Origin of the sequence: Halalkalibacter sp. AB-rgal2, from assembly GCF_041821005.1 — a bacterium.
Classification (GTDB): Bacteria; Bacillota; Bacilli; order Bacillales; family Bacillaceae_D; genus Halalkalibacter.
In genome coordinates this window covers 1-57,671 of record NZ_JBGUAV010000006.1, presented here as the reverse complement: position 1 = coordinate 57,671, position 57,671 = coordinate 1, and the positions used below count along the sequence as shown (strand labels likewise).

General features: G+C 39.4%; 50 protein-coding genes and 2 pseudogenes (1 of these 52 running past the window's edge). 13 read left to right on the top strand and 39 right to left on the bottom strand.

Annotated features, from left to right (window positions below; translation table 11 throughout):
- The 10 genes from ACERJO_RS06910 to ACERJO_RS06865 form a co-directional block, all read right to left on the bottom strand.
- On the bottom strand, positions 1 to 1,015 hold the 5' portion of the coding sequence (locus tag ACERJO_RS06910; protein ID WP_373647028.1) for a PASTA domain-containing protein. The gene continues 431 nt to the left of window position 1, outside the view; 1,015 of the gene's 1,446 nt are visible here — the first part of the coding sequence; it begins with the start codon at positions 1,013 to 1,015; its stop codon lies off the left edge, out of view.
- On the bottom strand, positions 1,008 to 1,679 hold the full coding sequence (locus ACERJO_RS06905; RefSeq protein WP_247101644.1) for an ABC transporter ATP-binding protein: 672 nt from the start codon (positions 1,677 to 1,679) through the stop codon (positions 1,008 to 1,010). The genes ACERJO_RS06910 and ACERJO_RS06905 overlap by 8 nt, the downstream gene beginning before the upstream one ends.
- Before the next feature lie 17 nt (positions 1,680 to 1,696).
- Positions 1,697 to 3,154, bottom strand: coding sequence for an ABC transporter permease (locus tag ACERJO_RS06900; protein ID WP_373647027.1), 1,458 nt, complete (start codon positions 3,152 to 3,154; stop codon positions 1,697 to 1,699).
- Positions 3,155 to 3,558: 404 nt separating this feature from the next.
- On the bottom strand, positions 3,559 to 4,245 hold the full coding sequence (locus ACERJO_RS06895; protein WP_373647026.1) for a TetR/AcrR family transcriptional regulator: 687 nt from the start codon (positions 4,243 to 4,245) through the stop codon (positions 3,559 to 3,561).
- Positions 4,246 to 4,300: 55 nt separating this feature from the next.
- Positions 4,301 to 6,355 carry a CocE/NonD family hydrolase gene (locus ACERJO_RS06890; protein WP_373647025.1) on the bottom strand — a complete coding sequence of 685 codons (2,055 nt, stop codon included), beginning with the start codon at positions 6,353 to 6,355 and terminating at the stop codon, positions 4,301 to 4,303.
- Between the two features lie 256 nt (positions 6,356 to 6,611).
- A complete protein-coding gene (locus ACERJO_RS06885; RefSeq protein ID WP_373647024.1) occupies positions 6,612 to 8,135 on the bottom strand; it encodes a BCCT family transporter in 1,524 nt (507 codons plus the stop codon).
- Between the two features lie 274 nt (positions 8,136 to 8,409).
- On the bottom strand, positions 8,410 to 9,861 hold the full coding sequence (locus ACERJO_RS06880; RefSeq protein WP_373647023.1) for a glycoside hydrolase family 32 protein: 1,452 nt from the start codon (positions 9,859 to 9,861) through the stop codon (positions 8,410 to 8,412).
- A 4-nt stretch (positions 9,862 to 9,865) separates the two neighbouring features.
- Positions 9,866 to 10,813, bottom strand: coding sequence for an aminoimidazole riboside kinase (locus ACERJO_RS06875; RefSeq protein WP_373647022.1), 948 nt, complete (start codon positions 10,811 to 10,813; stop codon positions 9,866 to 9,868).
- Positions 10,814 to 10,847: 34 nt separating this feature from the next.
- Positions 10,848 to 12,221: a sucrose-specific PTS transporter subunit IIBC gene (locus tag ACERJO_RS06870; RefSeq protein WP_373647021.1), complete on the bottom strand. Its 1,374-nt coding sequence runs from the start codon at positions 12,219 to 12,221 to the stop codon at positions 10,848 to 10,850.
- Between the two features lie 230 nt (positions 12,222 to 12,451).
- A complete protein-coding gene (locus tag ACERJO_RS06865; RefSeq protein WP_373647020.1) occupies positions 12,452 to 13,285 on the bottom strand; it encodes a PRD domain-containing protein in 834 nt (277 codons plus the stop codon).
- Positions 13,286 to 13,573: 288 nt separating this feature from the next.
- On the opposite strand from ACERJO_RS06865, the gene ACERJO_RS06860 reads away from it, so the two are divergent.
- Positions 13,574 to 15,148: a M48 family metallopeptidase gene (locus tag ACERJO_RS06860; RefSeq protein WP_373647019.1), complete on the top strand. Its 1,575-nt coding sequence runs from the start codon at positions 13,574 to 13,576 to the stop codon at positions 15,146 to 15,148.
- A gap of 113 nt (positions 15,149 to 15,261) precedes the next feature.
- Here the strand turns inward: ACERJO_RS06860 and ACERJO_RS06855 are convergent, their stop codons facing one another.
- On the bottom strand, positions 15,262 to 15,768 hold the full coding sequence (locus ACERJO_RS06855) for a DUF3298 and DUF4163 domain-containing protein (RefSeq protein ID WP_373647097.1): 507 nt from the start codon (positions 15,766 to 15,768) through the stop codon (positions 15,262 to 15,264).
- Between the two features lie 330 nt (positions 15,769 to 16,098).
- Here ACERJO_RS06855 and ACERJO_RS06850 point away from each other — a divergent pair, with 330 nt between their 5' ends.
- The 4 genes from ACERJO_RS06850 to ACERJO_RS06835 all read left to right on the top strand — a co-directional run bounded on the left by ACERJO_RS06850 (position 16,099) and on the right by ACERJO_RS06835 (position 20,463).
- The gene (locus ACERJO_RS06850; RefSeq protein ID WP_373647018.1) at positions 16,099 to 16,632 is read left to right on the top strand and encodes a hypothetical protein; all 534 of its coding nucleotides are present in this window, start codon (positions 16,099 to 16,101) and stop codon (positions 16,630 to 16,632) included.
- A 706-nt stretch (positions 16,633 to 17,338) separates the two neighbouring features.
- Entirely contained in the window at positions 17,339 to 17,902 is a 564-nt protein-coding gene (gene ahpC, locus ACERJO_RS06845) for an alkyl hydroperoxide reductase subunit C (protein ID WP_373647017.1), read from the top strand.
- Between the two features lie 13 nt (positions 17,903 to 17,915).
- Complete coding sequence (gene ahpF, locus ACERJO_RS06840; RefSeq protein WP_247101592.1) at positions 17,916 to 19,445, top strand: alkyl hydroperoxide reductase subunit F; 1,530 nt, start codon at positions 17,916 to 17,918, stop codon at positions 19,443 to 19,445.
- 469 nt (positions 19,446 to 19,914) lie between these two features.
- Complete coding sequence (locus ACERJO_RS06835; protein WP_247101583.1) at positions 19,915 to 20,463, top strand: nitroreductase family protein; 549 nt, start codon at positions 19,915 to 19,917, stop codon at positions 20,461 to 20,463.
- A 31-nt stretch (positions 20,464 to 20,494) separates the two neighbouring features.
- Here ACERJO_RS06835 and ACERJO_RS06830 read toward each other — a convergent pair.
- A pseudogene (locus ACERJO_RS06830) lies at positions 20,495 to 20,689 on the bottom strand (IS5/IS1182 family transposase); the annotation flags it as partial.
- Between the two features lie 451 nt (positions 20,690 to 21,140).
- Here ACERJO_RS06830 and ACERJO_RS06825 point away from each other — a divergent pair.
- Complete coding sequence (locus ACERJO_RS06825) at positions 21,141 to 21,656, top strand: HEAT repeat domain-containing protein (RefSeq protein WP_373647016.1); 516 nt, start codon at positions 21,141 to 21,143, stop codon at positions 21,654 to 21,656.
- A 93-nt stretch (positions 21,657 to 21,749) separates the two neighbouring features.
- Here ACERJO_RS06825 and ACERJO_RS06820 read toward each other — a convergent pair whose 3' ends face one another.
- The 4 genes from ACERJO_RS06820 to ACERJO_RS06805 all read right to left on the bottom strand — a co-directional run bounded on the left by ACERJO_RS06820 (position 21,750) and on the right by ACERJO_RS06805 (position 27,818).
- Complete coding sequence (locus ACERJO_RS06820) at positions 21,750 to 23,276, bottom strand: malate:quinone oxidoreductase (protein ID WP_373647015.1); 1,527 nt, start codon at positions 23,274 to 23,276, stop codon at positions 21,750 to 21,752.
- A 197-nt stretch (positions 23,277 to 23,473) separates the two neighbouring features.
- On the bottom strand, positions 23,474 to 24,139 hold the full coding sequence (locus ACERJO_RS06815) for a response regulator (protein ID WP_373647014.1): 666 nt from the start codon (positions 24,137 to 24,139) through the stop codon (positions 23,474 to 23,476).
- A gap of 377 nt (positions 24,140 to 24,516) precedes the next feature.
- Positions 24,517 to 24,696, bottom strand: a complete 180-nt coding sequence (locus ACERJO_RS06810) for a hypothetical protein (protein ID WP_247101568.1) — start codon at positions 24,694 to 24,696, stop codon at positions 24,517 to 24,519.
- A gap of 68 nt (positions 24,697 to 24,764) precedes the next feature.
- Entirely contained in the window at positions 24,765 to 27,818 is a 3,054-nt protein-coding gene (locus ACERJO_RS06805; protein WP_373647013.1) for an LPXTG cell wall anchor domain-containing protein, read from the bottom strand.
- A 545-nt stretch (positions 27,819 to 28,363) separates the two neighbouring features.
- Here ACERJO_RS06805 and ACERJO_RS06800 point away from each other — a divergent pair.
- Positions 28,364 to 29,131 (top strand): class I SAM-dependent methyltransferase, encoded by a 768-nt coding sequence (locus tag ACERJO_RS06800; RefSeq protein WP_373647012.1) that lies wholly within the window; start codon positions 28,364 to 28,366, stop codon positions 29,129 to 29,131.
- Between the two features lie 118 nt (positions 29,132 to 29,249).
- On the opposite strand, the gene ACERJO_RS06795 is transcribed toward ACERJO_RS06800, so the two are convergent.
- From ACERJO_RS06795 to ACERJO_RS06715, 17 genes and pseudogenes are all read right to left on the bottom strand, one after another.
- The gene (locus ACERJO_RS06795) at positions 29,250 to 30,035 is read right to left on the bottom strand and encodes an ABC transporter ATP-binding protein (protein ID WP_373647011.1); all 786 of its coding nucleotides are present in this window, start codon (positions 30,033 to 30,035) and stop codon (positions 29,250 to 29,252) included.
- Between the two features lies 1 nt (position 30,036).
- Positions 30,037 to 31,077 carry a FecCD family ABC transporter permease gene (locus ACERJO_RS06790; RefSeq protein ID WP_373647010.1) on the bottom strand — a complete coding sequence of 347 codons (1,041 nt, stop codon included), beginning with the start codon at positions 31,075 to 31,077 and terminating at the stop codon, positions 30,037 to 30,039.
- Positions 31,074 to 32,078: a FecCD family ABC transporter permease gene (locus tag ACERJO_RS06785; protein ID WP_260505813.1), complete on the bottom strand. Its 1,005-nt coding sequence runs from the start codon at positions 32,076 to 32,078 to the stop codon at positions 31,074 to 31,076. The genes ACERJO_RS06790 and ACERJO_RS06785 overlap by 4 nt, the downstream gene beginning before the upstream one ends.
- Before the next feature lie 3 nt (positions 32,079 to 32,081).
- Positions 32,082 to 33,026, bottom strand: coding sequence for an ABC transporter substrate-binding protein (locus ACERJO_RS06780; protein ID WP_247101549.1), 945 nt, complete (start codon positions 33,024 to 33,026; stop codon positions 32,082 to 32,084).
- A 211-nt stretch (positions 33,027 to 33,237) separates the two neighbouring features.
- Complete coding sequence (locus ACERJO_RS06775; protein ID WP_373647009.1) at positions 33,238 to 33,681, bottom strand: methyltransferase family protein; 444 nt, start codon at positions 33,679 to 33,681, stop codon at positions 33,238 to 33,240.
- A 149-nt stretch (positions 33,682 to 33,830) separates the two neighbouring features.
- Positions 33,831 to 35,027 carry an oligogalacturonate lyase family protein gene (locus ACERJO_RS06770; RefSeq protein ID WP_373647008.1) on the bottom strand — a complete coding sequence of 399 codons (1,197 nt, stop codon included), beginning with the start codon at positions 35,025 to 35,027 and terminating at the stop codon, positions 33,831 to 33,833.
- 103 nt (positions 35,028 to 35,130) lie between these two features.
- Entirely contained in the window at positions 35,131 to 35,772 is a 642-nt protein-coding gene (locus ACERJO_RS06765; protein ID WP_373647007.1) for a phosphatase PAP2 family protein, read from the bottom strand.
- 206 nt (positions 35,773 to 35,978) lie between these two features.
- Complete coding sequence (locus ACERJO_RS06760; RefSeq protein ID WP_373647006.1) at positions 35,979 to 36,218, bottom strand: YjcZ family sporulation protein; 240 nt, start codon at positions 36,216 to 36,218, stop codon at positions 35,979 to 35,981.
- Between the two features lie 112 nt (positions 36,219 to 36,330).
- Positions 36,331 to 37,176, bottom strand: a complete 846-nt coding sequence (locus ACERJO_RS06755) for a protein-glutamine gamma-glutamyltransferase (RefSeq protein WP_373647005.1) — start codon at positions 37,174 to 37,176, stop codon at positions 36,331 to 36,333.
- Positions 37,177 to 37,406: 230 nt separating this feature from the next.
- Positions 37,407 to 37,744, bottom strand: a pseudogene (locus tag ACERJO_RS06750) (VOC family protein).
- Between the two features lie 162 nt (positions 37,745 to 37,906).
- Positions 37,907 to 38,641, bottom strand: coding sequence for an NAD(P)H-binding protein (locus ACERJO_RS06745; RefSeq protein WP_373647004.1), 735 nt, complete (start codon positions 38,639 to 38,641; stop codon positions 37,907 to 37,909).
- The gene (locus ACERJO_RS06740; protein WP_373647003.1) at positions 38,619 to 39,317 is read right to left on the bottom strand and encodes a DUF4386 domain-containing protein; all 699 of its coding nucleotides are present in this window, start codon (positions 39,315 to 39,317) and stop codon (positions 38,619 to 38,621) included. The genes ACERJO_RS06745 and ACERJO_RS06740 overlap by 23 nt, the downstream gene beginning before the upstream one ends.
- Positions 39,318 to 39,346: 29 nt before the next feature.
- On the bottom strand, positions 39,347 to 40,042 hold the full coding sequence (locus ACERJO_RS06735; RefSeq protein ID WP_373647002.1) for a DUF4386 domain-containing protein: 696 nt from the start codon (positions 40,040 to 40,042) through the stop codon (positions 39,347 to 39,349).
- A 320-nt stretch (positions 40,043 to 40,362) separates the two neighbouring features.
- On the bottom strand, positions 40,363 to 43,005 hold the full coding sequence (locus ACERJO_RS06730) for a winged helix-turn-helix domain-containing protein (RefSeq protein ID WP_373647001.1): 2,643 nt from the start codon (positions 43,003 to 43,005) through the stop codon (positions 40,363 to 40,365).
- Positions 43,006 to 43,165: 160 nt separating this feature from the next.
- Positions 43,166 to 43,876, bottom strand: a complete 711-nt coding sequence (locus ACERJO_RS06725; protein ID WP_373647000.1) for an ABC transporter permease — start codon at positions 43,874 to 43,876, stop codon at positions 43,166 to 43,168.
- Positions 43,869 to 44,579 (bottom strand): ABC transporter ATP-binding protein, encoded by a 711-nt coding sequence (locus ACERJO_RS06720; RefSeq protein ID WP_373646999.1) that lies wholly within the window; start codon positions 44,577 to 44,579, stop codon positions 43,869 to 43,871. Before ACERJO_RS06720 ends, ACERJO_RS06725 begins: the two co-directional genes overlap by 8 nt.
- 81 nt (positions 44,580 to 44,660) lie before the next feature.
- Positions 44,661 to 45,194, bottom strand: coding sequence for a PadR family transcriptional regulator (locus tag ACERJO_RS06715; protein WP_247101510.1), 534 nt, complete (start codon positions 45,192 to 45,194; stop codon positions 44,661 to 44,663).
- Positions 45,195 to 45,587: 393 nt separating this feature from the next.
- Here ACERJO_RS06715 and ACERJO_RS06710 point away from each other — a divergent pair, with 393 nt between their 5' ends.
- On the top strand, positions 45,588 to 45,863 hold the full coding sequence (locus ACERJO_RS06710; RefSeq protein WP_373646998.1) for a hypothetical protein: 276 nt from the start codon (positions 45,588 to 45,590) through the stop codon (positions 45,861 to 45,863).
- A gap of 197 nt (positions 45,864 to 46,060) precedes the next feature.
- Here the strand turns inward: ACERJO_RS06710 and ACERJO_RS06705 are convergent, their stop codons facing one another.
- Positions 46,061 to 49,381, bottom strand: a complete 3,321-nt coding sequence (locus ACERJO_RS06705) for a DUF2252 family protein (RefSeq protein ID WP_373646997.1) — start codon at positions 49,379 to 49,381, stop codon at positions 46,061 to 46,063.
- Between the two features lie 272 nt (positions 49,382 to 49,653).
- On the opposite strand from ACERJO_RS06705, the gene ACERJO_RS06700 reads away from it, so the two are divergent.
- Positions 49,654 to 50,328 (top strand): NAD(P)H-dependent oxidoreductase, encoded by a 675-nt coding sequence (locus ACERJO_RS06700; RefSeq protein WP_373646996.1) that lies wholly within the window; start codon positions 49,654 to 49,656, stop codon positions 50,326 to 50,328.
- A 235-nt stretch (positions 50,329 to 50,563) separates the two neighbouring features.
- The gene (locus ACERJO_RS06695; RefSeq protein WP_247101497.1) at positions 50,564 to 51,133 is read left to right on the top strand and encodes a lysophospholipid acyltransferase family protein; all 570 of its coding nucleotides are present in this window, start codon (positions 50,564 to 50,566) and stop codon (positions 51,131 to 51,133) included.
- Positions 51,134 to 51,142: 9 nt separating this feature from the next.
- Here ACERJO_RS06695 and ACERJO_RS06690 read toward each other — a convergent pair whose 3' ends face one another.
- A complete protein-coding gene (locus ACERJO_RS06690) occupies positions 51,143 to 51,505 on the bottom strand; it encodes a winged helix-turn-helix transcriptional regulator (RefSeq protein WP_247101494.1) in 363 nt (120 codons plus the stop codon).
- A 139-nt stretch (positions 51,506 to 51,644) separates the two neighbouring features.
- Here ACERJO_RS06690 and ACERJO_RS06685 point away from each other — a divergent pair, with 139 nt between their 5' ends.
- The gene (locus tag ACERJO_RS06685) at positions 51,645 to 51,998 is read left to right on the top strand and encodes a DoxX family protein (RefSeq protein WP_373646995.1); all 354 of its coding nucleotides are present in this window, start codon (positions 51,645 to 51,647) and stop codon (positions 51,996 to 51,998) included.
- A 143-nt stretch (positions 51,999 to 52,141) separates the two neighbouring features.
- Here the strand turns inward: ACERJO_RS06685 and ACERJO_RS06680 are convergent, their stop codons facing one another.
- The 4 genes from ACERJO_RS06680 to ACERJO_RS06665 form a co-directional block, all read right to left on the bottom strand.
- Positions 52,142 to 52,846, bottom strand: a complete 705-nt coding sequence (locus ACERJO_RS06680; protein ID WP_373646994.1) for an SDR family oxidoreductase — start codon at positions 52,844 to 52,846, stop codon at positions 52,142 to 52,144.
- 13 nt (positions 52,847 to 52,859) lie between these two features.
- The gene (locus ACERJO_RS06675) at positions 52,860 to 53,315 is read right to left on the bottom strand and encodes a VOC family protein (RefSeq protein ID WP_373646993.1); all 456 of its coding nucleotides are present in this window, start codon (positions 53,313 to 53,315) and stop codon (positions 52,860 to 52,862) included.
- Positions 53,316 to 54,358: 1,043 nt separating this feature from the next.
- Positions 54,359 to 55,090, bottom strand: a complete 732-nt coding sequence (locus ACERJO_RS06670) for a YqcI/YcgG family protein (RefSeq protein ID WP_373646992.1) — start codon at positions 55,088 to 55,090, stop codon at positions 54,359 to 54,361.
- Between the two features lie 57 nt (positions 55,091 to 55,147).
- Positions 55,148 to 56,110, bottom strand: coding sequence for a helix-turn-helix transcriptional regulator (locus ACERJO_RS06665; protein ID WP_373646991.1), 963 nt, complete (start codon positions 56,108 to 56,110; stop codon positions 55,148 to 55,150).
- A 109-nt stretch (positions 56,111 to 56,219) separates the two neighbouring features.
- Here ACERJO_RS06665 and ACERJO_RS06660 point away from each other — a divergent pair, with 109 nt between their 5' ends.
- Together ACERJO_RS06660 and ACERJO_RS06655 are read left to right on the top strand one after the other, a co-directional pair.
- On the top strand, positions 56,220 to 56,699 hold the full coding sequence (locus ACERJO_RS06660) for a GyrI-like domain-containing protein (protein ID WP_373646990.1): 480 nt from the start codon (positions 56,220 to 56,222) through the stop codon (positions 56,697 to 56,699).
- Between the two features lie 23 nt (positions 56,700 to 56,722).
- Positions 56,723 to 57,187 carry a phage tail protein gene (locus ACERJO_RS06655; RefSeq protein WP_373646989.1) on the top strand — a complete coding sequence of 155 codons (465 nt, stop codon included), beginning with the start codon at positions 56,723 to 56,725 and terminating at the stop codon, positions 57,185 to 57,187.
- Positions 57,188 to 57,671: the final 484 nt, after the last annotated feature.

Genomic DNA, 57,671 nt, shown 5'->3' with positions numbered 1-57,671 from the left:
TTACGACTAAATCACCGTAACTCGTCGCTTCTTCCATTGTAAGTTCACCAAAATGAGGAACCGTTGTTGCTTGTCCTAGCGAAATGACAACTTCCATTTCATCTCTTTTAGCAACCTTATCTTCTGGAGAAACACTTTGACTTACGACTAGCTCCGCTTCAACACTATTTGAGGCTTCTTCTTTATATGTGATTTCAATTTCATTTGTTTCTGCCCATTGCTCTACTTCGACTCGTGTTTGACCCGTAAAGTCTGGTACGTCGATATCCTTTTCAAACACTTCCTCGCCCCTAGAATAATAAACGATGGCGCTATCGCGTCGGCGGTATTCCTCCTCCGCAACGTTTGAATCACGGATTACAAGACGAATGAATTCGCCCTCCTCAACATCATCATTGTACTCAGATAATAGTTGAAGGTTTTCAACTTTATAATCTGCTATCCATGTCTCAGCCTCATGTTGACTCATTTCAGTGAAATCAGGTAACTCTATGTGCTCATCTGGATCTGGGCCCGTACTACTAACAAGCGAGATTGTCTCGCCCTTTCTGACCCTATCTCCTGCAGGAATCGCCTGTGACATCACTTGATTTGTGTCGTATTCCATACTACTTTCATGGGTTAGGTCAATTTCGATATTATACTCAGCCGCCCAAGCTCGCGCTTCAGAAACGGGCTGTCCAACAAAGTCCTCCATTGCGACATGGACGGAACGATCATAAATGAAGAAGATGAGGAGAAGAGCTAAGACTCCTCCTACAATCGATATAATGATTGTTCGTCGCTTCTTCCTTTTATAGGTCGGATCAATTTCCGTTTCCTCTAACTCTTCATACCTTCGCCCCTCATTACTTGAAGAAGGAATCGGTTGAGTAGAAGGCTCAGAAGCAGATGACTTCGTTTCGGTCTGCTCCACTTTTTCTGTTGAAGGCTTCTCCGTCTCAGTATCCTTTTCCTTCTCATTCACCAGCTCATCATACTGATCTTTATTAAATTTTGATAGAAAATCACTCATGTGGCGTTAAGACACCTTTCCTTAACGAGAATATTTGATCCGACTGCTGTGCAATTTCTTGCGAGTGAGTGACCATAATGACACATTTTTGATGCTCATGAGCTAGCTTTTTAAAAATATCAATAATCTCCTGTTCCTTTTCTTCATCAAGGTTTCCGGTAGGCTCATCTGCTAAAATCAGCTCAACATTCGTTGCTAGCGCTCGTGCAATAGCTACACGCTGCTGTTCTCCCCCAGATAACTTATTGACATACCGATCTGCCTTACTTTTTACAATACCAATATAATCTAAGAGATTGTAAGCAACAGTTTTCATATCATCTGGAATGTCATTTTCCGTAATCGTCATCGGTACTAGTACATTTTCTACAGCTGTAAATGTCGGAATCAAATTGTAGCTTTGAAAAATAATGCCGATGCTATTACGACGATATTTCTCATAGCCAATTTTTTTAATATCTTCGCCGTTAAACAACACACTTCCACCATGAGGTGTATCAAGTGCACTAAGCAGGGCCAATAACGACGTTTTACCAGATCCTGATTGACCGAGAATCGTATAAAATTTCCCTTTTTCAAATGAAGCACTCGTATCACGTAAAATATAACGCCTGCTTTCACCATCTTGATAATAGTAGTCTACATTTTTCGCCTCTAAAATCATTCATATCACCTCTTTTTCTACATTAATATCTTCTTCGGATTTAAACGGACAATGTATAATAACGGGATGACCGTTGAAAGTAAGACTGTTAATAAGCCAACGACTAAGAACCAAACGATATACGTTGTACTCAATTGAACCTCATACGAGTCTAGTACATCATTAGAAGAAACATTTGTTTCAAATTCATCGTAATAGTAAAATCCATCATCAAATCCTTGATTTTGTTCATCATTAGCTATTAATGTATCAGACACACTACTAGCTAATAGATTTCCACTAAATAGAGAAAGAGCAATACCAATAAGCGCAATGAGCATAACTTCAATTAAGATTTGACTAACGACTCGCCCACGACTCTCGCCTAAAGATAAATAAATACCGAGCTCACGCTTTCGATCACGTAGGAAAAGAAGAACAACTAATCCAATAATTAATACAGAGGCAATAATCGAAGCAATGAGAACATAGTTTGATTGCTTTGACATCGACTGAATCGGCCCTGCGATATTATCATATTGGTCGACTGCACTCCGAACGAGATACATGTCAGGTAATAGCGGCTGAACTTCTTCTGAAAAGGCTTCTACATCATCTACTGAGTGCAATACATATTGTGGTGTATAATAGCCATCAATACCATCTTCATAATACATCGCATCTTCTGGATACAGTTCAATCATTTTTTCAATTTGAAACTCAAATTCTTCTGCTACAACGCCATTTGGTACGTATACCGTGTTTTGCGCTTCCATATCCATGAAATCCCACATACCACGATCCTGATTCGATTCCTCCCCTTCCTCAACACTCGAAATTGGGTCGAATAGGCCAATCACTTCCAATGCCGTATCACGTGAATCATATACTTCTTCATCACCAGATTCATAATCAAGTATGATATTAGTTAAGGCAATCGTATCACCTATTGCAACCTGATTATGTTCGGCGAGGTTCTTTGAAATAATGGCTACCGGAGTACCGTTCGTGATCTCTTCATCATTGAAGACACGCCCTTCAAGAAGCTGTGCATTTCCCTCTTCAAAATCCATTACAGGCGCATAATTAGTTCCTTTCAAACGGAAATCCATGCTATGACTTTCGTACATATCCATATCCATATCACCTTGATAGCTATCAAGATTATCTGAACCTAAATAGGTGGAAATGCTATAATCATAATATTTCACATAATTTAACTGCCCGACCTGCTGAATTAAATCAAGGCTTACAGTCGGATATTCAAAATCCATCCACTCTTCTTCACTCATTTGATTCATTGCTTCATGATCCGGTTGCAGCGTTGCTGATGTCCCAAGTCTTTCTTTGATCGTTTGTTCCACATTACTTGTCGCTTGCTGAATCGAGATCCCACCAGCTATTAAGTTACCTAATATGAAAATAATCGCTAATAAAATAAGAGACTTCCCTTTTTTTCTCGTAATACTTAACAATCCTCGTTTAAAAAAATTCATCCTTTTCCTCCTTAGCAGTGAAAAATATGCTTATTAAAACAGGTTGCCAATGCCTGCTCTCATCACCATCCAGTTAAAAATATGTAAAAATGACAGGTTTTTCTACAGTTCTATTATAATCTTCTTAAATATTTGCAACAACTAAAGATTAAAACTATATTTCGACATCTTTTTACTTCATTTTTACTAATTCCTACTACCTCCATTAAATAAGACGAAAGACATAAACCATTCGTTTCAAAAATAGTAAAAAAAAAATTAAAACTTTATCGCACTCCCTGTATTATTTTTATTAATACAGTTAATACTGTAATGAGTTTTCTTTTTTTTGTCAACCACTTTTTATTTGGCGAAAAAAAGAGCTTCAAAAGGACTCATCCCCTTTGAAACCCCTATAATTGAAGTTAAAACTGCACCTCTTGGCGCTTTTCAGGCTTGACCGCCTTTAACACTGTGTCCGTGATCAACTTCATCGTTTGTTCGATTACTTCCTCTTTCGTTGCCTTCATCCGATTGTTTAAATAGCTAGTCATCATCCCTGCCCAGATAAGATAGGTTATATCAGAAATCCGTTCAACCTCAGCTTCTTCCATAAAACCTTCGTTAACAGCCTGCTTAATATATAGCGCACTTCTTTTCGAAAAGCTATGCTGAACGATAATTTCTTGAATGGGCTTTGGCAACCCAACTAGGTCGTTGCGGTATAGTTTATAGTACGATTCTAGTAACTCTTCTGGTACAACACCTAAATCGTCAATAAAAATGATGGAATAGATCGATGGATTTTCAAACGAATGCTTACAAAAGCATTTCCAACTATACAGCCACTTTTCCACCGTATGATTTCCTTCCTTCATATAAGACGGTAGTTCTTCAATGTACTCCTTCGTAAAGCGCATTGAAGCAAAGAAGATTAAATGAGATAACTCTTTAAAATAGTTATACACCGTTGAACTCGTATAGCCTGCCTTATCAGCAATTTTACGAATGGTCACCTTTTCAATGCCTTCTTGTTCAATCAATTCTACCGTCGCATCAACAAAATAACGCCACATTCGTTCCTTCTGTATGTCCTTTCTACTCGTAGCCATTTACGACACGTCCTTACATCACTTCCAATGTTATGACACTATTCTATCATTCTCCTTAAACATGGTCACGTTCAATCGATTTTTCCCACGTGCGAGTGAAAACTTGCTTGCCATTTTCAAAGGCTGTTAAACGATTAATAAGGAAGAAATGTGTCTCATCACTCCACATTTCACTATACGTTTCAAGCCTTGTCTGCCAATTTTCACCCCGACCTAAAGTAAGCTCCCACTCACATATATTTCGTGCCGAGAGGGGATCTCCTTCTTTAATGCTCCATTTATTACGATTGATACTACCATATTGGATACCATTACTCGGCAACCGGCGCTCCCCTTCATCTGAAGAGTCGGCAACTGTCCACACACCTTCAATAGGGTCATGAATGACTTCTCGTGTTCTCTCTTCCTTACGAATCACCTCTCGTTCCATCACTTCAGCCGTTTCAGGTCGATCAAATGAAATCATTTCCCCATCTCCAGTCTGAGCCGTTCGAACAGGTAGTTCCATTCGTGTATCACCTTCAAATAATCTGAGTGTTACTGGCTTTGGTGACGGCCACGCTGACGGCCAATAGGTTGGCGCTACAGCCACTTCAAGTCGATGCCCCTTTGGAATTTGTTGCCCGAGCGAATCAAGCTGAACCTGAACGTGATATCGTTGATTCGGCTTGAGCTTTTCTGGAAACTCGTGGGAATGACGGTGATTTAAATTCAGCATACCCCAGCTAATTAACGTTGATTCGCCTGTAGGTGCTTTATCCATAAGTCGAACAGCAATCAGTGCGTTCTCTTGGTCACTAGACAGCTCTGCATGAAAGACTGGATGACCTAATAGCTCAATCGTTTCTTCTAATGGCGCTGATGTAAACACAACCGCCTTCCCATTTTCATTACGTTGATCAGCAGGTAAATCTCCTGGCTGGCCAAAAGGACAGAATACACCTGAATAGAACCCATGCTCTTGGACACTCGGAACCACCTCTTCAGACTGTCTCACATCTCGCTTGTTATTGAGTAATCTTCCACTCGAAATCCACCACGATTGCCCATTTACATTTGGTGACGGCCACGATGGATCACCAACCCATTTCCCAGGGCGCTCCTCATACGTCACAGCCGGACGCTCGCTATTTTGTATCCAGGTCATGAGCTTTGGCTCTTCCATAATACCCGTATCTTCATCCTTCAACCATTGATCCCACCAACGCAAACACTCTTGCAAGAAACCAATCGCAGGTTCCGGTGTCGCGACTTCAGGATATTCATGAGCCCATGGTCCAATTAACCCTTTGCTTTCTTTAGGCAAATGCTCCAACAGTCTAAATACAGAATCGGTATACCCATCCTGCCAGCCACTTACTGCAAAAACAGGGATATTTATCTTTGAAAAATCCTCACAAATAGAGCCATGCTTCCAATAATCATCACGACGTTGGTGCTTCAGCCATCCCTCAACGAATGGTGGTGTATTTAAACGCTCATACCAATTTTCCCTCCAGCTATTGCCAACGACTGCTGGGTCCTGGGGGCGTGCATTATAGGCAAACATCGTTGACGCCCACCAAAGCATATCTGAAGCTAGCACATTTCCGCCACGATAATGAACATCGTCAGCATAACGGTCATCAGTTGAACAAAGCGTAATAATCGTCTTTAATGCAGGATGAGCTCTTGCTGCCACTTGCAAGCTATTAAAGCCTCCCCATGATTTACCGATCATTCCAACCGCTCCTGTTGACCATTGCTGTTCAGCAATCCAGCTTAATACGTCCAACGCATCATCCTGCTCCTGCTTTAAATATTCATCAGGTAAGTACTCATCAGAATCACCCGTACCACGTATATCAACACGAATACTCGCATAACCATGTCCAGCAAAGTAAGGGTGGCGAACCGAATCACGAATCGCTGTAAAATCATTTTTACGATACGGAATGTATTCTAAAATGGCCGGTACCGGATACTCATCTGCATCAACCGGTAACCATATCGTCGCAGCTAGCTTTTTTCCATCAGACATCGGAATAAAGATGGAATCAATTTTCTTTATTTCACGTGGAAAATCCGTTTTCACCACTCGTTCATTTGAATCTTTAATATTAAATACCATAACAACCATCCTTTTTATGAAAAACGCGACAGCGTTTTCTATTAAATGCGTCGTGCGCAGTCGTTACAATGGATTGAAGTTATTCTGAAGTGGGGTTCTTTCAGAATAACGTGTCCCGAACGGAGCCGACGCACATCACTGAGTCTGCTTCCGTCTTCTTGATTTCCCCACAGTACTTCTAATCATTTTATACTTTCTTATCTTTTAAAAAGGGTGTCCTTCAAGTTTTCATAAACCTTTAGAGACACCCTTATCTTTATTTTTTCACATACACGTGCTTGTCTTCGTTCTGCTTCAACCATTTCACTAGTGAGACAGAAATAAGAATATACATGATTAATACAGGAACAGCAACGAGTACAGATGTCGTTTGAACGACATTCAATCCTCCTGTCATCGTTAAGCTTATCGCCAATGCTGAAAGGAGAATTCCCCACATTAATCGATGCCAACGAGCAGGCTGTGTTTCTGGTCCTAGCTCTTTGGTTGCCACACTTGCGATAACATAACTAGCTGAATCAAGGGATGTCGCTAAGAAAATAAAGCCAAGAATAACGAACAGAATCGAAACCAATACTGGTAACGGCAATGAATTTAGCACAGCTACAATGACAGCTGGATCACCGGATTCTGCTTGAATACCAACAAGATTCACTTTATCTGATAATTGAAGATCCATCGCATAGCCACCAAAGACTCCGAAATAGACCCAGCTACCAACTGAACCCCAAAGTAACACGTTAAATACGAGTTCACGAATCGAACGTCCTTTTGAAATACGAGCAACAAAGATTCCGATAAACGGTGCTGTCGCAGCAAACCAAGCCCAATAGAAAACCGTCCATGCTTGTGGGAACCCACTTTGATTAATCGGATCTGTGTACAGACTCATCATCCAGAAATGATCAAGCATAATACCTAAGCTATTCGTAAAATACGATAAAATAAATAATGTTGGTCCTACAATAATGACAAAAATCGCTAGTCCAAGTGCCATATAAATGTTCCAATCACTTAATCGACGAATGCCTTTATAGAGACCAAAATACGCACTTGAACTGAAGATAATTGTCCAAACAACAATAATAATAATATTTAAGCCTACTGACGGCTCTAAACCGAATAAATTAGCTAAAACGGCAGAAATCATCGGCACACCTAACCCTAATGACGTACCAAGACCTCCAATCATACTCCAAATAACGAGTACATCAATGGATTTCCCAAGAAAACCATCTGCGTGTTTTCCAAGCACACCTCGGCAGGCAGCACTAATTTTCAATGATGGATTTTTAATGACATAGAAGCTATACGCCATAACGACCGCTGGTAACGCATAGAGCGCCCATGCAGAAATCCCCCAATGAAACAGCCCATAACTAACAGCATATTCCGCTGCTGCATTCGACTCTGCTTCGATTCCAAATGGTGGCCACGTATAATAATAAAGCGGCTCAACAATCGACCAAAACATAATACTTGTTCCCATACTAGCCGAAAACAACATGCCTCCCCAACTGAACCTAGAAAACTCTGGCTTGTCGTCAACGCCTCCGAGCTTCACTCGACTATAACGTCCGACCATTAACCATATTAAAATAAGAAATAACCCAATTGTTAAAAATTCAAATGCCCAATCTAAACGAAATGTAATAGCTGTGAGCATCCCCTCAAGCATTGGCCCAGCTGATTCACGAAAAACAACTAGTAGTACTGTAGCAATGACAATTAATAATAAAGACGGGATAAATATTGACTTTTCTACCTTTGAATAACTCATGCAGTTCACATACCTCCAGTATTTTTATCATTTATTTGAACGCATTCATTTTATGAACATGTTCATTGTGTGACTGTGTTCATAGTAACATAGATAGATATGTTGTCAAATGGAGCATTAAGGAAGACTTACTTAGTCATTTTTAAACTTAGCAGCTTTCTTCAGCATGCAGTAATTCGGTATTTGCTAATTCAGCAATAGCCAAACCATTCTTCTAGTCAAAAACAAGAAAAGGTTGCTTAATAAGGCTTCTCCTTACTAAACAACCACACCATTAAGTCACTTTTGCTAATGTCCAGTTCTTCACCTTAAATCGGCATTCCTCAGATGTAGCAAAAGTTACCTGTTCACTTTCTTTTGTCGGGTAGAAACGAGTTGTAAAGACTTCCGCACCATCATTCATAAATAATTCAATGGACGAGGTATCTACAAATAGGCGCAAATTACGTACATGCTCTAGCTGACATTGACGCTTCTCTATTACCCCATCAACATAGCTTTTACGTTCAAGCGTCAATACTCGTTGCTCGCTCGAATAAATGATCCGCGCAGCATGACGAATCGTCAGCTCAAACCAACCCTCATCGAGCTCCACCTTCTCTACTAACAGCTCAAACGCTTGTCCATACGCTCTCTCAACTTGCTTGACATGATTGTCGAGTACCACTTCCTCCACAACAGCATCACCCTTTCGAAGATTCTCAAGCTCTTTAACTGGAACTTGATAGAGCTTATCTCCCTTGAGCTGTAGCTCGCGCGGAAGCGTCATCGTATGGAGCCATTTATGCTTAATCGTTGGATGCATCTGCTCATCTTGATCAGGGACACTCATCCAAGCAAACAATAGCCGCCTTCCTTGATCATCGGTAGTTGTTTGTGGAGCATAGAAATCGAAGCCACGATCAAGCTCAATAAACTTATTATGCTCATACTTTCCTGCTTTTGGATCAAACGCTCCAACTGTATAACCTGCTTGATAGACATTTTGATACTTCATACCATCCGGCTTTAAGCCTTGGGGGGAAAAGACGAGAACGTCCTTCCCATCAAGGTGGAACAAATCGGGACATTCAAACATATAGCCGAAATCCGTTAATTTCCCTGAGTCCCCTCCTGTAAGCGTTCGAACCCATTTCCAATCTGTTAAATCATCTGATTGAAAAAGGACAATCGCCCCTTTTAGTGCCTCTGTTTGAGCTCCAATAACCATAAAATAACGATCGTCCTGTTGCCAAACCTTCGGATCACGAAAATGCGCTGTAAAGCCGTCAGGAAGTGTAATGACAGGGCCATTCTTTTCAAAATGGATGCCATCACGCGAAGTCGCTAAGCATTGATACGATTCTCGTTCATCATTCTCATTCTTTACATTCCCTGTATAAAATAAGTACAGCTCCCCTTCATGCTCAATCGCACTTCCTGAGTAACAGCCATTTTTTTCAAACCATTCTGCTGGTGTAAGAGCCACCTCTTCATGCTGCCAATTTACTAAATCCTTTGATGTAAAATGACCCCAAAATTTAGCTCCATGACCCGTTTTAAAAGGCATCCACTGATAAAATAAATGATAGGTACCTTTCCATTGAATAAACCCATTAGGATCATTCAACAAACCGACCGGTGGCATAAGGTGATAGTGAAGACGATACGAATCTTGCTCCACCATACTCTTATGCTTAGCCAATTCCTCCGTCACTTTTGCACGTAGCTGTTGATCGCTCGTCATCTCCTCACCTACTTAACCGTTTTTCTACTTCTCTTAATGTTGGTAATGCAGTCATCGCCCCTTTCGTCGATGCAGCTAAACCTCCAGATACCGTAGCGAAATTTGCCATTTCAACCACCTGATCGACAGATAGCGATTTCAAGCTTCCTTCATATTCATGAAGCTGATACAAAATTCCTGATACAAATGCATCCCCTGCACCAGTCGTATCCATTGCTTTCACACTCATAGCTGGTACATGCTTAATTCCATCACTCGTACAAACATAGCTCCCGTCTGCCCCTAACGTAATGAATATAAGCGGAATATCATATTCTTTTAAGCCGTTAAGCCCTTGTTCGATATCCGTTTCACCGGTTATAAATGCTAACTCCTCCTCAGATAGTTTGAGCACATCTGCTTGCGAGAGCATAGATTGAATCGCCGTCCGAGCATGCTCCTCAGATTCCCATAACGCTAAGCGCAGATTTGGGTCATAGGAAACGATCATTCCTTTTTCTCGCGCAAGCTCAACTGCCCGTTTCGTCGCTTCCTTCGCCGGACTCCCAATCAGCGAAATGGAACCAAAGTGAAGTAGCTTATGCGTAGCAAAATCCCCCTCTATCAAATCTGCAACAGAAAGGAATCGATCAGCGCTCGGATTAATATAAAAATCAAAATGACGCTCACCATCCTCAGCATTTGTTACAAAAACGGCTCCTGTACGCACTTCCTTTGAGAATGTTAACTGATGTGTATGTACACCAAACTGCTCTAGCGTTTCTTGTAAAAAGCGCCCTAACACATCATCACCAACCTTCCCAACAAAAGACGAGCGAACCCCTAGACGAGCTACGCCAACAGCCACATTTGCCGGTGCACCCCCAGGACTCTTTTGATACGTCATATTTGTCTGATCCAGCGGAATAAAATCAATTAATGCTTCTCCAAGTGATATAATTCCTTTTCTCATCTATGCATCCTCCTATCATTTGATGAAAATAATCTTACTTTTTCTCTTCATCCCATCCTAACAATAGTGTAGCAATAAACGCTGCCGATAGGGCGATTAAAAAGGCAATCGCATAGTTTAATGGATCTTGAACGATCGCAAACAACGGAACTCCTGTAATCCCGATCCCATTTGCCATCACTTGTGTAAAGACGACATACGCTCCACCAAGAGCTCCACCGATTGCTGCTCCAATAAATGGTCGACGGTATTTTAAATTAACTCCAAAAATGGCCGGCTCCGTAATACCGAGAAAGGCTGACACCGACGCTGGCAAAGCAATCTCCTTCGTTTTCTTCACCTTTGTTTTGAAGAAGACGGCTAATGTCGCTCCCCCTTGAGCAATATTAGCCATTGCCCAGATCGGTAATAAATAGTTTCCACCAATATTAACGAGTAATTCGGCTTCAATCGCATGAAAGCTATGGTGAACCCCCGTTAAGACAATAGTTGAATACAAACCACCGAAAATGAACCCGGCAATCGGCCCCGCTGTTCCATATACAAAATCAAGAAAAGCAGTGATTCCATTACCAAGCGCTCTTCCTAACGGACCAATGACGAGCATCGCTACAAACCCAGTAAAGATAACCGTTAAAAAAGGCGTTAACAGCAAATCCACAACATTGGGAATCACCTTACGAAGACCTTTTTCAATCTTTGCCATCACATAAACGGTTAATAGTACTGGAATAACTGTCCCTTGATAACCAAGCATCTCCACACCAAAACCAAAAAAGTCTAAAGTAGCAGGCTGTGCATCTGAAAGCCCCCACGGATTTAGTAATTCAGGATGTATCATAATTCCACCAATGACCGCACCTAAATACGTATTCCCTCCAAACTCCTTCGCTGCACTATATCCAATTAATATCGGTAAAATAATAAACGATGCCGATGAAAACATATCAAGCAACACAAACAGACCACTCTCAGTGTCTACCCAATTATAGGTCTCCATTAAACCGAGCAAACCCATTAGCATCCCAGCTGCGACAATCGCAGGGATGATTGGCACGAAAATATTAGAAAGCGTTCTAGCAAATCTAGCGAGTGGATTCATTTTCTTTTTCGCTGCATCACCGTGTGAGATAGGCTTCTCTTCATCTTCGCCTATATTGACATCAACAAGAGGAGCAAAGTGTGTAAATACTTTGTTAACCGTCCCAGTTCCAAAAATAATTTGAAATTGGCCAGAGCTTGAAAAAGCCCCTTTCACTCCTTCTAACTCTTCAATCGCCTCCGTATCAATTTGACTCTCATCCTCAATTACTAAACGAAGACGTGTTGCACAGTGTGTCGCACTTACGACATTTTCCTTCCCTCCTAAAAGCGAAACAAGCTGCTTAGCAACTTCATTATAATTCATACGATCACTCCCCCTATTATTCTCTTTTTACACTAGATTTTTAATCCAAACAAAAAAAGACAAGACCTAAAATACATAAAAAGGACAGACGAGTAGCGTAAATTCTGTAAGCCACTCTGTCACTTACGTATTCTAGGTCTTGCCTGCATCACCAGTCACAATCCCCAATATGAAGTTTGGATAATTGAAAACTATTCTACAATAGAATAAAAGCGACGTCAACCACCTCGTTAAGAGTCACTCCGAATGAGCCTTTGAATATGCAAAGCAATGTAAGCAACCTCTGCTGGTGGAAAATTCAGTTCATACTCTTGATTTAAGTATTTGATGACCTCACTTGAATAAAAATAAGACTTTTCATATTTTTTCTGAATTAAAGCGAGCATTTCTTCATCTATAGGTTCAATCTCACTTCCCTTTTGTATACGATTTAATGCAAAGCGCAAATGAGTAATGAGGCGCTGATAATTAATACTTGTTTCTTCGATTGTTACTCCTGCTACTTGTTGTACCTGTTCAACAAAATCACGTAAAATCGTAGCCGTTTGTAATGATTCATTCATCGACGGACTATCCATCTTAGCTGTATGAATGTGCAGTGCAATATGGGCAACCTCATCAAGTGGGATATCAACTTGTAACTGTCGTTTAATTTCCTCCTTTGCCCATAGTCCAATTTCAAATTCTTTTTTATATAGAAATTTTATTTCATTTGTTAGTTTATTTTGAATCGCAAAGCCTTGCTCGATCCTTTCTAAGGCAAATGATAAATGATCTGTTAAAGCAATATGAATATGATCATTTAACGGTGCTTGTAAATGCCCCTCTGCATAGCTAATAATCCGTTCGGCAAGCTCAATATGAGCCTCTGGTAACGTCTTTAATAGCTCCTGGAATTTTTCTGACGACTGCTCATGTAGAACGAAAACTTTTTCAATTTTATGATTTGGGACAATATCATTATTCTTTTTCTGAAAGGCAATGCCTTTTCCCATCACGATCTTCTCACGCGAACCATCGATGACAACGATCGCATTATTATTTAGAATTCGAAAAATTCGCATCCTTTTCCTCCGAGTTTATACTTCCATTTAGTTTATCACGTCCAAAACGCCATGCACAGTCTACGGAGATGATTGAAAAAGTTGATTTCTTCTTTCTAGGCGGTACCCATCTTTTATCACATTCATTCTTCCTACTTTATTCCCGTCCTCAAGCAGACAGAAACTGATTTTTACTTATTCAACCATTTATTAAGTAAGGTCGCACTATATACGTATGATTATTCTCTCTGTAAAATAGTGACTGGTAAAAGTTTCATAACAATGAAATATTTGAATGGAGTGGACATGTTGAATCAGACCGAAATAAAATCTGAAAAGGAAACGATTTATTTCATTTTAAGTATCATCTTTAGCATGATTGTGTATTTGTTCATCCTTATTCTGACACAATTGCTTGGAGTCGCTATTTTACTCGCTATTTTCTTTTTACTTACTTTTTATAACTTTATATCTTTAGGCTTCATTAAAGGAAATGGGGTAAAAATAACCGAATCCCAATTTCCAGACATTCATCAAAAGCTTGTACATTACTGTCAAGAAATGAATATTAAGAGAGTACCAGATATGTTTGTCATTGAATCCATGGGGATCTTAAACGCATTTGCTACACGCTTTTGGGGCAATGACATGGTTGTTATATATTCTGAAGCCTTTGAATTAGCACGTCAACAGAATGAAGAGGAGCTAGACTTTATCATTGCTCATGAGCTAGCCCATATTAAGCATCATCACGTCCGGAAAAGCATCCTGGTCACACCTGCTAGACTCATCCCTATTTTGTCTCAAGCCTATAGTCGTGCGTGTGAGTACACATGTGATCGTGAAGCGACTTACATCATTCAAAATCCTGAAGCGGCTAAACGTGCTCTAACGATACTTGGTGTCGGGAAAATCCTCTTCAAAGATGTCAATACCGTTGCTTACCGTCAACAGATTGAGACGGAGTCCCATGTTGCCGTATGGCTTAGTGAAATCTTCTCAAGCCATCCATTAACACCTAAAAGAATTCAGTCCATCGCCTTGTTCTCAGGGACAACAGACGGCTATGTGTATGAACAGCGAAATGGGCCAATTATTTCTGGGCTAGCGATTTGCTTTGGGATTTACGCGCTCATTCTCATGCTCATTCCAATTGGCTTAACCGTATCTTCCTTTGTATACGGAGACCAATTATCTAGTTCAGTTGATGAAGGAGTAGAGGTTGATCGTGATCCTGGAACTTCTTCACAACCAGCTATATCGACGGTCGAAGAGGATGAACAATATGAGGAGACTTCTGAAGAAGAGTACGAATACGATCGAACTGACTTATTCGATCCTATTCTAATGAGTGATTATAAATTATTAGAGACGCTTATAAACGATGGAGCCGATTTGGAAGAGACGGATGACTTTGGGTATACAGCTTTACAGTACGCCATCCAATTCGACTCACCAACAGCGTTCTATATACTACTTGATGCCGGTGCTGACCCTAATTCGCAAAGCAGCCCAGACCGCCCATTACAAACAGCCATTTTTTACGAAAACGAAATCGCCGTTAGAAAATTAATTGAGTATGGCGCTGATGTCAATATGCTTAATGATTATGATGTCTCTCCACTCGTCTACTCCATTCAATATGAATACTTAGAAATGACAGAATTATTATTGGAGAATGACGCTAATCCTAATTTAATGGCTATGGGGACAACACCTCTTTATTTTGCAATGGAACTCGAAGACTATGAAACGACTTTACTCTTGCTCGATTATGGAGCCGATCCAACTATCGTCGATGATTATGATGAAGACATATTAACGTTAACAGGCTTTGAAACGGCAGAAGATCTCTATGAAGAGATTGAATCTTTTATTAGATAGCTATAAACGGTTCAAGAGGTTGTTCCTTCTTCAACTAGAACATTGAACCAAGGGTACTAAAAAGTTAAAAACCAAACGTTTTCAGTGCCCTTTGGAACAGCCTCTTATTCAGATCATTGATTAACAGCCATTCTGCCAAGTGCGCCCTGTTCATTGATGATATCTTGTAGATCAAATACAGAAATCGGAAACATCGGAAATCCCACTACATAAGGGCTAATTTCATACAATTGGAAATAAATGACTAACGACTTATCAGCCATGTAAAAGTCTTGATCCGGCTGAATGCCAGAAAATCCATCAAGAAGAGGGATATCCCGCTCCTTTATTTGCAGAGCAATCAATTCTGATAGCCTATCAACATAGTTACTCCCTGGCTTAAATAAATCGTGTAGCTGACATAATTGCTTGCTCTCAAGGTCAAACGTCAATGATTGCATCAGTGTCATACCATGTGCAGCTTTTTCATGATACGTGTAATTTGACAGGGATAGGCTAAGTACCTCACGTTGATTGTTTTTCAATTCAAATCGACCGATCATCTCGACAACGGTTGAAGGTGTATCACCTACCTGCTGCTGTTTCATCCTTTCAGCTTCATGGGCAATTCGTTCATTCATCGATTGTTGCCACAAGTGATCAGTCATCGCCATAGCCTGCGGATAGAATATCGACTGATTTTCTCCAATTGTTTTCTCGACAATCATAAATGATAAAGGGAGCCAGCTTAGCATTCATATCACCCTCTGTTTTTAACTAACCTTATTCACAGAGAGGTAAAATCATGAATAGCTCTTTTATATTCAATCTATTTTAATCATGAAGGAAATATTCCTTACGTTCATACTGAATTTGAAATCGTTGACGAATTTATCGCTGAAGATGGCCGAATCTATTTTCAACTAGACGACAACCCCATCAGAAGCATCATTAGTAGTTACGACGAGAATGTGATTCATATTACGAATTATAGTGATACGATGATCGACATATTAGCGGCAGAGGCTTACAAGCTTGAGGAAGAATTAATAGAAGAAGCCTATCACTTCTTTATTAATAACCCTCCCGCGCAGCTTTTAGGAACAGATCCTAATGAATATCGTACTTGGGACGATGCGACAAATTTAGAGCGCGCCATGATTCAAATCGTCTATTTAATTGCACCAGTTTTAAATGAGCTTGATACCATTGCAAATCATGAGCTATATGACCATGAAGCACTCCCAATCTTGTTAGAAGAATTCAAAAAAGTAGGTTCACCAACTACCCTAATTCCTGGTCCGCAGTCTTTACTCGACATTCAGTTGTACGATAACATGTCCGCCGTCCAAATGATGTGGGGCCAATTAGGACAATTTGAAAGCCCAGAGGATAATAGAGAAGAATTTATCGAATACCTTCAACTAGTTCGAGAAGAAACGACCCATCTAGTGGGAAGAGTGAACTATACATTAAGCGAAGAGTACCATAGTCACAGATGTTAATTGACAAACGATCATTCTTTTTATCATCGATTTCCAAGTTGTGTTGCAACTAACTAAGAAATTTTTGCAAAATTCGCTTCAACTGCACGATCTCCTCTTCCTTAAAAGTGGAATCGACGGTGTTTCGCAAGAGGAAGCAGAAGAATTAGTTTCATCCGCTCACCAGGTATGTCCTTACTCACGCGCTATAGCTGGAAATGTTAAGGTTGAATTATCGGCTATAGCCAAATAAAATTATCATTTATCATGTATTCAATGAGAAAAAGAGATGCTCCCATTACACGAATGGAACATCTCTCTTTTCATGATCACTTACTACGTGATTCCCCCTTTAATGCAAACGCTTCAGATAAACCATTGATCAGTTGACACATTATCGTCACATTTATAAAATTGACGTATAACGTGTCATGATTTGTAGAACACTAATGACTGTCACAAAAGTATATAGCTACAGGTAAGGCATTTCTCACTTGCGCAAGTTGTTACATCCTTCATAACGCACTCCCTTTAACTGCATTCTTTAAATCGTTTTATGAACATGATTATGTCATACGGTCTGCCCTAACATGAATCTAATAGGTTATTACTTGACAAAGAACCTATACTATTTGTTAAACTGTTCATAATTAGAATTATTATTACTAAACAAATCGTTTAGTTAGTAATTCTTTCAATCATTATTCATTAGGAGGAAGATGTTAACATGTCTTTAATCGGAACTGAAGTACAACCTTTCAATGCAAAAGCTTACAAAAATGGTGACTTTATTGATGTCACAAACGAGGATTTAAAAGGACAATGGAGTATTTTCTGCTTCTATCCTGCAGATTTCACTTTCGTATGCCCAACTGAGCTTGAGGATCTTCAAAACGAATATGCAGCATTAAAAGATCTTGGTGTAGAAGTATACTCTGTATCAACAGATACGCACTTTACACATAAAGCTTGGCATGATAGCTCAGAAGCCATTGGCAAAATTACTTACACCATGATTGGGGATCCTTCTCAAAAGATCTCTCGTAACTTCGAGGTCCTAGATGAAGAAGCAGGTCTTGCAGATCGTGGTACATTCATTATTGACCCAGATGGTGTGATTCAAGCAGTTGAAATCAACGCTGGTGGTATCGGTCGTGACGCAAGTATTCTTGTTAATAAAATCAAAGCTGCACAATATGTGCGTAATAACCCTGGTGAAGTTTGCCCAGCGAAATGGGAAGAAGGCTCTGAAACACTTAAGCCAAGCCTTGACCTAGTAGGAAAGATTTAAGGGAGAATATTAAATGGTACTTGAAGCAGAAATTAAGCAACAGTTAGATCAATACCTTCAACTATTAGAAGGTGATATCCTCCTTAAGGTAAGTGCAGGATCTGATGACATATCAAAGGAAATGCTTGCATTCGTAGAAGAGCTAGCTGACATGTCATCGAAAATTAGCGTCTCAAAGACGGAATTAAAGCGAACACCAAGCTTCAGTGTCAACCGTGTTGGAGAAGATACAGGCGTAACGTTTGCTGGTATCCCGTTAGGACATGAGTTCACTTCGCTAGTGCTTGCACTCTTACAGGTAGGCGGAAGACCTCCAAAGGTTGACCAAAGTGTTATTGATCAAATTAAAAAAATCGAAGGTGAGTACAACTTTGAAACGTATGTCAGCCTAAGCTGCCATAACTGCCCAGATGTTGTCCAAGCTTTGAATATGATGAGTGTTCTTAACTCAAATATTACGCACACAATGATTGACGGTGCTGCGTTCAAGGATGAAGTTGAGAGCAAAAACGTCATGTCGGTTCCTTCGATTTATCTAGAAGGTGAATTCTTCGGTGGCGGTCGTATGACCCTTGAAGAGATCCTTGCAAAAATGGGATCTGGAGTCGATGCAGCTGAGCTTTCTAACAAGGAGCCATTTGATGTTCTTGTTGTTGGTGGGGGTCCTGCTGGCGCAAGTGCTGCTATTTACGCAGCACGTAAAGGCATTCGTACAGGAATTGTAGCAGAGCGCTTCGGTGGACAAGTCCTTGATACGATGAGCATTGAGAATTTCATTAGCGTGAAGAAAACAGAAGGCCCTAAGCTTGCTGCGAGCCTTGAAGAGCACGTGAAAGAGTATGACATTGACATTATGAACCTACAACGGGCAAGCAAGCTAGAAAAGAACGACTTATTCGAGCTTGAGCTTGAAAATGGTGCTACCCTTAAGAGTAAGACTGTCATCATTTCAACAGGTGCTCGTTGGCGTAACGTCGGTGTTCCTGGGGAACAAGAGTTCAAGAACAAGGGTGTCGCATATTGCCCACATTGTGATGGACCTTTATTCGAAGGGAAAGATGTTGCCGTTATTGGTGGTGGTAACTCTGGTATTGAAGCAGCGATTGACCTAGCTGGTATCGTGAAGCATGTGACAGTGCTTGAGTTTATGCCCGAGCTGAAAGCAGACGAGGTTCTACAAAAGCGTCTATACAGCCTTCCGAACGTAACAGTTCTAAAGAACGTTCAAACAAAAGAGATTACTGGTACAGACAATGTCAATGGGATCTCCTATATTGAACGTGATACAGAAGAAGTGAAGCATATCGAATTGCAAGGTGTATTTGTTCAAATCGGCCTAGTTCCTAACACTGAGTGGTTAGGCTCTGAAGTGGAACGAAACCGTATTGGTGAAATTGTCATCGATAAGCATAATGGCACAACCGTACCGGGCTTGTTCGCTGCTGGTGATTGTACAGATAACCCTTATAATCAAATCATTATTTCAATGGGCTCAGGTGCGAATGCATCATTAGGTGCATTTGATTACTTGATTCGAAATTAATTAAATGCTCTTACTAAAAAGTCCGAAAAGGTTAAGTTGACCTTTTCGGACTTTTTGTCTACAAAAATTAAAATAAGCGATTAGTCCTTCATTTTAAAACCTTCCTCTATTATGTTCCATGTATCCTTAAATGAATTAGAGCAAATGTCTTATGAACCTCAACTATATGATCCAGATAACTTCTAACACAATAAAAGGGGATCAAAGCATTATTACAATCGGCTCAAGAGCGAATTTCATCATTAGGTGCATTTGATTACTTGATTCGAAATTAAATCAATGGATAAAAAGAATGTCTCCACTCCATGCTGGGGCATTCTTTTTTCTATGAATTTTAAATTTGAGACTTTCCACTTTCTTTTTTTATCATCTTATGTCATTATAAAAGACAATGATAATCATTATCTTTTGTAAGAACCTATACATTCTCATTTAAAGGAGTTCAATTATAAATAGAGGAGTGATATCAATGAGGACCCTTTCAAGCCTTGCAACAACGATAAGAGAGCGCCGCTCCATTAAAGCCAATTATTTAGATAAGCCTATCTCGAAAGAACTAATACACCAATTATTAAACACCGCCATTTGGGCACCTACTCACGGATTACGAGAGCCATGGCGATTTATTTTTGTACCAACAGAGCACAAAGAATCCTTTGTACAAAAATTAGTTACAACTTTTCCTAAAGAGCTGCAAAAAAATAGGGAGAACTATTTCAGACAACCAGCTGCCTTTCTTATCGTTATTATGCAAGAGGACCCTAGACAAAAGCAGTGGGAAGAGGACTTTGGCGCCGTTAGCTCCCTCATTCAAAACTTTCAGTTACTTGCTTGGGAGCAGCAGTTAGGCGTTGTTTGGAAAACAAACCCTCACATATATGACCCTAAAGTACGAGAATTACTAGGAGTTAACCCCGGAGAGAAAATTGTAGGCTTCTTACACTTAGGCTATTTTGACGAGGCTCCGACCGGTGCAGCTCGTACTCCCGTAGAAGAGAAATTAACGATTTATGAATAATCACGATAACATTGAAGATGTGTCAAATAGACTCAATGACACATCCTCCTTGAAATGGACAGATTTGGCACTTTTCAACATCAAATAAGTATCGGACTCGTGGATTCGTATCTTTCCCTTTTCGTTCATCATATTTTTTGTGAGTAGCCATATGTCCAGCTTTACAAGCATACATACCGGCATCTTTATTAAATTCGAATTCATTTGATATCATTCGATTCACCTGCATCTACATCTATGTACGACCTAAATAATAAAATAAAATGACAGGGAAGTGTTTGATAAAATGAAACGTCAAACTGTAGATAAAAGGCCTTTGAGTCTCATTTCTCAAAGGCCTTTTTAGGCTATTTCTCTTATTTTCATTGAAGAGTAGGGAATGTCTATCTTACCTCTCAACAAAGCGGACGGGATGGGAGGGCCGACTCCTGCAGGAGGGAAGGGCAGGTTGAAATCCACCGGCGCAGCCGGTTAGTTCAACGCCCGCCTGCGGAAAGCGTGCCCCCCATCCCGGGAGCGAGAGCAAAGCTCCCTTTCAAGACCGAAGTAAACGAGCACTTTTTCAGTGGCCTCGTTTTTCTGTTACAAAGGAGAAATGTATCCTTATGGCGAATCGTTACTATGATGAAACGTGAAGAAAAGTTTAGAGGTATATCGAAAAGGAGGCTTTGATACACATGGAAAACAATCATGAACTAGCTCTTTCGGAAATAAAGCAGCTTTTACAAAGTAATAATCAAATTGAAACGTTAAAAGCAATGAAAGCCATTGGATCAAAAGGCGAGCAAGCTATTCCTATTTTGAGAGAAACGATTAGAAGCAACGATGACCTTTCGTTAAAAACAATCGCTGTCGTTGTAGTAGGTGAAATAGGAAAAGGTGCTATCTCAGCAGTGCCCGATTTAATCACTCAACTTAAAGGTACAGACGAGCAACTACGAATGGCTGCAAGCCTTAGTTTAGTTCGAATCGGAAAAGGAAGTATCTCTCATTTAAAAGACACTCTCTTACAAACAGAGGATGAAAACACTCTTTTTTGGTGCAGTTGGGCATTAGCTCTGATTGATGCAAGTGAGCTATCAAAAGAATCGATTTCAATTCTTATGCACAAAGAAAAACACACTGACAATATAATTGAAAAAACAGCCTCTCAAGAAGCTTTAGCTAAGGTGATAGGTAACACCTTAAAATAGTACGAACGTTTATTGCGACAAATAACCACTATCACCGTTGCTTCTAATAAATAATTAGGGCACAGCAAAAAGCATAAGCTGCCATTTGGCAGCTTATACCTCCTGCAAGATGCGTCTTTCTTCATCAGCATCTTCCTCTTTATTCACTAGTTCAAGTGTCTGAGCTGCTGAATCACGAAGGTCACCAATCAGGTCTGCACGTTCACTTAACGTTCCTCCATATGAAGGGATCATTTCTTTTAGTTTCGGCTCCCATTCTTTAATTTGTTGTGGAAAGCATTTCTCAATGACCTCAAGCATAACGGAAACAGCAGTTGAAGCACCTGGAGAAGCACCTAGTAAGGCCGCAATTGAACCGTCATCAGCATGAATCACTTCCGTACCAAATTGCAATGTCCCTTTTCCAGCATCCGTATTCTTAATCACCTGTACACGTTGACCGGCTACTAGCAGCTCCCAATCCTCGCTCTTAGCATGTGGAATAAATTCACGTAACGCTTCCATACGTTGCTCTTTTGACAGCATCACTTGATTAATTAAATATTTCGTCAATGCAAAATTTTTCAGTCCTGCCGATGTCATCGTCGATACATTATTCATTTTAATCGACATAAATAGGTCAAACAAAGAGCCTGTCTTTAAAAACTTCGGCGAAAAACCAGCAAACGGCCCAAAGAACAACGATTCTTTCTTGTCAATCAGCCTTGTATCAAGGTGAGGGACAGACATTGGTGGTGCCCCGACTGGCGCTTTACCATATACCTTCGCATAATGCTTTTCAACAATTTCTGGCTTCTTACACACTAAAAATAATCCGCTTACAGGAAATCCACCGATTCCTTTCCCTTCAGGAATACCTGATTTTTGCAACAAATGTAAGCTTCCTCCACCAGCTCCGATAAAGACGAATTTAGCTGTACGACGTTCACTCACACCTGTATCCAGGTTACGTACCTTTAGTTCCCAAGCACCGTCATCTGTACGTTTTATATCGTCAACACTGTGTTTATAGTTTATTTGAACGTTTTCACTTTCTAAATGGTTAAATAACTTACGCGTTAACGAACCGAAATTCACATCGGTTCCAGTTTCAATTTTTGTCGCCGCCATTGGTTGATCCACTTTACGATCTTTCATCATAAGTGGAATCCATTCTTTCAGCTGCTCGGGATCATCAGAAAACTCCATCCCTTCAAAGAGTGGATGGTTTGATAACGCTTCAAATCGCCTTTTTAAAAACAATACATTTCGTTCCCCTTGAACAAAGCTCATATGAGGCAGCTGCATAATAAAGTCTCGCGGATTTTGAATGAGATTACTCTTAACAAGATAAGACCAAAACTGCTTCGAAACTTGAAACTCTTCATTTACTTTAACCGCTTTACTAATCTCTACGGAACCATCTTGTTGTTCCGCGGTATAGTTAAGCTCACATAATGAAGAATGCCCTGTGCCTGCATTGTTCCATTCGTTAGAGCTTTCCTCTCCTGCGCTTTCGAGCCTCTCAAACACTGTAATCTCCCAATCTGGAGCTAACTCTTTCAACAGTGACCCCAAAGTTGCACTCATAATTCCAGCACCGATTAAGATAACATCTGTCTTCGTTTGTCTGTTGCTCATTTTTACCTTCCTTATCCCCTAAGATTTACAGAAAGGATGTAAGGAGTTCCTACAAGCCAGGGAGCGACCTAATCCCACATCATTTCTGGATCAAATATACACTTATACCCTAGTGTATCACTATTATTTAAAAAATTAAAATGTTTATTTGTGGTTATCGTGTTGTCATAGAGTTCCACTTCATTTTTAGTAGATCATCAAATGTTTAAAAGCTGATGCAAATATGATACTAGCTCGGTACGATTCTTCACACCTAATTTCTCATAAAGCTTACTGCTGTAATTTTTGATTGTACCTATTGATAAATAAATTTCTTCTGCCATACGTTGATTGGAATATCCTAATGCCATTAAATGCAACATTTCTTCTTCTCTCTCATTTATATATATACCATGTTCTTGTAATTGTTCTTTTATTCTAACGCTCATCTTATGCTGATTGCTTAATTGCTCCATCAATTTCATTTGAACCGATTGAGGGAAGACCATATGGCCATTTAACACTCTTTCCATTGATAAAATAAGCTCGTCGATTTCAATATCCTTTAAGACATACCCAGCTGCGCCTAACCGCATGGCTTCTAATATGTACTGATCATCGACAAATGTTGTTAGCATAATGACAGGAGCCATACATTCCATTTTCTTTAGCTCCTTCAATGTCTCAAGTCCATTCATTTCTGGCATTTGAATATCTAACAAAATTAAATCAATCTTCTCTATTTGGATCATGTCTAATAGATGGACCCCATTCTTTGCTTGTATGACGACTTGAAACCTCTCTCTAAGGTCAAGCATCGTAGCTAACCCTTCTCTAATAAGCGCTTGATCATCAACTATAGCGACCTTTATCGGATGTTCCATGATGCCCTCTCCTCTCTGCTTCAGTATCTCTAGACAATAATAACTGAACTCCTATACGGCTCCTCATAATACCACAACTAATTATCTTAAAATGTTGAAAAAATTTAATAATTGATTGGTTATCGTACATCATGTAGCTTACTTTCATTTTACATCGTTCGCTATGTTTATCAAGAATAGGAATAAACTTTGTAGTAGCCTTTTCTGATTTGCGTCGTTACATAGACCAAAGTGGTGTACACAGAACAGCGCCATCCGCGCGGTCACATTCAACATTCTCGACGGAACGTCATTCCGTTATTTTCTTGATACAACCTTTTTTGCCTTCCCTTCCGGATCCTCAATCCTCTATTTAACCATTGTCGCTTCGCATTTCTCTATTTTGGGTGTATTAGCGGAATGACGTTCCACTTCGAACGAATAAACGGCGTATTTCTTCCATTTAACGGAATGACGTTCCATTTGGTAAAGGAAAAACGCTCAACGCCGATACTACAGCCTAATACATTTACACCTTCATGCTTATCTCCTAATTTTGCTTCTATTAAAAAATCCATGTTTCACTATGCAAAACACTAGTGAAACATGGATCATCCAGATTGTTATTTGCTTATTCTAATAAAAATTAACGTGACTTAACCGAATGTTGTCTACGATAGCCGATAAAGAGAATACCTCCAAATACAAGCAAGAAAATCCCCATTAATAAGTAATTAAACATAGAAGTAGCTGTTTGTGGTAATGCATCGCCATCACTAGCACCTTTGCCGGTTCCGTCGCCATCCCCGGGACCTTCACCATCTCCTGGGCCTTCACCATCTCCTGGACCTTCACCATCTCCTGGGCCTTCACCATCTCCTGGACCTTCACCATCTCCTGGGCCTTCACCATCTCCTGGACCTTCACCATCTCCTGGGCCTTCGCCGTCTCCTGGGCCTTCACCATCTCCTGGGCCTTCACCATCTCCTGGGCCTTCACCATCTCCTGGGCCTTCACCATCTCCTGGGCCTTCACCATCTCCTGGGCCTTCACCATCTCCTGGGCCTTCACCATCTCCTGGGCCTTCATCTTCTTGACAAACTTCCATCGTACTATTCTCCAACGTAATATTTCTAAAGAAGACGTCCTCACCACATGGACTTTCAAGAATAGAAGAATCACGCATCGTTAAATCTTGCATCAGAATATCTCTTGTATTCGGCATATCTGCACGTGCTGCAATCCGAATGCCACTAGATCCTTCAACAATCCCGCCGTTAATCGTAATACTAAAGCTGTTTTCAATTAGCATCGCGTTATTCCCTGTGTTCTTAATATCAACGCGCTCAATGACAGCTCCACCACTTCGGGACACACTGAAAATACCTCTACCGCCTCCACGAGCAACGACTTCATTAACAAAAACATTTTTCGAATACTCATCATCAATATTCCCATTTCGATTGGCCATCCGGAACGCTGCATACCCCGTACCTGTTCCTGCGCCAAATCCATAGACCGTATCCACCTCAGCATTAATTGTGTCATTTAATAGCACGCCAGCATATCCGGTATCAACTGCTGTCACGACACCAATCTTAATGCCATCAACTCCATACGTTTCCACACCATGATCGCTCGTTCCAGATACGTAAACGTTATCAATTTGGACATCACGAACGCCATACACACTATCATCATCACGACTATCAATTCGGATACCCAAACCACCATCTAGACGTAAGTCAATATCACCTAGGTGAACATTTTCAGATGTACGAACGAAAATACCAAAGTTCGGAGTACCTGTTACACTCAGTTTGGGAATCGATACATTCTCAGCGTGCATGACACGTACTGCCGCATCTTGATATCCATAACTGAAACCGTCACCTGTCCCTTCTACATGAATCGTTCCATTTACTTCAAACAACGTATGACTCGGTAGTTCAACCGACTGATCACCTTGAATCGTACCAGAACCATGAACAACAACCTTCTCTTGCGTCGTACGTTCAGGCGTTAAGCTATCGACCGCCGCCTGCATCGCTTCATACATGTTATCTCCAGAATAGACAACTTCTTCCCCATTAACCGCTTCCCAACCATCATCAGTTTGGAAAACTTGAGCATCATACGAATCATAATCAGGTGTTTCTCGCGACTGTGTTTCCCTTTCTTGCGCGACAATCATTTCTGATGATTCCGAAATTCCACCAGCATTTACAGCCTTTACAGCATAGTAATATGGATTCGTTGAATAAATATCCTCATCCGTAAACGCTAGCTCACTCGTCATACCAATTAGCTCATATGAATCTTCTACATGAGGAATCTGATCTTGTTGAAAGCGCGTTCGATAGACATAATAACGTTCTGCCTCATCTACTTCATCCCATGAGAACGTCACCTTTTCCTCTTCCACCACTTCGCCAAGCTCTAGACCTTGTGGACGATTAGGTGCAGAAACGTCTTCATCGACCATCGTCACCGTTACTTCATTACTCGGCTCCGTATCAACATTTAAATCCGTTTTAGGTGTAACCACATATGTGTACGTATAGCCGAGCTCTGGTGCCTCGTCTTTGAAGCTTGATTCAGATGTTTCACCAATTGATGTAAAACGGTCCTGTCCCTCTGCTCTTCGAAACACTTCATATGAATGTGCTTCTTCCATGCTATCCCACGTTAAATGAACGTAAGAGTCTTGTCCAAGAACTACCTCAGATACCTCTAAGCTCGTAATCATTAAAATAGGAATGATTTCTACTGCATTAATACGTGAATCATCAAAGAATTGAATGACTAATTGACCATCCGTCACCTCAACATTATCATCATATGTGATATATTGTCTTGGAGCCGTTACTTCTCCACCTTTTACCTCACTATCTTGAATAGAATAGCTTGTCGTATTCTCATCCCATTCAGCCCCCGTTGTAATGAGAACTTTGTAATGTCCATTCGGAACATCGGCTTTAAAACTGTTATCACCAGCTGTAACAAAATCTCTTGTTAAATTATTTGCCTGATCACGTGATCCAGCTACGCTATCAAGTCCGTATCCAAGATCACTGTCATAGACCGTCGTTTCTGATACTTTGGTATACCCTTCTGCAATAGGGCTTGTCTCTGTCCCTAGATCGAACTTAAACGCAAGTGGCTCATCAGAGTCTTGCTCCGTAATTTCAATCGCATTAATACGTGCCCAAGCATCCCAAAACTCAATTGTAAGCTGACCATCCGTTACGGTTGCTGTATCTTCATACGTCCTAAAATGCCCGCCATTCGTAGGGTAGCCACCTTGATCTTCCCCACCTTGGATTCGATAGCTCGTCGTATTGAAATCCCAATTCGATCCCGTAATAATGACAACATCGTAATCACCATTAGGTAAATCAACCATAAACGTGTGACCGCTCGCTAAAACGAAATCTCTACGTAAATCGTCACCTTGATCTTCAGCGTTTCCTTCATTCACTTCTTCAAAACCATATCCCTGATCACTCGTATATTTAGTCAAATCTGAAACCTTTGTAAAGCCGCCCGCAACAGAGCTTGTCTCTGTTCCGAAATCAAAGCTTAATTGAGGACGTTCCTCTTCATTTGTAGCAGCTACTGCCGCAATTCCACTCGTCGAAAACAAAGAAAAAATTATCACAAACACCATAAAAATCGATAGCTGTTTACGCTTTTTCATCTAATCGCTCCTATAATTTTTTATTTTTACTTTTAACAAATTGAAAGCGCTGTCATAACCGGGTAATCACATCCCTCCTCACTCATCCTCACGATTCTCGATGCCCAACATCGCTATGTATGTAGGTGATTACTTAAATTGTGAATGATTATTGAATAATTGTCTTGTCTCAGATTGAGGTTATTGGATGAATTTTTGACTGAGAGTGAGGTTTATCTGTTTTTATTTATGATTCATGTCGTTTCATAAGGAAAATACATCAATTAAAACAACCAATCCCAATAAAACAAAAGGTATATGCTCATAAAACCAAATATCTTACATGAAAACTACCTGCCCGTAATATTGAGTGAATTTTCAATCTTTTTATTATCTAAATTTTGATTTTATGTTACAGTTATCCATATCATACGAGAAAGCGAGTGATTCTTATGAATAGGAAAAAACCTATATTAATTCAAATAAAAGTGAGGTATGGGAGGGACAATTTAGCTTTTATCTAGAACCCTTCCATGAATAAAAACCAAATACGGAGGGTAACTGATATGTCATTTAGTTATTATGGTGAACTTTGCACGGAGCTTTACAATTTAACCAAAAAGGTCGGACAGCCTTTAGGTGGGGATATAGAATATTACCGTGAGAGACTTCAAGATTGTAAAGGACCTATCCTTGAAGCAATGGTAGGTTCAGGACGTGTGATTATTCCACTTTTAGAATCTGGTCTTAATGTAGATGGGGTTGACTACTCTCCTGAAATGTTGGCTTCTTGCCGTCAACATTGCAAAGATCGAGAATTAAAACCAAATTTATATGAATCAAATTTACTAGAATTCTCTTTATCAAATAAATATGAGGCTATTATCATTCCTGCTGGATCCTTCTTATTAATTGAAAAACGAGACGAATCCATTGCCGTATTGAACCGTCTTTATGAGCTTCTTTTACCAGGTGGAAGATTAATGCTTGACCTTTTTCTCCCCAACCAATTTGAGATTGATGGGAAATTTTCAGGAACATCAGCCTTTAGCTTACCAAACGGGGACATGATTACAATGGAAGAGAAACTAGTCGAAGTTGATTTTTATAATCAATACAAAGTTTCCTATTATAAGTATGAGAAATGGCGTGAAGGACAACAGATTCAATCCGAATTACAGCGTTTTGCTTTACGTTGGTACGGCATCGAAGAATTTAAGCTAGTGTTGGAAGGCATCGGTTTTTCAGAGGTGGTAATATCAGCAGATTTTAAATACGGTACGCAACCAACAAATAGCACACAGAAATTCGCGTTTGAAGCTATTAAAAAATAAACTATGAATGTGATACCAATCAAACCCTAGCCGTTTAGACGGAAAAGGGGTTGATTGGTATTAATGTTACGTGGCCTCAATAGTGATCATTTCTAATTCATTATAGCCCCATTGCAGTTTAAATTACGGAATAAGGTACGTACACAGTATGATTTGATTCTGGATCAGTCATGATATTAGCTCTAATTCGAAAAACGTTACGAAGCATTTCTGGTGTAACGACTTCAAGCGGTGGGCCGCTACTATAAATCCGTCCATCCTTTAAGACAATAACCCGATCGGCATACGCTAGCGCCTGATTGATATCATGCAATACCATTACAACCGTCTTTCCTTCTTCTCGGTTAAGTGAAGTGATCAGGTTCAATATATTTAGTTGATGGTGCACATCCATAAAAGTAGTCGGTTCATCTAATAGAAGTATTTCTGTCTCTTGAGCAAGTGCCAGAGCTAACCAAGCACGTTGGCGCTCCCCACCTGACAGCTCATTCAAATATTGATGCTGAAGAGGTAGAAGGCTCGTCCGCTTTAAGGCATTATGGATCGCTTGATGATCCTGCTTACGAAGCATCTTTAATGCCCCTGCATGCGGAAATCGACCTTGCTCAACTAGCTCATAAACGGTCATGTCAAGTGTCTCGTTAATTTGCGAGAGCATAGCCATTTTCTTAGCGATGTTTCGATTCGATTGAGCGGCAATATCTTGACCGTCAAGATAGATTGATCCTTTCTTAGCAGGTAGTAATCTACTTATTGTTTTTAAAAGGGTCGACTTTCCGCTTCCATTAATACCTAGTAAAACGGTAATCTCACCTTCCTTCATTACGGCATTAATATCCGTTAAGATAGCTCTATCGCCATATGAAAAGGAAAGCTCCTTTATTAACATTTTGTCTGAATTCATATCAACCCCCCCTTTTCACTACATGTTTGCGCAGAATATAAAGAAAAAATGGTGCCCCTAGTAAAGCAGTTATAGCACCTGCAGGCAATTGAGCCTCTTGATTAAATGATGGGATGGGTACAGCCACGATTAAATTCTGAGCAATAAAGTCAGAACCTGCTAGTATTAGAGCTGAAATCAAAATGCTTAATGGAAAGGCCTTACGTGCATCCTCCCCAACAAAGCGTTTAGCAAGATGTGGCCCTATTAAGCCAATAAACCCGATAGCTCCTACTACTGATACCGCTCCTGCGGTCAGGATAGCTGAGAGCCCGAGTAATAATAGACGTGTTTTCTTAACAGGCAAGCCTAAAAGAGAAGCTTGTGTATCACCTAACCTTAATCCGTTCGTTAAACTAGCTGATAGTAGCCCAAGCGTAATCCCGATTAAAGCAAATGGGAGAATAATATACACATGAATCCAAACTCTTCCATTTAAAGAGCCAATAACCCAAAGTAGAACACTGCCCATTGCCTCCTGTCTTGTTAATAGGATAAAGGACGTAGTCGCTTGAAGGATGGAGGATATCAAAACACCAATTAATGCAATTTGTACGTCTCCATTACCTGCTTTATTACTTATATAAAACACCAACAGCGTAGCAATTAAACCACCGATACAAGCAAATACAGGTAATACACTTGAAGTTGTTAAGTATGACGGGGCCATTGTAATAGCTAAGACTGCAGCTAACACACTACCACTGGTCACCCCGATAATACTTGGCTCTGCAAGTGGATTTTTCGTAATACTTTGCAAAATAACACCAGCCAAACCTAGCATGGAGCCTGCAAGGACAGCAATAATGTAGCGCGGGAGGCGGAGCTGCATGACGATTCGTTCTACGACAGGATCAGCTTCATCACCTTTGAAAATAAACAAAAACTCAGTTAATGATATAGACGTTTTTCCAAAAAGCATCGTCGCCATTCCAATAGTCAAAATACTGATAACTAGTAAAATGGAAATTAGCCATTCTTTAGAACGATATAGTTGCCTCATGTTCTCACACTCCTTCTGTAAAGGAGTACTAGAAAGAGACTACCACCAATAATAGTCGTCAACAAACCTACTGGTAGCTCCACTGGATAAAATAATATGCGCATTAACAAATCCCCTGTTAGAAGAAGTAATCCACCTAATAGCGCTGTTATTGGTAAAACAATTGCAGCATTTGATGTACGAAGCAACCGTTTTGTTAAATGTGGTGTAATTAAAGAAATAAATCCGATAGGACCACAATTAGCTACTACAACTGCTGTTAAGCCTGCACTTATTACAAGCAATAGAATTTTCATTGTAAGAACCGATGCTCCTCTGCCTACCGCCGCTTCATCTCCTAAGCGAAGAACATTAAGACTTCTTGCACTCCCTAATGCCAACGGGACAAAAATAATGAACCACGGAAGCAAATGCGATACATGGCTCCAATTTCGAGCAGACAAACTTCCAGCCAAATAAAAAAACAATAACCCTATTTGGTTTTCTCTCCCTAAAGCAATAATAATGATAATAAGTGCATTTAAAAATGCTGAAACAGCTGTACCAAGTAGAATGATACTTCCTTTCTTGAATGTGCTTTTGGCACTTGCTATAACGAACCCTCCTGCAATAAGACCACCTAAAAGTGCTAGAAATGGCTGTACTGTAAATAGCACTGGTAAACCAAACACAGTCATACAGGCCATTACAAAAGATGATCCTGCCGTCACACTAATTAATTCAGGTGTGGCAAGATCATTTTGGAAAGTGTCTTGTAGGATATGCCCAGCTAATGCAAGCATCATCCCAGCCATAATCGCTATAATCGATCGAGGCATCCGAATCTCCCAAACGACAATCCGATGAATCTCCAAATCATATTGATTAGTTAGAACCTGACCTAATGTAGCCAAATCTAGCGTTGGTTCGCCCATTAGCAATGACAAAATAAATAGACAGATGATACATAAAAACAAGAATGCCCCTATATAAATTGATTTGTGGATTTTCTTGTTTTTCATTTTTTATGATTCCAAATCTGGATACATAAGTTCCATTGCCTCATTTAAAATAATCGTTAACGACCCGAGACCCCGTCCATTCGCCCAAATATTCGTTCGAACTTCATAGACATTATCCGTTTTTACAGCGTTTAGCTCTCCCCAAACAGGATTACTTGACAATTGCTCAGATAAATAGGGGGCATCATCCCCGAAACGAAAAGTTTCCAAAAATAAAACATCTGGATCTTCCTTCAAGATCTCTTCTAAAGATAGCTGCGCACTCCCATCACTATGATCGGTCGTCCAAGGGTAATGTGCTATTTGTGCGATCATAGAGCCGACAACAGATGTTTGCGTATCTACACCAAAATTAGTATCAGATCCATACATAATTAATGCGGTTCGTTTTTCCGTTACACGATTCATTTGCGTTTCCAGATGCGCTTCAAATGTCTGAACAGCCTGTTCTGCCTCAGTCTCTCTATCAAGAGCCTGTCCTAACTCCATAATAAATTTGATCGAATCCTCATACGTCTCAGGTGATACAATATACAGTGGTATTTCATCTCCGAGAGCCTCTCTAATATTCTCGTGTACGCCTCCTAACCCGATCACAAGATCAAGCTCTTGTACAAAGATATCTTCCACATTTGGTTCAAAGAACGAACCCCCAATCTTCGGAATAGACGCTGCTTCATCACCATAAAATTCTGGTTCACCTGTAATACCGTCACCTGCTACAGCAGCAGGAGTAAGTCCCAGTTGCTTTAACGTATCTACACATATTTCAGTTAAGCATCCGACCTTCTCTGGTGGTAAATGGAATGTCAACTCTGTCCCCAAGTCATCTATTAATTTTACTGATTCACCTTCTCTATCCAATTCAGCATCATTCGTAGTAGAAGTCGAACAAGCAGAAAGAATGATAGCTAGACATACACAAAAAAATAATTTTCGATTGATCATTTTAAATTCTCCTCCGTTTTTCAAATCGTAACAATTACTATTTAAATAGTAATTTAGTTATATAAATATGTAAAGCTAATTGCTTAGTTGTTCGGATCATCTAAAAAACCACCGGACTCTTAGGCAGCCAACCTATTCCCGGTGGTTTTTCTTGTTCTTCGTTGATTAAACTTTATTTTAAAGCGACACTATTCACTTAGCTGATTCTATATTAAATCCACCTTCTAGTCGAAGCCTTATACCTCTCATATTCCGCTCCAAACGTTTCGTTTAACGCATTCTCCTCATGCTTAATATACCATCGGTCTGTCACAATTAGAAACAATAAAACAAACATAGCGGGAGAAGCCGCACCCAATACGACAAGCAAGCCTACTAACGCAATCAAAAAGCCTACATACATTGGGTTTCTACTATATTTGAACAAGCCTTCCATCACTAATTGATCTGGCTTTTTGAATGTATGAATGTTAGTCCGACGTTGGCGAAATGTATTCGAACCCCATGTAGATACGGCTAAGCCTGCCACCACAAGAACCACTCCCGTTAGATTATAAGGCATCGAAATCCATAAATAATATGGGTAATACATTCTTAACAGCACCATACCAAGACAACAAATGAGAAATAAACGAGGTGGTAGTAGAACCTTCATAGACGATTCCCCCTTGTAGGATTTACTACTATTTTAAAAGGATCATGATTGAGTGCATTAACATAGGTTAAGATTGAATAGTAGTCCTTCAAATCAAAAAAGCTTGATAAAGGCACGGTATGCACCTTTTATCAAGCAAATGGTAAACACTAATCCTTCACTAGCTTTCCATCCATTACTTTCGGCAAGCTCTCAAACTCAGGAACATCAACAACATATACATTGCCGTATCCCGTACGGTCACTCGTAAACAGTACTTTCGATCCATCAAAGGTCAACCGAGGGTGGACATGAACCTGCTGAACTTGAAAGCTTCCGCGATGCTTACATAAGACACGCGGTCCTTCCATGCCAAAAGTGGTTTTCCTCCATAAGAAAATACAATCCTGGTACCTTTCGCCGTGATAAGCGCTCGCTTGTTGCCCATCTCCTACAATAAGAGTAGCGCCATTGGAATGGATGTGCATATTCTGGTATGGAAATTCAAACTCCTCTGACGTGCTATTATCATATTTCGCATAACCTAGAAATTTGCCATCTTTACGATCAAGCGAATCAGTAAAGCCATGATAGCCAATATGAATTCCATCTGCATGCCAATACTCATGACCGGCATACTGGTTCGGCTCTCCTTCTCTTATTTTCCAAACTTCTCCTGTCTCAACATTCATTGCCCATATACGATGGTCGACCTTCTCCCATGGCCCTTCATGACAAAAGCTAATCATATGCGATTGTGTCGGTGACGCATTCACATGTCCGATCCAACGTTTTTCTTCATGAATCACTCTAGCTTCTCCCGTTGCAAGCGTCAGCAAGTAAATTTGACAATGAGGTCGTGCCGCTTCTGTCTCCTCAAAGCCAACATAGCCCCCTGATAAATTCGTGCTAATCGATTGCGATAAATCCTCAGAAAGTCCAAAGCAAAGCGCTTGACCGTCCGCCGTACAGCTAATATTACTAAAATGATACCCATCTGGTTTTGTGTAAATAACTGTCTCTTCATACGTCTCAAGATGAATCGAAACAATCGATTTTCCGTATGTAAAGTACGCCTCATTTTTCTGTGGATTTATATACGTTCCTTGTATACCTTTTGGAACCTTTTTATCTAAGTCCGTCAGTTGTGTTAATTGTCCACTTGTTGTATCCAGGCTATATAAATTAACCGCATTCCCCCGTTCGGAACAAACTAATAATTTTGCCCCGTCATCATACCAACCATCATTCGTGAAGTACAAATGATAGCTATGCGCAAGGTAGTCCGTCCATTGCGTAATGGAGGCTCCCGTCATTGGATCTGTAAACGTGCTCTTCTCAGACGACCATGTTGTTCCTTTTCCCATTAATGATCCCTCATTTCCTTTGAAAACCTTTAAGTAATCGTTTTCAAGTGTGGCTTGTACTATATTTCGACAAAAATGAGGGGAATCCTTGTTATGATTTCATTTAATAAGAAGTCTGTCGATCTTTACGATATTGATACACCGAAATCGTTAAGAAGAGCCAAGTCCCACTTACTAAATAAGCGCCTAACACATCACTCGGATAATGGACACCAAGATAGATTCTACTAACTCCCATAGCTATAATCATCACCACGCTAAATACAACCAAGCATGCTCTTCCCATTGAATTTGAAATATGCCGCCAAACTAAAAAGGTAATAGCCCCATATAGCGTCAATACAGCCATTGAATGTCCACTCGGATAACTGTAGCCTGTCTCTATAATGAGTGGGTCGATGAATGGTCTTTCTCGCTTAAATATATACTTTAACAGCAAATTTAATCCCATTGAACCAAGTGAGACGATAACAAACAAGATCACCTCATCACGTTTTCTGTATAATTTATAAATAACAAGAAGCACCGAGAGTGAGATGATCACGACTGGCCATGTGTTACCGATAAAGCTAAGTCCCATCATTCCTTTTGTAACAATAGAGTGTTCAGCAGAGCGAATATATGACATGATCCGTTCATCTAATGAAATCGTTATCCCTTGTACAACACAATAGGTTAATAAGATGAAGCCTACAAGTGGTAAACCCCCAAGAAAAATCATCATTCGCACTAGTTTCCCATTCAACCATACACACCTTCTTTTCCTTTTAAAGGGCAATGATAAAGTTAAAAATCAAACTTTTTCATTGCCCTTCTAATATGTACCTACCTAGTGTGAGCTTTCTTACAAAGAGAAATACCCGTCACTTATCGAATTCGATAGATGACGGGTAGAGAGGGCGCGGGACTCGATTTTACAAATGACCGAGTATCACCCTTCATATTCCTAGATTAGCATTTAGGAAAGCTACTTCCTACAATAATTAACAAAATAAACAATACAACAATCAATACGAAGCCACTCTTTTGAGCAGGTGCAGCATATCCATATGAAGGGGCGGCGTAGTCATAGCCGTATGAAGGGGCTCCATAAGGTGCATCCATTGCTCCAGCAACCATAGTCGGTGGGACATTTGGCGGGACATTAGCTCCTGCCATCATATTAGGGGGCATATTTGCGTAATCATACATATTAAACACTTCCTTTTCGGTTAGTTGATTTACACTACAGTATACTCACCTAGTCAGAAAGTGAACCTGTCAACCAAATAAATGGGTGAATGTCACAAGTTTTACAATCCCATTAGATTTGGTGACCATTTAGAAAATACTGATAATCGATACAGGAGATTGAACAAAGGTTATGGTGAACGACCTTTTTAGTAGGTTGATAGAAGATGCGACCACGATGTAAATGCAACAGCATATGCATCGTTTCAGGAGAAATTCTTGTTAGTAAAGTGGCTAAATAAGCCGCTTGCATACTTCCTGGAGATCTTTGTTCATTTAAAAATTGGATCATCTCTTCGGCAGTCATGATCCCGAAACCATGACCGAAGAACGTTCCATCACTCATCACAACCGCATTTTCACCTCGATACCATGGTGTATGCGGATGAAAATCAGGATTATTAAAATACACAACATCTCCTGGCAAAAAACGAGTTGAAGAGTAAACTGAGTTTAATTCTAAGCTAGTGTCTGTATGCCAGCTATATAAATACAGGTTTTGAAAAATAGAATTAAACCGTCGGCTCCCGATGCTTTTTAAAATGGCCTGATAATAAATAATGATAATCGCCGTCGCGCATTCAAATGCATAAAGGGAGCTGTTCCGATAAATGTCTAGAATAGCCTCAGATGGCTGCACATCATTCCTTAATAAAAAGCCTCCAGCATACGTCAAAGTCCAGTATGCTGGATTACATTGAGCATGTTCAAAGGTCGTAAACGTGACCTGACTCGCATTCATCTCTTTTGCACTATCTAAAATGTGTATTCGCATGTTCAGTTCAAAGTGAAGCTCATTCATCGAAGGGTAGGCAAATAATTCAGGTGATTCAAGCATTTGTTGAAGGATTACATGCCCCACGCTTCCCAAGTCCACTGCATTCTCTTGTGAAAATGGCCTTCCTGCTACTTGTATCATATCATCCCCCATTTCATTTTGATCCTTAAGGACGTTACATAGACAAACTTCTCTTCTATACTCTTTTCTTGAAATCATCAAATGGAATCGTTATCTAGATCTATATGACAAGGAAGGGGAATACTTGCTAATAGGTTTTATATTGATCATTGTGTAGCTTTAACTATATGAAGCAAGCAAAAAAGACACTCAAAAATGAGTGCCCTGCTTCATAATCGTCACAATTTTTATTAGCACAAAACCTCAACTGTGAATCCCCCAGGTGCCTCTACATAGAATGTATATCCATGTGAATATGCGGAGGCTCCACTTCGAAACCGTCTTCCTTCAAGCGTTGATAGATCATGTTTACTTGGTCTTCGTTTTCTTGAGGAAAGCCAATATGAAAAGTCGCTGGATATTGAACGTTAGTCCCTTTCATCAGAGTCAAAACAAAATGGTCATCATCAAACATAGCCACAAATCCATTCCCTCTACTACTAACACACTGCATACCGAAATACTTTTCTAAAAATGCGCGAGAAGCTGCAACATCCGTAACCGTTAAATTTAAATGATGTAATTTAATGATCATCACACCCCTTCTTACTCATACTAGCAAACTAAGCGTTTTGACACCCGACAATTTGTGAATCATTTTTGTAGGAGGTTATAAATTGGATTTAGATCTCACATTGATTATTTCTGAAGCTTGCTGTAGTAACCAAAAGTCATTCAGTCACATCTCGTATTATTGATTATAAATGACCGGCGTCTTAAATCGCCAATCGTCCCATACTTCGTCTTTTACCACAAGTTCAGCTATAAAATGACTAACATTGATTCTACTCGTTTTACCAGCATCGAATAACGGACTTCTTATAGGAGATTCGAAAACCTCATATGAACTTTCCTCATCATGGTTGACTAATGTATCAGGCCGTACGACAACCCATTCCACCTTTTTATATTGTTTTCCAATTTCGTTCATCAAATAATGGGCTACCTTCATGTTATCTCGATGAGGAGGAACCAAAAGCTTTAGTAAGAAATGGATAATTGTTTCCCATATTGAATTTTTCTCTCCTGATAACGTATTTGTATAACCGGTTGTACCCATTAGAATGAGTTTTACTTCTTTGTCATCCTTATTTTTGACTATCTCACTCATTTTTTTTATCGCATCAAACACTAAATAACGCGGTTTACCAAAGATCCCTTTGAGCGTCATATTATGACCGAGGCAGGAAATTAAGACATCGCAACCATGTAGAAGGGCGTTCATCTCGTAATCATTTAATTCATTGACATTTCCCATCACAATTTCCACTAATGGATGGTTTCGCAGTTCCTTAGGAAAAATGGCACTTTTTCTAATAAGAACCCTAGCTTTGATTTGCCTTTTCATTAATTGGTGGACGACTAGTGTACGGTCGCACCACTTGCTCCAAGAACGAGTACTCTCATATTCTAACCTCATTTTCATTCGTTTTTATTTCAATAGAATGAAACCCTCTAACTATTAACATGATAGCTAGAATCATCTCACAAAAAGCTATAGGTGCATTTAATATAAAATAGAACGGGCTCACTAATTGGATGATATTTAGCATCAACAGTAGCGTAGCTAAAAGAGTAAAGAAAGAACCGATCATACCCCATATTGATAACCATCTTGGAATCAATCTCATATGAAAGAAGCAATAATAGAGAATAACTCCTCCAATGCTCCATGGCAATATCATTCCTATATGATTGAGGATATCTCTCCCTTGCCTTAACATTTCAGCTATTATTTCAAAATACGATGTGTTAGCTTGACTAGATGTAGCAAAACTCTGGCTCAACGATAATAAAAGGAGTAGGGAAGCTATTCCAACAAATAGAAACCCAGCTCCGATAATCCTAAAACCGAAGTATCCGACCGCTAATTTTTTATTGTATGTTTCAAGTAGAGGATATACTAACACGGTGATACTGACATATACTACGGCCATTGCAGCTTGGAAAATGGTTGCAACCAAAACCTGAGTTTCGATTTGTGGCAATGTTTCAAGGTAATCTGGACGTTCTAACGCTGGAACAGAACTATATACCCCAAATATAAAACTGAATATTAGTAACATTCCAATAATTATAGCCGTTTTTCTATCAGGTTTCATCATTACACACCCCTTTAATAGCCATTTGATTATACACTGTTCCGCTCAGTCAATAGCCGATCAAGCTCCACTTGATTAAAGCCTTTGCTAATCAACCAAAGGGCCATGACCATTTCCTGCACAGCCAAAGGGATATACAACACATCCAAGTGAAGGTTGAATCCAAGCAATATCACTAAGTCAACAGTCACATAGAAAACGGCTGCGATTAACCCCCACCCGGATAACCAACGAGGGATAAGCTTAGTAAGATAGAAAAGAGTATATAACAGCATGGCCCCAATGATAAAGACAATCGTCAAGACGGGTGTAACAATATTCTTAGTCTGAAGAAACACGTTACCAACAACCTGCAGAGGAACTGACTCTGCTCCAGCTGCCTGAAATTCTTTGCTGAATACACCTAACCATAACCAACCAACTACGACTAAAATATATGTGCTTCCCTCTAATGGCCCTCGAAAAACAACCATACCTAAGGCTAGAGCCTGATTCTTTCTTTTGAAAAGCGGATACAGAAAAACAGGCATCGCCGCTAATGACAGCCCCATAATAAGAATCATTAATGCGCCTAAATTAAGCTGAGATTGGTTTTCGGCAATTTTGGTTAAAAAATCTTCTCCAGCAAACAAATCCCTAGTAACAGCAACACTTAAAATTCCTGATAAAGTTCCGATGATATAGAGGATACCTACAATCACTGCGGTCGTTTTGTAAGTTTTCATTTTTTATTCTCCTTTGTCACCGTAACCACGCTATTCCCTTGAATGGCTTTCATTGGACAGCTTCCTCCTATTCAATAAATTGTGCACCTTCACACGATTGACTGAAATCAAGAGTATACCTAGCTGATCAGCTACCAAACTGATTAACAGTGTAGCACCGTTTGCTTCAACTGTGCAGGTCATCGCGTCGAACCAACCTTTTTACTCGGTCCGTAGGTGACCATTGACCGTACGCTGATCTATCTTAGGCTTCACTTGTTCCATATGGAAAAAAGTATAGCGCCATTGTATCGATATTAGATAGACACTTTCGTGTATATTTACAGCAAGCCGTATTCGCGGGCACGGGCAACCGCTTCCGTTCGTCTTTGTACTTGCAATTTGCCATATATTCTGCGGTTATGTCCTTTCACTGTGTCAAGAGCGAGAAAGAGGATTTTACTTATCTCCTGATTCGAGTAACCTTCAGCAATAAGCTGCAGCACTTGTAACTCTCGTTCACTCAAAGGCTCGATAAGTGGCTGTTTAGGCGTATTCATCCCTTGACTATGGATTCTTTTTCGCTCCATTTCAAATGCAAGCTTCAATTTCCGTGTATAATCCGGCATCATTCCTTGAATAGCACCTTCAGTTAATAACGATTCCATCGATAATCCCTCGTCAATAAACATTCGGATATAACCCCCCGGCTTTGCCATGGCAAGGATTTCACCTAAAACCTGAATAGCTTTGTCCCGTTCTCTCTTGGCTCGGTAAGCAAGAGCTTGCAAAGCCATTAGTTTCATTCTTTCGTCATTCCAACCTTTCTCTTCTGCCTGCTGGAGTAGCGGCTCTAATATGGTCAGGGCGGAGAATGCGTTTCCTTGCGCAAGATGAACCCGTGTTTCACTTATAGGGTGTTCATATTTCGTAAGTAGCTGTGCCGATCTGTCAAGCTGACCTTGCCTAAGAAGTATCTGAATCCTAGTAGCAACAATCTCTGGAATTTGATAAGTAAAGTTATGTAGCCATGCTAGCTGTTCAGCTTTATCCAATATTGCCATTGCACTAGTATCATCTCCTTGGACAAACTTTAACCGAGCGAGAAACACCTCACTAGCTACCGATCTGTCGGTGTTTTCAAATTGCCGTGCCAATTGAACCGCTTGCTGCCCATGCTTTTCAGCGTTATCGAGATCATTCCATTCATAATATATACGTGCTAAACCTAGGTGTGCTTCGCATGCTACCGGCATCGCAGGGTCCCCAGCTAATTTTAGAGCATGTCGATAAGTCTCAGCCGCCTCATACAGCTGATTATCTCCTTCATGAATGTTCCCCAGACCGAGCGTAGTCATAATGGTGATAATCACATGTCCAATGTTCTGACTGATCGATAATGCCTCAATATAGGCCTTTCTAGCTGCTGCACGATCTCCTTGAAGTTGATAAGCATATCCCATCGTCCAAGACGTCGCTGTCCGAACAGGTAAATTATCCGGATGCAAATACTCTAAAGCCCGACGTGACTCATCAAGAATCGTTTCTGTCTGATGCTTACTTACAGCCAACGTCGCCCTTATGGAGGCAATATGTCCGATAAGATCCAAAGTTTTAACGTCTTGTTCAATATCTTGCAGAGCATTTTCGGCAAATACTAGTTTTTGTTCAACACCAGCCACTTGACCAACTGACAGCAATGCAGAGGCATACATTACCCACAAGGAAGGTCTAGCATCAAGTTCTTTCATTGACAATGACTCAAGCCAATTTAGTACAGGTGTCACCGCTCCACGAAAGAGTAGTGGTATTTCTCCTCCCTCTATTAAACGAGCCGCTCGGCTAACATCATTAGCTGCAACGGCATGGTGAACAGCATCAAGCTCAAAGTGATTATCTTCATACCATATGCTGGCACGTATATGTAATGGAGCTATGCTTCTCTTCGCATCCGCAATCGACGAAAGATGCTGTCGTCGTAGCACTTCAGCAAATAAGTGGTGATAGCGATACCAACGCCTCTCGTTATCTAGAGGAATGATGAACAGGTTAGCGTTTTCGAGTCTTTCTAGGACTTCTTGTCCTGGGGACGTTATGTGTTCTTCATCTCCCCAACCAAGAACAGCATCACAAAGAGGACCGCACAACCTTTCAAGGATGGATGTGTGTAGCAAGAACGTCTGAATGTTTTGAGGTTGCTTTTGCAACACTTCTTCTACTAAATAATCTAAGATAAAATAATGACTACCTGTGAAGGTTTGGATAAAGCCGCTAACGTCTTTATGATCCTGTATAGACAGTGCGGCTAATTGTAGACCCGCAATCCAGCCTTCTGTTCGAGATTCAAGTAAAGCGATCTCTTCTGTGGAAAGATCTAAACCCATCACATAGTTTAGAAATTTAGCAGCTTCAAAGGAGGTGAAACGCAAATCAACTGCACGCACTTCTGTCAATTGACCCCGGGCACGTAACCGTGCTATAGATAGACGTGGCTCTTCACGAGTGGTAAGGACCAGATGCATCTGTGGTGGTATATGCTCAAGTAGAAATTCGATGGCGTGACCAATCGGATGTGCATCGATCATATGGTAATCATCAAGGACAAGAATGAAATCGCTTTGAACGGAAGAAACATCATTAATCAACGAGCCTAGAATTGAATCTATTGGAGGCAATTGTGAGGATTGAAGTAAACCAATAACACCTTCTCCAATATTCGCTTCAATCTTCCGTAAAGCAACAAAGAGGTATGTAAGAAAGCGAGCAAGATCATTATCTCCTTCCTCCAGTGATAGCCACGTAACCGGCTGCTCGCAGCTAGTGAGCCATTGACTCACAAGTGTCGTTTTACCGAAACCGGCACCAGCAGATATGATGGTAAGCTTGTGGTGCATCCCCTCGTTCAACTGTTCAAGTAGCCGAGGACGAGCAACAATTTTAGATCGAATTGGCTGAATAGATAGTTTGGTAGATATAATTGGCATCTTCATACATTAATTATAGTAACCACTTTATTTCACTGTCAATGCAAAAAGAAACTAGAAGTCTGCTTTACCAACGTTTAACCGATGGCGAAATTACGTTTTACATTTATAGAGTTTTAACACACCCTTCTAACTCATAGTAATAAATTCAGCCCACTTCTTACTTTTCGTTATTACGGAAGCTTACTTTAGCGACAAAGAGAAACATAGACAGCATCGCGAAAAGTATCAGTATAGAAAGAGCCCAAAAGCTTAGGTCCATTTCTAAAGCAGCTCGATAACCTCTTTGCAACCATTCAAATGGGTTGACCCAGCTTATCCATTGTACAATCTTAGGAGCTCCTGCAATATTAAAAAAAATGCTGCTACACAATATAAGAGGAAGCATAATTAAGTTTGTGGTGATACTTAATTGTCCTTCATTTTTTGGCAAACTCGAAAGTGCAAATCCTAACAATGTGAAAATAGCGGAACCTACCCAAAATAGCGGAATGAAAAGAAAAATACTTAAGGCTGACATATTGAAATGGAACAGGCTATTCTCTACGAATAATAAAACAATTGAAACTGAGCAGGCAATGATTGTTTGACTAAACGTTATAGCAGAAAGATACTTCCATAATGAGAATGGTGTGATCTTTAATAAATCAAAGACCCCTCTTTTCCGTTGTGAATAAACTGAAAAGGAATTCGTTATACAACAGTAGAAATAAATACTAATACTTAAAACTCCAAGCAGAGTATTCATTGATACATCAATATTAAAATAATTCAACCCGAATAAAACAGCGAGTGGAAGAAAGATTGACCAAAATAATAAATAAGCATCTTTCATATTTTTATATAGTGTAATACGGGTAATATTAAACATATGGATTCTCCTTCCTTGTCAAGATATAAAATAGTTCCTCTAAGTCTGTTGCATCATATTTCCCTAGTAGTTCTAACGGTTTTCCATTTTCCAAAAGTCTACCATCGTCCATAACCAATACTCGATCAGCTGTATTCTTGACCTCTAACATATCATGGGAGGAAAATAAGATACTTTTGCCTTGTTGCTTTAAACGATGAATCATGTTCTGTACTTCACGTTGTCCACTTGGATCGAGACCAGCAGAAGGCTCATCTAATATCACAAAATCTGGATTGTGTAAAGTTGTAATGCTAATGGCCAACCGTTTTTGTTGTCCTAAAGACAGCTTAGAAGCATTAGTCGTTTTTGCATCAAACAGCTGATACCTTGTTAAGATGGCATCCAATTCTTCGTTCGCTAATGGCGATTGATAAAATGTAGAAAATAGCTTCAAATTATCTACTACATTAAACCCTTCAAAAAAAGGAGTAGCTTGAAGTTGAACACCCACTTTTTTATTAAAGTCTTTTGTCCAGCGAAATACCTCTCCATGATCAGGGCTAGTAATACCTAAAATCATCCTGATAGTAGTCGTCTTGCCAGCTCCATTTGTTCCAACCAATGCTACAACTTCATTTGAATGGATAGAAAAATTGATATCCTTAATGATTTTTCTTCCTTTAAAACGTTTCTCAACATGTTTCAACTCAATAAGCTTCATAACCTATACTCTCCTTTGTATACTCAACTTTGACTATTCAACTAAAAATGAAAGCCACTACAAATGGCTTAACATTTTTTATTAACCTTCAATGATTTCCAAAGCTCGATCTATTACCTTTATTTGTGATTCAATCATCTCAAACATATGCTCAAAAACGATAATCGTAAGTTGCGGAATATCACCTTGAAGCGCCCTTTCCTTTGCTTCAAATCCCGTTTTAACAGCTTGTAATTCAAGATATAATTGATCTTTATTCTTTTTCAGTTGTTCTATTGTTTTTTCTTTTGGTAGTTGGTGAGCAAAGGAAATACCCGAATACAAATCAGTCGGATAGTTTACTTTGGCATTTCCAAGACAGTCCAAAGCTAGTTGCTTCTGATAATCCTCGCCAAAGGCTGTTATTTTGTAGATTGCCTTTTGTCTATGTCCATTATTTTCGAGACTCTCAATTTCAATATAGCGATCTTTTTCTAATTTTTTTAGTGCATTATAGATCGATCCTGGCAGCACACCAGCCCACCGTTGTGCGTCATTCAATTCAAGCATGGATTTGATTTCGTATCCAGACATTGGCTTAATGCTGAGCATTGCTAATACTAATAATTTAGTCAAAGTGAATTCTCCTTTGTTTATTCAACGTTGAATATATAAAGAATTATAGAATGTTTTTTTCCTATTGTCAATTTAAAATTCTAAATTAACTATTAAGACAAAACATTTGAGATTAAAGTCAATGTCCTTATATCTATTTTCGTGAAATAACGGCATATCGCTTGTTCAAAAAATTTAGGAACCTAAAAGCAGGTTATATAATATCCCTCACGCAGAAACGATTGAAACCGTGAATAAAAGAAAAAGCTTTAATAAAAATGCCATTAGACAACGGATATCTTTTAGGAGCAGAGAATAAAGTGAAGGTTATCATCCACAATAAAAACAAAACAATAGCGTCAGCACCTATTTGTTTTACAGCATAAATATATTATTTGAAAGGAGGGGTTGTTTTTGGATTTACACTTCATATGGAAAGCGGTTGTCGTCGTCTTTGGAGGAGTTCTAATTTTGCGGTTAGCTGGCAGAAAATCAATTTCACAGCTAAGCGGCATTCCACTTACATTAGGCATGATTCTATATCTCCCACAGTTTTTCTTTGACCAGCCTTTAAGAGTGACTCATGGAATATTAGTTGCAGTTGGCTGCGTATGGATCCCTATCGAATTATGGAGAGGAAGCTACAGGAAGGCTGACCCAAAATCGCAATCAAATACTGTTCACCTCTAAGACTTACTCATTAAAAATGATGAGGAACAGGTTAGAAATAACACATTGTACCTCATATTCACTCTCTAGATATTGTTTAGAAGCTCCCTTTTCGATATCAACAGATTATGGCTCACTGGCTTTAAAAATCCATGTTCCACTAGTAAAGCTTATAGTGAAACATGGATTTTAAATTTTTAATGTATTTTTCAACTAATTCATTGGATGGTTAAGAGCTTTTTTCTACGATATTTGATAAAGAGAATCCCTCCGAATACAGACAATAAGACTCCCATTAATAAGTAAGTAAACATAGACGTTGCGGTTTGTGGTAACTGACGATCATCCTTCAGATCGCTCTGCTCATTACCATTCTCTATCTTTTCTTCATTATTGTTACTTTCGTCGCTTCCAGCTTCTGTGTTAGTGTTCTTTCCCGCTTTGCCTCCGCTATTGTTATCTTCTTCGTTCCCAGCTTCTGCGTTATTACCCTCTTCCGGCTCTTCTTCTTTTTCTTCCGGTTCATCAAATACTTGTTCATTATATAGTGTCACATATAATTGGTGATCCTTAACGACTTGAGCGTAATAATTCAATGTTGTCGCAGCCAACTCCTCATCAAATGACTGAACCTCTGTATTAAAAGAATGCATTAGATCTGTTGCAAATGATTCATTCCCTAATTCAATGGCCGCACGACTATGTGCATATGCTGTTACTTCTGCACTCGCTTTTACAAAATGATTAAGGTCTTCTATTCCATTAAAGTCTGTTGGACCTACTTCATCTTTATAAGGAGAACGTTCTTTAACTAAAAATGACTGGTTATCCGTTTCTAACGTTCCCCAATGAATATCAGGGAAATTGTGTAATGCGCGTACCCCACTAATTGTTCGACTAGCATGTGTAGGGAATGCAGACCGATCAAATAAACCAGATAACTCAACAGCTGACGGCCCTTGTGCCTTAATATCTAAAATAATATCGTCTTCTGCTAATTCCGTTTCACCTTCGATTAAAACATAAAAACGATCATAACCTAAGCTACCTAACCCCGCATTGACTCTACGTGCAATGTCTTTAATCGTGAAATAGTCTTTCCCAACCATTTCAATGATCTCTTCATCTAGTTGGTCAACATAAGAGTCCCAATGGCGTACTAGCTCCTCCCATTCATCTACTGTTACTTCCGTAAGACGATTATTTGTTAAATCGAACATACGGCTGCCAGCCTGCATCGTTGTCCAAGTCGTTAATTGATTGTTCAAGGGCTCATTACTCACTTCTTTTGCAAACTCCCCCATAAATCCATCTAGCTGATCTGCTGTAAAATAATACTCTTGAACATTGACGGACCCATCGGCAACATTCGCTAGCGCCTGCCGATAATAGTAGCCATATGCTTCAACGACCCCAACAATCTCCTCAGCACTTAACTGTAAATTCGGCGCAGAGTCATTAAGAAGATAGAGGCTTGTTCCATAGTTCAACAAATCAAAGTAAAAAGGCGCAATTCCAGCTTCATCAAAATCATTTAATTCAAAAATAGCTTCCTTATTTCGATTACCATAAAAACCGATGTTCTCAACATGCAGATCACCTGTGACCCACGTATTTGCTTTACTTAAGGCTGACCAATTTTCTGGAATGTTTACAACATGATTTTTTACATCAAGGAAAAATAAGGCTGCCGTCCCTCGATAAAAAGCGAAAGGACTTGCTGCTAACCCTTCAAGCTTGCTATTTTTCACACTATGATCATCAATATGCTCATTTGACCGAATGATTTCGTTCTTAATTGTTTCGATCCTATCTTTTCCAACTAGCGGGTTTAATGCCTCTAGATCAATCGTTGTTTGACCAGGTATAACAAAATCAACATCTTCAATTTCATCATAATAATGAGCAATTGGAGAAAAGTCATTTATTGAGTTTCCGTCAAGGTTTAGGCGTACTCGTAAGTGCTCCAAATCTCGTAATGAACGAATATCCGTAATATGATTATCACGAATATTCAAATCTTCTAGAACGACTAAATGTTGTAAAGGCGAAAGATCAATAATGTCGTTTCTTCTTAATACAAGTCTTTCTATTTTCGTTAAGTTTGCTAACGGTGTTAGATCGCTAACTCGGTTTGAATGTAAGTTAAGGTCCGTTAGCTCTGTAAGGTTTGTTAATGGCGTCAAATCGGAAATGCCATTATTTCTAGCACTTAATTCTTTTAATTGAACTAAACCTTCTAAAGGCTTAATATCAGTAACACTATTATCGCGAATATCAAGAACTTCAAGTGATACTAACGGTCTTACAGGTTCTAATGACACAATTGAGTTCGAACGTACATCAAGCTCAATCAAATTCGATAATGATTCAATCCCCTCAAGAGAAGAAATATTATTTTCTCTTAAATCAATTGATTCTAATTTCGTTAACGAAGAAAGGGGTGTTAAATCAGAGATGTTATTTGAACGCATGTCTAGCTCTTTCAAATTAGTTAACAACTCAATCCCTTTTAAGCTTTCTATACGTAAGTTCCTAGCATTTGCTAACGTCTCCACGTCCTTCAGTGCTTCATACGATAATTGGGAGTGACCATTCGACTTAACCACTTCATTTATCACATGAAACAAAACGTTATCTTCAAATAATAGGTGAATTTCTGCTGCTTCTCCATCAAGCTCTTCTTCATCCGGCTCTGACGGCAAAGGTAAAGTAAAATCAACATCTTCAATCTCATAATAATAGTGAGCAATAGGTGAGAAATCAATGATCGGATTACCGTCGAGATTTAACCGAACTCGTAGCTTCTCTAAATCCTGTAACGGGCTAATATCGGTAATGTCATTATCGCGAATATTCAGATCTTCAAGCTCGACTAAATATTGCAACGGCGAAATATCGGTTATCGCGTTACCTCTTACAATTAGCCTTTCTATTTTCGATACGTTCATTAAAGGTGTTAACTCACTCACGTTATTTGAATGTAGGTTCAGCTCAACTAAATTCGCCAAGTTCGCTAGCGGCGTTAGATCAGAAATTTGATTGTCTCTTGCACTTAACACTTGTAACTGAACTACATTTTCTAATGGCTGCAAATCAGTCATGTCGTTATCACGAATATCTAGCTCGAGCAAATTAGTTAACGTCTCTATTCCTTCAAGTGAGGAAAGGTTATTTCCTCTTAAATCTATTAACTCCAATTTCGTTAGCGTTGAAAGAGGCGCTAAATCAGAGATGTTATTTGAGCGCATTTCTAGCTCAGTCAAATTGGTTAAAAGCTCAATACCTTTTAAGCTTTCAATTCCTTCATTTCTAACCTTTGTAAGCTGCTTAATCTCTGATAACGCTTCATACGATAATTGAGCATACCCCATAGACTTTATTTTAGCTTCTATAACTCCCAGTAAAGCTTCATCTTCAAATTCCCTCTCAATGCTAGTAGCCTCATCGAAACTATCTTCAGCACGAATTTGTTGAAGTGGGATCAAATTTGAAAATACGAGTAGTACGATTAAACTTACATACATGATTCGTCTCATGTTTTCCCTCCTTGGTTATCTCTTTACTTGTCCACATATAGTTAAAAATAGCACTTTTCACTTTTTCCAAGGTTGAATTAACATAACTTTTACAATGAAATTACATTAAATTCATACTATTGCTAGATGATAAGAACACTCATACGTATTATTATTTGCTCATTATTAAAGCCTATCTCATGAAATTTTCCATTGAATCTGATACGATTGTTAACACCAAAAACCGACTCCGTTGCTATGGAGCTCTAACATAAAAAGAGGGAGAATAACAAATGAGTCAACATGCAAAAAAACAAGAAATTCTAGGTGCCTTTCAATTTAGACACGCGACGAAGGAATTTGACCCAACAAAGAAAATTCCTGATGAAGATTTCCAATTTATATTAGAAACGGCAAGGCTATCTCCAAGCTCTGTCGGGTATGAGCCATGGAAATTTGTTGTTGTTCAAAAACAGGAATTAAGGGAAAAGCTACGTCCAATTACATGGGGAGCACAAGGGCAGCTCCCGACTGCAAGCCATTTCGTGATCATCCTCGCTAGAACGATTAAAGATACAAAATATGATAGCGAGTACGTAAAAAACCAAATGATAAACGTAAAACAGATACCAGAGGACCTTTTTGAAAAAGTGAAAGCTCGTTACAAAAGCTTTCAAGAGGATGATCTTCATTTATTGGAAAGTGAACGTTCGATGTTTGATTGGGCTAGCAAGCAAACGTACATTGCATTAGCGAATATGATGACCGCAGCCGCCCAAATAGGCATTGATTCTTGTCCTATTGAAGGGTTTGATTATAATCAAATACAGTCACTTCTTGCTGAAGAAGATTTACTAGAAGATGGTCACTTGGCTGTTTCCGTCATGGTAGCATTCGGCTATCGCGCCAAAGAACCAAGACCAAAAACGAGAAAGCCCTTGGATAAGATTGTGGAGTGGGTTGAATAAAGAGGTGGAAAAGCAACGTTTATCGAATACAACGTTGCTTTTTTACATATTTTCCATTTCTAAATTTCCCTTGAAACGAGGACTAAATAGTCTGATGCAAAGAAGGAAGAATTTACCAATTTCAAGAGTAGTTTACAAAGTTTATATAAAAATGAGATAGTAGAATGTATAACAATTCCATATGTGTACTTACTTGAAAGGGGTATGAAGATTGTATAGGGTTGGAAGAAGAATAATGAAAATACTTCTAGTTGTCTTTGGTGGAGGTATTCGCACTATTAATAGAAAGCATTTACCAAAGCGACATAATGGCTATGTCGTTGTATGTACTCACAAAACTTGGATCGATGTGGTTGCATTAGGTATCGCAATGAAGCCTACTCCTTTGTATTACATGGCAAAAAAGGAGCTCTTTAAATCAACATTCATGAATTGGTTTTTCACATCATTACATGCATTTCCTGTAGATAGAGAAAATCCAGGACCAAGCACTTTAAAAATCCCACAAAAACTAATAAAAAATGGAAAGGTAGTAGGGATATTCCCTAGTGGAACGAGGTCAGTAGAAAATGCAGGTCTGAAACGCGGAGCTTTTGTCATTGCTAAACGTGCGGGGGTTCCTATTGTTCCAGCCGTTTACAATGGCCCTATCTCTTTAAAAGGACTCTTTAAGAGAGAGAAAATAACAGTCGTTTTTGGAGAACCCATTGATCTAAATGATTACCATTCAAAAGAAGACGCTGAAATCGTACTTAAACATATTGAAGATACTTTTTTACAGCTAGAAAAAATAGAAGAAAAATGAACTTAGCGTTCAGCTAAGTTCATCGGATTCATTCCTTAGACGATCTGCTCCGTACAGCGTATCCATGTGCTCCATATGAGCCACTCCCCAATCGTTCAAAGCCTGAAGCACCGTGCTTAAACCTTTGCCATACTCGGAAATCGAATACTCTACTTTCGGAGGGATTTGGTTATAAACCTCTCGATGTACGATATCGTTATACTCAAGCTCCCTTAACTGTTGGGTAAGCATTTTTTTGTTTATTCCCGGTATAGCTTTTTGAAGCTCGCTGAATCTCATTGTGCCGTTGGAAATCAGCTGTAGCAAAATGACTGGCTTCCATTTCCCCACCAAAATATGAAGCGCTGATTCAAATTTACAATACTCCTTCATTGAACTCCCCTCTTCCCTATGCTTTAAGAAACTTTTTATTTACTATGTTTAAATAAAGTGCCTACTTCATTGAACCCGATTACTAGACTATTATAACCTTAGAGAACGCAAATAAGTAATAAGGAGGTTGGCACCATTTATGAATATCGCATTATGGATCGTTCAAGGCCTTGCAGCGCTGGGGTTTGTCTACTCAGGGTGGTTAAAGGCGTTTCAGTATGAAAAAGCCAAAGCGTCTTGGGGATGGGTGAAGGACGTTCCCAAAACGTTCGTCGCCTTTATCGGGGTCGCAGAATTGGTAGGGGCATTCGGACTTATTCTGCCTCAAGCGATGAATAGCGCGCCCATATTGACACCCATTGCCGCAACCGGACTTGCCACAGTCGTTCTTCTCGGCGCCCTTTTCCATGTCGCACGCAAGGAATATCGAGATATCGGCGTAAACATTGTCTTCTTTGTGTTAACTGCATTTATTGTAATCGGCCGTTTTTAAACCGATGTCTCCCTAAGCCAGCTTCAATGATTTAGGAGTGGTTATAGCAGCAGAGAATCGACCTGCAGTTCGACTCTCTGCCTTATGATAGTAATCCTCTAAAATAACAGTGATTGTTACAGCCATTCCCTTTCTACCTCCTCTCATATTTTCATTGGGTCACCATTATAATCAACAAACACATACTGACTCGTTATTTCCTTTTTTCGCTCCGCTATCTCGACGATTCCTTTTCCTGACTCCATTGGATAAAGGAGAGCATTTTCACCACCCATATCCGTTTTCATCCAACCAGGATGAATCGATAAGACTTGAATATTTTGATCGTGTAAATAACAATTTAGTTTTTCCGATAACATATTTAGTGCAGCCTTGGAAATCCCATATGGATAATCACCGCTATAGGAATTCGTTAAACTACCTGCTTCTGATGAAATATTAAGGATCGATTGATTTTCTCCTCTCTTCAGTAAAGGAAGAAAATGCTTAACGACACGAATAGGTCCTAAAATATTAATATCAAAGGCAAGCGTGCATGCTTCAATATCAAGTTCTTCAATCGACTTACCTCTTTCATTTAAAATGGCTGCATTATTTATTAATACATCAATATGATCCGTTTTTTCTGTTAATTGACCTAAAGCTGCTAGAACTGAATCCTCCTTTTGGACATCAATATCAATCACTTCCAAGTTCTTGTTATAGGTTTCTTTCAGCTCGAGTAATTCTTTTATTTTTGCTTCCTCTGGCCCTCTTACTCCAGCAAACACTGTATGACCATTCAATAAGCTTATTTTCGTTAATGAAAGACCAAGACCACGATTGGCCCCTGTAATGAAAAATTTCAAGAACTTCTCCTCCTTAGTTATCATTTTCTAACAATTCAAGAATCACTTTCAAATCGTTAAAGGTATCCATATAGGCATATCGACCGTCAGTATACTCTCCTTTTTGTACTAAAGGCATATTTCTCGATTCCATTTTAGCCACAGTACCTTTCATATCTTTTACGACAAAGGCAATATGGTGAACCCCTTCCCCATGAGAATCTAAATGTTCTCTCCATGTACTAGGATGCTCATCAGGTTCAATCAATTCCAGCTGTAAGGATCCCATATCAAAGAACGCTAATTTTGCACGTGCTTCTGTTGGATTCCCTTTATAGTTTGTTTGTGCCTGCTCCCATCGATCGGTTGGATTTGCTGGCGGCTTTTCTACTCCAAAGAAATCCGCAAAAGCTTGAGACGTTTTTTCAATATCCTTCACGATAATCCCTATTTGTGCCACTATATTGGTTCCTAATACACCTGTACTCATCGTATCATTCCTCTCTCATTTTCTTCATGTAAGTTCATGAAATTTTTCTAGTAATTCCAAATCCATCTTTTCCAACGGCGTTTATACTGCTATTTCTGGTATCTAAACGAAAATAAATAATCTTATAATAATGAATGAAGGATAGTGGTGTTGTGAACACGTGTTCATTGATAAGGTATAACGATTGAATTCGCTTACATTTTTAATTAAGGTTACTATAATCTTAATAATATTTGGTGTCAATAGACTTTTGAGAGAAGACTAATATGGCTCATGAAACACTAGCTATCCAACGGGGCAGGTCGGTGTTGATATAGAAAAGCTCTTGCATATCTAACTAAGATCATACAAGAGCTTTTACAATTTCTATTTGCTTCTCTTCATTTATTAGTTACTCTATGAGTTTGTATCCCCATTAAAATCACAACAATCGATAATGTCACATATTACAATTCTATACCCACAAAAATGAACACCTCAGATTCTCCGATATCATGATAGGTTACAACAAGAATCCTTTTTGCATTAACAGCTTGAATTGGCATAGTAAGCGCCATGTTCAGAACCTGTTTTAGCGAAACTAGTTAAAAAAGCGAGTCACATTATGATATTTGACCAATATACGGCATATCCATTGATATCTGATTCATCTTCCGCTTTTCCAATGGTGATCGTCATTTCATTAACATGATCCATCGTATATTGTACAAATGAAGGTCTGTACTGCGGTAAAATAATTGACCTTACGTAGACGCCAGCAGGTCTTCACCGAAGCCACTGAAAAAGTCCTTTCTAGTAACTCAAAGAAGAGTAATGGCTCCACTCATTGCGCGCCTTGCTATGAAAAAAACCACTCATATCAAGACTTTCAAAATCGGGCAACGGCTACGCACATTACTTCAAAGCCACTGAAAAAGTTAAAACCAAACTTTTTCAGTGGCCTCGAAAATCGTACTTTTTCAGTGCTCTTTCTTCACCTTCAGCATAGTAGAGGTTCAATGTGATCGAGACCTCACGCTTCTGCAAAGTGCGAGGCTTTCCTTTTACTGCCCTTTATGATGAAAAGGACATTCTCCTTGTATCGGTTCTACGTCATCTCCAATGAAGAATTGCTTCCATTCATTGTGATCAGGGTCTCCAAAGTGAGAAATATCAGGATGTTTAGGTAAATCATCCCATTTTTCTACTCGTTTTCTCACTTTTTCACGAGACATAATCCCACCCTTTTGTGTTCCTTCAAGTCCTTCAAAAATCTTTCTTGGCTGAAAACCAAGAATAAGGCTGTTTCCAAGGTTACGCGTTTTTCGTTGTTTGTATGCAGGAGCATTTCCAAACACAAAGATCGGTTCCCCGCCAAAATGGAAGTCCCATAAGTAATGTTCGGGATCTTTAGGTTTGTTGTCTGGCCATTTCTGTTTATCGTTTTCATGCAAGTATTGCAAAATCTCCCAAAACCTTTTACGGTAATGTTCGAGGTCATCCTTCTCTTCTTCAGGTTCTACAAAAACAAAAAGGCCATGACGGACGTAAGGGGGTTCTACAAAAAGCATTAAAAATTCCTCTACCGCATTGGGTAGGTTAGACCAATCCTCTTTAGTGATATAGGCATAACGGAGCTCCCCTTTCATCTCTGCTTTCATTCCAAAATAACAGGGAAATGTATCATTCGTTACAATCTGATGGAAGGTATTGTACTCATGTATGACCCATTCAGGAACGACCGCTGGATTTGTCATATCATCCTTTGTTAACAGTATTTTATTCGTTTCCTGCATACCATTTCTCCTTTTTACTAGTATAGTTACCCAAAAATCCCTATCCAAAAACGCTATTTATGGGCAGTATAAACATATTCTCTCTTGTAACCCTTTAATGACTTCTTCTGGCACTTCTCTGACCTTAATATCCCCACCTAGAAAAAGCAGCCAATTCGTTATTTCGGTTAATTCTTCTGAATGATTAACATTGATAAAAGTCTTTAGAATCGCTGTGGATTGGTAAGGACTCGTATAAGAAATGGAGACTTTCAAAGGATGGTATTTTTTAAACTGGGCAATCGCCTTCGGACCAAGCTCAAGGGTAAGGTTGGTGACTTCTTCCTGCTTACGTAGTTTTTCTAAAATTTTCTTCTTCCTTAATCTTTTTTTGGTAGAGTATGATTTGACATGATGTAAACTATCAACAGGAAATATCCTCCTCTTTTCATCCTCTAAGTCAAAGCCTTCTATCATCCAAAGGCCTTTTTCATTATAAAGGTGCAAGAGAAAAATTGGATAAGCCTTTATGACCTGCTCTTCTTTGATGGTAATCAATAAATAGCTATCCACAAGAAGAATTTGGATAAGTCTTTCTAGCATAGGATGTGGGAGATCTGACAATTCAAGCAAGTCGGGATTATTCGGATTTGTCCCTTCAAAAAGCAAGATTTGATTTAATAGAACAAGGTCATCTTGCTGGTTTTCTGATATGAGTCCTAGTAATTTTTCAGCTAAAGACTGACGGCTCTTTAGATAAGGGAGTTGTTGATTTCTTGTCGCCATAAAGGCAATAAAAAGAGCTTTAATCTCATTATCGGTAAAGCGAACGGTAGGCAGGACAGAATTGTTCATGACAAAATAGCCCCCATCCCTTCCAACTTCAGCGACAAGCGGCATCCCCATGGCTTCAATTTCTCTGATATCTCTAATAGCGGTCGAACGAGAGATATTAAATTCTTGCATGATCTCAGAAATGGTAAAGCGGGATCGGTTGTTGATATATCGCATTAAGATATTAATCCGTTCAACTTTTTTCATCGGGGTCTCCTAAACAGTATCATTTTTTGACATGATTAAAGACTATTATAAACTCATCAAATGAAAAGATAAATCATTTGATAACTTATTCATAAAGGGAGGTTTGACTATGGCAAATTATACACTAGAAGAAAAAGAAAGCTTTACCGTTTTAGGTATTGGAACTGAGCTTAAGAGCGATTATACAGACTACGCTGGCACAAACAAGGAAAAGTTAGACTTTTGGAGTGCAATCAAACAAGATGGAAGACTTGATACGTTAAAAGCCATAGCCACAAATGACTACATGTTTGCCGTGAACGAAGCCGTGAATCATAAGATGATGCATTATGCTGGCGTCATGACAGATACAACATTACCAGAAGCATCCAGAGTGATTCAGTTTCCTAAGGGAAAATACCTGGTTGTAAAAGGGGAAGCAGAAACGGCTAATGCGTTGAGTAATATGCTTACTAGTATGGCCTTTGGTCAAATCTTGCCAGAAGCAAAGGATTTTGCTTATGTTGGCGGACCAAACACAGCAGTTGAGATGGGGCAAAGTAACGGCTTAATATTTGGTGAAATGTGGATTCCTGTTGTAAGGAAATAGAAAGATAACGGGAGGGATGGAAATTGTCCTCTATTGTTGATTTTAAACATGTATCTACGGTTGGCTTAGAGTCTTCACCTGTAACAGAAGCGCTTGCTGGTCTACGTGCTAATGAAGCCCGCTACTTTATGAACAAATACAAGCATGAATTTACAGTTATACCAGCTAGCGAAAGTAAGGAGACCCTAGATTATGTGAACCATATTTTGAAAGAAGAGCGTGATATTGAGTTTGCGGCTAAACCTTTAGAAACGTCACGTTTTCAAGTGGAAAATATCAAATGGGCTTTCGTCTTTTTTGAAGATGGTTTAGAGGTCAACGTTATGTATACGGTGGATGACCCTAAGAAGCGGGCCGTTGGTTTTAAGCTTTCTGAGGGGATGGAGATACCAAAGGAGTTAGAAGGAAAGTTTAAGTTTGCTAGGCAGAGGTCTAAACTAGCTGGAACCATTCGAGGCTCGTTTTTTGTCATTAAAGGCGAATATTAAAAGTTAACCTTTTCATTTTCTTCCTTAAGTAAATAAAAGGCTTGGTTAATTCGACAAATCCAGCCTTTTATTCAACTTAAAATCCAATTATTAAATATCTTATTTAGAATAGATTTATCAAAAATAACCTCAACTTGCTGCTTTACCATCATATATGGAACCATTCTCCGTGGTGATTTAAGTGGCAAAAAGAATACGTTTGGAATAAGTAGTATTGACAACTCCAATTTCAAAATGAGATATACAGTGTTCACCGATAAATTTACATCATGCCGCCCCTAAGGTGAGAGTGTGTAATATCTTTAACCTGGTGTGCGAAAAGTGCGGCATATCAGGGTTTTGTTAAAATCTTACTGTAACATCTTTAACGAGTTTTTATTATTATTTACTGGATTGCGTTAGCAAAATGTTAGCAATTTGCTGCCTGGTTATGACCGCGAAATTTACAACTTGCTATTAAAGAATTTACCAAATAGAAACGTCA

Excerpts from the sequence above, each read along its gene's own strand:
- ACERJO_RS06770 (WP_373647008.1), bottom strand. The coding sequence starts at position 35,027 with ATGGGAAAAGGAACAACATGGTCGTCTGAGAAGAGCACGTTTACAGAT.
- ACERJO_RS06780 (WP_247101549.1), bottom strand. The coding sequence starts at position 33,026 with ATGATCAATCGAAAATTATTTTTTTGTGTATGTCTAGCTATCATTCTT.
- ACERJO_RS06880 (WP_373647023.1), bottom strand. The coding sequence starts at position 9,861 with ATGACGAGCGATCAACAGCTACGTGCAAAAGTGACGGAGGAATTGGCT.
- ACERJO_RS06700 (WP_373646996.1), top strand. The coding sequence starts at position 49,654 with ATGAGTCAACATGCAAAAAAACAAGAAATTCTAGGTGCCTTTCAATTT.
- ACERJO_RS06835 (WP_247101583.1), top strand. The coding sequence starts at position 19,915 with ATGAGGACCCTTTCAAGCCTTGCAACAACGATAAGAGAGCGCCGCTCC.
- ACERJO_RS06895 (WP_373647026.1), bottom strand. The coding sequence starts at position 4,245 with ATGGCTACGAGTAGAAAGGACATACAGAAGGAACGAATGTGGCGTTAT.
- ACERJO_RS06900 (WP_373647027.1), bottom strand. The coding sequence starts at position 3,154 with ATGAATTTTTTTAAACGAGGATTGTTAAGTATTACGAGAAAAAAAGGG.
- ACERJO_RS06800 (WP_373647012.1), top strand. The coding sequence starts at position 28,364 with ATGTCATTTAGTTATTATGGTGAACTTTGCACGGAGCTTTACAATTTA.
- ACERJO_RS06875 (WP_373647022.1), bottom strand. The coding sequence starts at position 10,813 with ATGAGAAAAGGAATTATATCACTTGGAGAAGCATTAATTGATTTTATT.
- ACERJO_RS06675 (WP_373646993.1), bottom strand. The coding sequence starts at position 53,315 with ATGAGTACAGGTGTATTAGGAACCAATATAGTGGCACAAATAGGGATT.
- ACERJO_RS06870 (WP_373647021.1), bottom strand. The coding sequence starts at position 12,221 with ATGAATTATAATGAAGTTGCTAAGCAGCTTGTTTCGCTTTTAGGAGGG.
- ACERJO_RS06905 (WP_247101644.1), bottom strand. The coding sequence starts at position 1,679 with ATGATTTTAGAGGCGAAAAATGTAGACTACTATTATCAAGATGGTGAA.
- ACERJO_RS06865 (WP_373647020.1), bottom strand. The coding sequence starts at position 13,285 with ATGCGAATTTTTCGAATTCTAAATAATAATGCGATCGTTGTCATCGAT.
- ACERJO_RS06775 (WP_373647009.1), bottom strand. The coding sequence starts at position 33,681 with ATGAAGGTTCTACTACCACCTCGTTTATTTCTCATTTGTTGTCTTGGT.
- ACERJO_RS06725 (WP_373647000.1), bottom strand. The coding sequence starts at position 43,876 with ATGTTTAATATTACCCGTATTACACTATATAAAAATATGAAAGATGCT.
- ACERJO_RS06795 (WP_373647011.1), bottom strand. The coding sequence starts at position 30,035 with ATGAATTCAGACAAAATGTTAATAAAGGAGCTTTCCTTTTCATATGGC.
- ACERJO_RS06885 (WP_373647024.1), bottom strand. The coding sequence starts at position 8,135 with ATGAGTTATTCAAAGGTAGAAAAGTCAATATTTATCCCGTCTTTATTA.
- ACERJO_RS06820 (WP_373647015.1), bottom strand. The coding sequence starts at position 23,276 with ATGAGCAACAGACAAACGAAGACAGATGTTATCTTAATCGGTGCTGGA.
- ACERJO_RS06760 (WP_373647006.1), bottom strand. The coding sequence starts at position 36,218 with ATGTATGATTACGCAAATATGCCCCCTAATATGATGGCAGGAGCTAAT.
- ACERJO_RS06720 (WP_373646999.1), bottom strand. The coding sequence starts at position 44,579 with ATGAAGCTTATTGAGTTGAAACATGTTGAGAAACGTTTTAAAGGAAGA.
- ACERJO_RS06660 (WP_373646990.1), top strand. The coding sequence starts at position 56,220 with ATGGCAAATTATACACTAGAAGAAAAAGAAAGCTTTACCGTTTTAGGT.
- ACERJO_RS06670 (WP_373646992.1), bottom strand. The coding sequence starts at position 55,090 with ATGCAGGAAACGAATAAAATACTGTTAACAAAGGATGATATGACAAAT.
- ACERJO_RS06665 (WP_373646991.1), bottom strand. The coding sequence starts at position 56,110 with ATGAAAAAAGTTGAACGGATTAATATCTTAATGCGATATATCAACAAC.
- ACERJO_RS06785 (WP_260505813.1), bottom strand. The coding sequence starts at position 32,078 with ATGAAAAACAAGAAAATCCACAAATCAATTTATATAGGGGCATTCTTG.
- ACERJO_RS06735 (WP_373647002.1), bottom strand. The coding sequence starts at position 40,042 with ATGAAAACTTACAAAACGACCGCAGTGATTGTAGGTATCCTCTATATC.
- ACERJO_RS06745 (WP_373647004.1), bottom strand. The coding sequence starts at position 38,641 with ATGAAAATGAGGTTAGAATATGAGAGTACTCGTTCTTGGAGCAAGTGG.
- ACERJO_RS06740 (WP_373647003.1), bottom strand. The coding sequence starts at position 39,317 with ATGAAACCTGATAGAAAAACGGCTATAATTATTGGAATGTTACTAATA.
- ACERJO_RS06685 (WP_373646995.1), top strand. The coding sequence starts at position 51,645 with ATGAATATCGCATTATGGATCGTTCAAGGCCTTGCAGCGCTGGGGTTT.
- ahpC (WP_373647017.1), top strand. The coding sequence starts at position 17,339 with ATGTCTTTAATCGGAACTGAAGTACAACCTTTCAATGCAAAAGCTTAC.
- ACERJO_RS06810 (WP_247101568.1), bottom strand. The coding sequence starts at position 24,696 with ATGGATTTTTTAATAGAAGCAAAATTAGGAGATAAGCATGAAGGTGTA.
- ACERJO_RS06855 (WP_373647097.1), bottom strand. The coding sequence starts at position 15,768 with ATGAATGAACGAATTGCCCATGAAGCTGAAAGGATGAAACAGCAGCAG.
- ACERJO_RS06755 (WP_373647005.1), bottom strand. The coding sequence starts at position 37,176 with ATGATACAAGTAGCAGGAAGGCCATTTTCACAAGAGAATGCAGTGGAC.
- ACERJO_RS06815 (WP_373647014.1), bottom strand. The coding sequence starts at position 24,139 with ATGGAACATCCGATAAAGGTCGCTATAGTTGATGATCAAGCGCTTATT.
- ACERJO_RS06690 (WP_247101494.1), bottom strand. The coding sequence starts at position 51,505 with ATGAAGGAGTATTGTAAATTTGAATCAGCGCTTCATATTTTGGTGGGG.
- ACERJO_RS06705 (WP_373646997.1), bottom strand. The coding sequence starts at position 49,381 with ATGAGACGAATCATGTATGTAAGTTTAATCGTACTACTCGTATTTTCA.
- ACERJO_RS06730 (WP_373647001.1), bottom strand. The coding sequence starts at position 43,005 with ATGCCAATTATATCTACCAAACTATCTATTCAGCCAATTCGATCTAAA.
- ACERJO_RS06890 (WP_373647025.1), bottom strand. The coding sequence starts at position 6,355 with ATGGTATTTAATATTAAAGATTCAAATGAACGAGTGGTGAAAACGGAT.
- ACERJO_RS06695 (WP_247101497.1), top strand. The coding sequence starts at position 50,564 with ATGAAAATACTTCTAGTTGTCTTTGGTGGAGGTATTCGCACTATTAAT.
- ACERJO_RS06825 (WP_373647016.1), top strand. The coding sequence starts at position 21,141 with ATGGAAAACAATCATGAACTAGCTCTTTCGGAAATAAAGCAGCTTTTA.
- ACERJO_RS06790 (WP_373647010.1), bottom strand. The coding sequence starts at position 31,077 with ATGAGGCAACTATATCGTTCTAAAGAATGGCTAATTTCCATTTTACTA.
- ACERJO_RS06805 (WP_373647013.1), bottom strand. The coding sequence starts at position 27,818 with ATGAAAAAGCGTAAACAGCTATCGATTTTTATGGTGTTTGTGATAATT.
- ahpF (WP_247101592.1), top strand. The coding sequence starts at position 17,916 with ATGGTACTTGAAGCAGAAATTAAGCAACAGTTAGATCAATACCTTCAA.